The organism is Pauljensenia sp. OF14-1SRA (assembly GCF_027694595.1).
GTDB lineage: Bacteria > Actinomycetota > Actinomycetes > Actinomycetales > Actinomycetaceae > Pauljensenia > Pauljensenia turicensis_B.
The window spans coordinates 1-57,671 of sequence record NZ_JAQEVQ010000003.1 but is presented as its reverse complement, the minus strand read 5'-3'; the positions used below and the strand labels follow the sequence as shown (position 1 = coordinate 57,671).

Annotated in this window: 50 protein-coding genes and 1 tRNA gene (1 of these 51 running past the window's edge); 34 read left to right on the top strand and 17 right to left on the bottom strand. The window is 54.5% G+C overall.

Annotated elements, in window-relative coordinates; genetic code table 11:
* Together PG731_RS02775 and PG731_RS02770 are read right to left on the bottom strand one after the other, a co-directional pair.
* Positions 1-432, bottom strand: the start of a protein-coding gene (locus tag PG731_RS02775; protein ID WP_270772003.1) for a glycosyltransferase. The gene continues 723 nt to the left of window position 1, outside the view; the window shows 432 of its 1,155 coding nt (coding positions 1-432); the start codon lies at positions 430-432; its stop codon lies off the left edge, out of view.
* Entirely contained in the window at positions 429-1,784 is a 1,356-nt protein-coding gene (locus PG731_RS02770; protein WP_270772001.1) for a lipopolysaccharide biosynthesis protein, read from the bottom strand. The genes PG731_RS02775 and PG731_RS02770 overlap by 4 nt, the downstream gene beginning before the upstream one ends.
* A 65-nt stretch (positions 1,785-1,849) precedes the next feature.
* Here PG731_RS02770 and PG731_RS02765 point away from each other — a divergent pair, with 65 nt between their 5' ends.
* On the top strand, positions 1,850-3,073 hold the full coding sequence (locus tag PG731_RS02765) for a glycosyltransferase (protein WP_270772000.1): 1,224 nt from the start codon (positions 1,850-1,852) through the stop codon (positions 3,071-3,073).
* A gap of 3 nt (positions 3,074-3,076) precedes the next feature.
* Here the strand turns inward: PG731_RS02765 and PG731_RS02760 are convergent, their stop codons facing one another.
* On the bottom strand, positions 3,077-4,225 hold the full coding sequence (locus PG731_RS02760; protein WP_270771999.1) for a hypothetical protein: 1,149 nt from the start codon (positions 4,223-4,225) through the stop codon (positions 3,077-3,079).
* 122 nt (positions 4,226-4,347) lie between these two features.
* Between PG731_RS02760 and PG731_RS02755 the strand changes: the two genes are divergently transcribed.
* The 3 genes from PG731_RS02755 to PG731_RS02745 all read left to right on the top strand — a co-directional run bounded on the left by PG731_RS02755 (position 4,348) and on the right by PG731_RS02745 (position 8,543).
* Positions 4,348-5,640 (top strand): nucleotide sugar dehydrogenase, encoded by a 1,293-nt coding sequence (locus PG731_RS02755; protein ID WP_270771998.1) that lies wholly within the window; start codon positions 4,348-4,350, stop codon positions 5,638-5,640.
* Between the two features lie 168 nt (positions 5,641-5,808).
* Entirely contained in the window at positions 5,809-7,602 is a 1,794-nt protein-coding gene (locus tag PG731_RS02750; protein WP_270771997.1) for a phosphotransferase, read from the top strand.
* 14 nt (positions 7,603-7,616) lie between these two features.
* Complete coding sequence (locus tag PG731_RS02745; RefSeq protein ID WP_270771996.1) at positions 7,617-8,543, top strand: DMT family transporter; 927 nt, start codon at positions 7,617-7,619, stop codon at positions 8,541-8,543.
* A 65-nt stretch (positions 8,544-8,608) separates the two neighbouring features.
* On the opposite strand, the gene PG731_RS02740 is transcribed toward PG731_RS02745, so the two are convergent.
* Positions 8,609-9,445 (bottom strand): NAD-dependent epimerase/dehydratase family protein, encoded by an 837-nt coding sequence (locus tag PG731_RS02740; RefSeq protein WP_270771995.1) that lies wholly within the window; start codon positions 9,443-9,445, stop codon positions 8,609-8,611.
* A gap of 218 nt (positions 9,446-9,663) precedes the next feature.
* Here PG731_RS02740 and PG731_RS02735 point away from each other — a divergent pair, with 218 nt between their 5' ends.
* Positions 9,664-10,548, top strand: a complete 885-nt coding sequence (locus PG731_RS02735; protein WP_270771993.1) for a glycosyltransferase family 2 protein — start codon at positions 9,664-9,666, stop codon at positions 10,546-10,548.
* Positions 10,549-10,690: 142 nt separating this feature from the next.
* Here the strand turns inward: PG731_RS02735 and PG731_RS02730 are convergent, their stop codons facing one another.
* Positions 10,691-11,776 (bottom strand): acyltransferase family protein, encoded by a 1,086-nt coding sequence (locus tag PG731_RS02730; protein ID WP_270771992.1) that lies wholly within the window; start codon positions 11,774-11,776, stop codon positions 10,691-10,693.
* Positions 11,777-12,004: 228 nt separating this feature from the next.
* On the opposite strand from PG731_RS02730, the gene PG731_RS02725 reads away from it, so the two are divergent.
* Both PG731_RS02725 and PG731_RS02720 read left to right on the top strand, forming a co-directional pair.
* Positions 12,005-12,880: a LicD family protein gene (locus PG731_RS02725; RefSeq protein ID WP_195224760.1), complete on the top strand. Its 876-nt coding sequence runs from the start codon at positions 12,005-12,007 to the stop codon at positions 12,878-12,880.
* A gap of 15 nt (positions 12,881-12,895) precedes the next feature.
* Positions 12,896-14,140, top strand: a complete 1,245-nt coding sequence (locus tag PG731_RS02720; protein WP_270771991.1) for a lipopolysaccharide biosynthesis protein — start codon at positions 12,896-12,898, stop codon at positions 14,138-14,140.
* A gap of 55 nt (positions 14,141-14,195) precedes the next feature.
* Here PG731_RS02720 and PG731_RS02715 read toward each other — a convergent pair whose 3' ends face one another.
* The 7 genes from PG731_RS02715 to PG731_RS02685 form a co-directional block, all read right to left on the bottom strand.
* Positions 14,196-15,452 carry a glucosaminidase domain-containing protein gene (locus tag PG731_RS02715; protein WP_270771988.1) on the bottom strand — a complete coding sequence of 419 codons (1,257 nt, stop codon included), beginning with the start codon at positions 15,450-15,452 and terminating at the stop codon, positions 14,196-14,198.
* An 82-nt stretch (positions 15,453-15,534) separates the two neighbouring features.
* Positions 15,535-16,680 carry an acyltransferase family protein gene (locus PG731_RS02710; RefSeq protein ID WP_270771987.1) on the bottom strand — a complete coding sequence of 382 codons (1,146 nt, stop codon included), beginning with the start codon at positions 16,678-16,680 and terminating at the stop codon, positions 15,535-15,537.
* Between the two features lie 31 nt (positions 16,681-16,711).
* A complete protein-coding gene (locus PG731_RS02705) occupies positions 16,712-18,475 on the bottom strand; it encodes a hypothetical protein (RefSeq protein WP_270771985.1) in 1,764 nt (587 codons plus the stop codon).
* Positions 18,476-18,582: 107 nt separating this feature from the next.
* Positions 18,583-18,954: a DUF2304 domain-containing protein gene (locus PG731_RS02700; RefSeq protein ID WP_270771984.1), complete on the bottom strand. Its 372-nt coding sequence runs from the start codon at positions 18,952-18,954 to the stop codon at positions 18,583-18,585.
* A 26-nt stretch (positions 18,955-18,980) separates the two neighbouring features.
* Positions 18,981-19,703 (bottom strand): glycosyltransferase family 2 protein, encoded by a 723-nt coding sequence (locus PG731_RS02695; RefSeq protein WP_195224755.1) that lies wholly within the window; start codon positions 19,701-19,703, stop codon positions 18,981-18,983.
* Positions 19,704-19,754: 51 nt separating this feature from the next.
* Positions 19,755-21,095 carry a hypothetical protein gene (locus PG731_RS02690; protein WP_270771980.1) on the bottom strand — a complete coding sequence of 447 codons (1,341 nt, stop codon included), beginning with the start codon at positions 21,093-21,095 and terminating at the stop codon, positions 19,755-19,757.
* A 61-nt stretch (positions 21,096-21,156) separates the two neighbouring features.
* Positions 21,157-22,572, bottom strand: coding sequence for a bifunctional dTDP-4-dehydrorhamnose 3,5-epimerase family protein/NAD(P)-dependent oxidoreductase (locus tag PG731_RS02685; RefSeq protein ID WP_270771978.1), 1,416 nt, complete (start codon positions 22,570-22,572; stop codon positions 21,157-21,159).
* A 228-nt stretch (positions 22,573-22,800) separates the two neighbouring features.
* Here PG731_RS02685 and rfbA point away from each other — a divergent pair, with 228 nt between their 5' ends.
* The 9 genes from rfbA to PG731_RS02640 all read left to right on the top strand — a co-directional run bounded on the left by rfbA (position 22,801) and on the right by PG731_RS02640 (position 32,221).
* A complete protein-coding gene (rfbA, locus tag PG731_RS02680) occupies positions 22,801-23,661 on the top strand; it encodes a glucose-1-phosphate thymidylyltransferase RfbA (RefSeq protein WP_006681346.1) in 861 nt (286 codons plus the stop codon).
* Between the two features lie 101 nt (positions 23,662-23,762).
* Entirely contained in the window at positions 23,763-25,037 is a 1,275-nt protein-coding gene (locus PG731_RS02675) for a rhamnosyltransferase WsaF family glycosyltransferase (protein WP_270771976.1), read from the top strand.
* On the top strand, positions 25,030-25,953 hold the full coding sequence (locus PG731_RS02670; protein ID WP_101627518.1) for an NAD-dependent epimerase/dehydratase family protein: 924 nt from the start codon (positions 25,030-25,032) through the stop codon (positions 25,951-25,953). The genes PG731_RS02675 and PG731_RS02670 overlap by 8 nt, the downstream gene beginning before the upstream one ends.
* Positions 25,943-26,893: a glycosyltransferase family 2 protein gene (locus PG731_RS02665; protein ID WP_270771971.1), complete on the top strand. Its 951-nt coding sequence runs from the start codon at positions 25,943-25,945 to the stop codon at positions 26,891-26,893. The genes PG731_RS02670 and PG731_RS02665 overlap by 11 nt, the downstream gene beginning before the upstream one ends.
* Positions 26,894-26,906: 13 nt before the next feature.
* A complete protein-coding gene (locus PG731_RS02660) occupies positions 26,907-27,887 on the top strand; it encodes an ABC transporter permease (protein WP_270771970.1) in 981 nt (326 codons plus the stop codon).
* Between the two features lie 2 nt (positions 27,888-27,889).
* Entirely contained in the window at positions 27,890-29,080 is a 1,191-nt protein-coding gene (locus PG731_RS02655; RefSeq protein ID WP_101627516.1) for an ABC transporter ATP-binding protein, read from the top strand.
* Entirely contained in the window at positions 29,073-30,044 is a 972-nt protein-coding gene (locus PG731_RS02650) for a glycosyltransferase family 2 protein (protein ID WP_270771969.1), read from the top strand. The genes PG731_RS02655 and PG731_RS02650 overlap by 8 nt, the downstream gene beginning before the upstream one ends.
* Positions 30,045-30,262: 218 nt before the next feature.
* The gene (gene rfbB, locus PG731_RS02645; protein WP_270771967.1) at positions 30,263-31,270 is read left to right on the top strand and encodes a dTDP-glucose 4,6-dehydratase; all 1,008 of its coding nucleotides are present in this window, start codon (positions 30,263-30,265) and stop codon (positions 31,268-31,270) included.
* Between the two features lie 3 nt (positions 31,271-31,273).
* Entirely contained in the window at positions 31,274-32,221 is a 948-nt protein-coding gene (locus PG731_RS02640; RefSeq protein ID WP_270771965.1) for a glycosyltransferase, read from the top strand.
* A 21-nt stretch (positions 32,222-32,242) separates the two neighbouring features.
* Here the strand turns inward: PG731_RS02640 and PG731_RS02635 are convergent, their stop codons facing one another.
* Positions 32,243-33,007, bottom strand: coding sequence for a hypothetical protein (locus PG731_RS02635; RefSeq protein ID WP_270771963.1), 765 nt, complete (start codon positions 33,005-33,007; stop codon positions 32,243-32,245).
* A gap of 221 nt (positions 33,008-33,228) precedes the next feature.
* On the opposite strand from PG731_RS02635, the gene PG731_RS02630 reads away from it, so the two are divergent.
* Genes PG731_RS02630 through PG731_RS02620 form a run of 3 tightly spaced genes read left to right on the top strand, consistent with a single transcriptional unit; the run spans position 33,229 to position 38,191 of the window.
* Positions 33,229-33,525, top strand: a complete 297-nt coding sequence (locus tag PG731_RS02630) for a WhiB family transcriptional regulator (protein WP_006681336.1) — start codon at positions 33,229-33,231, stop codon at positions 33,523-33,525.
* A gap of 14 nt (positions 33,526-33,539) precedes the next feature.
* Positions 33,540-36,782: a glycosyltransferase gene (locus PG731_RS02625; protein ID WP_270771958.1), complete on the top strand. Its 3,243-nt coding sequence runs from the start codon at positions 33,540-33,542 to the stop codon at positions 36,780-36,782.
* Positions 36,779-38,191 (top strand): DUF5719 family protein, encoded by a 1,413-nt coding sequence (locus PG731_RS02620; RefSeq protein WP_270771957.1) that lies wholly within the window; start codon positions 36,779-36,781, stop codon positions 38,189-38,191. Before PG731_RS02625 ends, PG731_RS02620 begins: the two co-directional genes overlap by 4 nt.
* 132 nt (positions 38,192-38,323) lie before the next feature.
* Here the strand turns inward: PG731_RS02620 and PG731_RS02615 are convergent, their stop codons facing one another.
* Positions 38,324-38,743 carry a metallopeptidase family protein gene (locus tag PG731_RS02615; protein ID WP_270771956.1) on the bottom strand — a complete coding sequence of 140 codons (420 nt, stop codon included), beginning with the start codon at positions 38,741-38,743 and terminating at the stop codon, positions 38,324-38,326.
* 76 nt (positions 38,744-38,819) lie between these two features.
* Between PG731_RS02615 and PG731_RS02610 the strand changes: the two genes are divergently transcribed.
* Entirely contained in the window at positions 38,820-39,329 is a 510-nt protein-coding gene (locus PG731_RS02610) for a DUF3499 domain-containing protein (RefSeq protein ID WP_270771955.1), read from the top strand.
* 19 nt (positions 39,330-39,348) lie between these two features.
* On the opposite strand, the gene PG731_RS02605 is transcribed toward PG731_RS02610, so the two are convergent.
* A complete protein-coding gene (locus tag PG731_RS02605; RefSeq protein WP_270771954.1) occupies positions 39,349-40,527 on the bottom strand; it encodes a hypothetical protein in 1,179 nt (392 codons plus the stop codon).
* Positions 40,528-40,682: 155 nt separating this feature from the next.
* Between PG731_RS02605 and mtrA the strand changes: the two genes are divergently transcribed.
* From mtrA to hpf, 5 genes are all read left to right on the top strand, one after another.
* A complete protein-coding gene (mtrA, locus tag PG731_RS02600; RefSeq protein WP_195224742.1) occupies positions 40,683-41,363 on the top strand; it encodes an MtrAB system response regulator MtrA in 681 nt (226 codons plus the stop codon).
* Between the two features lie 7 nt (positions 41,364-41,370).
* On the top strand, positions 41,371-43,092 hold the full coding sequence (gene mtrB, locus PG731_RS02595) for an MtrAB system histidine kinase MtrB (RefSeq protein WP_270771952.1): 1,722 nt from the start codon (positions 41,371-41,373) through the stop codon (positions 43,090-43,092).
* Positions 43,089-44,795, top strand: a complete 1,707-nt coding sequence (locus PG731_RS02590; protein ID WP_270771951.1) for a GerMN domain-containing protein — start codon at positions 43,089-43,091, stop codon at positions 44,793-44,795. The genes mtrB and PG731_RS02590 overlap by 4 nt, the downstream gene beginning before the upstream one ends.
* A gap of 324 nt (positions 44,796-45,119) precedes the next feature.
* Positions 45,120-45,662: a ComF family protein gene (locus PG731_RS02585; RefSeq protein WP_270771950.1), complete on the top strand. Its 543-nt coding sequence runs from the start codon at positions 45,120-45,122 to the stop codon at positions 45,660-45,662.
* A 190-nt stretch (positions 45,663-45,852) separates the two neighbouring features.
* Positions 45,853-46,500 carry a ribosome hibernation-promoting factor, HPF/YfiA family gene (gene hpf / locus PG731_RS02580; RefSeq protein WP_270771948.1) on the top strand — a complete coding sequence of 216 codons (648 nt, stop codon included), beginning with the start codon at positions 45,853-45,855 and terminating at the stop codon, positions 46,498-46,500.
* An 86-nt stretch (positions 46,501-46,586) separates the two neighbouring features.
* Here the strand turns inward: hpf and PG731_RS02575 are convergent, their stop codons facing one another.
* Positions 46,587-47,321 (bottom strand): IclR family transcriptional regulator, encoded by a 735-nt coding sequence (locus PG731_RS02575; RefSeq protein WP_270771947.1) that lies wholly within the window; start codon positions 47,319-47,321, stop codon positions 46,587-46,589.
* A gap of 161 nt (positions 47,322-47,482) precedes the next feature.
* On the opposite strand from PG731_RS02575, the gene leuC reads away from it, so the two are divergent.
* From leuC to PG731_RS02550, 5 genes are all read left to right on the top strand, one after another.
* Entirely contained in the window at positions 47,483-48,883 is a 1,401-nt protein-coding gene (leuC, locus tag PG731_RS02570) for a 3-isopropylmalate dehydratase large subunit (RefSeq protein ID WP_270771946.1), read from the top strand.
* A gap of 24 nt (positions 48,884-48,907) precedes the next feature.
* On the top strand, positions 48,908-49,567 hold the full coding sequence (gene leuD, locus PG731_RS02565) for a 3-isopropylmalate dehydratase small subunit (RefSeq protein WP_270771945.1): 660 nt from the start codon (positions 48,908-48,910) through the stop codon (positions 49,565-49,567).
* Between the two features lie 160 nt (positions 49,568-49,727).
* The gene (murA, locus tag PG731_RS02560) at positions 49,728-51,050 is read left to right on the top strand and encodes a UDP-N-acetylglucosamine 1-carboxyvinyltransferase (protein ID WP_270771944.1); all 1,323 of its coding nucleotides are present in this window, start codon (positions 49,728-49,730) and stop codon (positions 51,048-51,050) included.
* Positions 51,051-51,058: 8 nt separating this feature from the next.
* Positions 51,059-52,000: a diacylglycerol/lipid kinase family protein gene (locus tag PG731_RS02555; RefSeq protein ID WP_270771942.1), complete on the top strand. Its 942-nt coding sequence runs from the start codon at positions 51,059-51,061 to the stop codon at positions 51,998-52,000.
* 128 nt (positions 52,001-52,128) lie between these two features.
* Positions 52,129-52,899 (top strand): lysophospholipid acyltransferase family protein, encoded by a 771-nt coding sequence (locus PG731_RS02550; RefSeq protein ID WP_270771940.1) that lies wholly within the window; start codon positions 52,129-52,131, stop codon positions 52,897-52,899.
* A gap of 65 nt (positions 52,900-52,964) precedes the next feature.
* Here the strand turns inward: PG731_RS02550 and PG731_RS02545 are convergent, their stop codons facing one another.
* Positions 52,965-53,609, bottom strand: a complete 645-nt coding sequence (locus tag PG731_RS02545; protein WP_270771938.1) for an AMIN-like domain-containing (lipo)protein — start codon at positions 53,607-53,609, stop codon at positions 52,965-52,967.
* Between the two features lie 50 nt (positions 53,610-53,659).
* Between PG731_RS02545 and PG731_RS02540 the strand changes: the two genes are divergently transcribed.
* From PG731_RS02540 to PG731_RS02525, 4 genes are all read left to right on the top strand, one after another.
* Positions 53,660-54,691 carry an NAD(P)H-dependent glycerol-3-phosphate dehydrogenase gene (locus tag PG731_RS02540; RefSeq protein WP_270771937.1) on the top strand — a complete coding sequence of 344 codons (1,032 nt, stop codon included), beginning with the start codon at positions 53,660-53,662 and terminating at the stop codon, positions 54,689-54,691.
* A gap of 139 nt (positions 54,692-54,830) precedes the next feature.
* A complete protein-coding gene (locus PG731_RS02535; RefSeq protein WP_270771935.1) occupies positions 54,831-55,967 on the top strand; it encodes a D-alanine--D-alanine ligase family protein in 1,137 nt (378 codons plus the stop codon).
* 213 nt (positions 55,968-56,180) lie between these two features.
* Positions 56,181-57,098: an ATP-grasp domain-containing protein gene (locus PG731_RS02530; protein WP_270772172.1), complete on the top strand. Its 918-nt coding sequence runs from the start codon at positions 56,181-56,183 to the stop codon at positions 57,096-57,098.
* Positions 57,099-57,425: 327 nt separating this feature from the next.
* A tRNA-His gene (locus PG731_RS02525) sits at positions 57,426-57,498 on the top strand.
* Positions 57,499-57,671 lie beyond the last annotated feature (173 nt).

The following is a 57,671-nucleotide window of genomic DNA, read 5'->3' as shown; positions in this document are numbered from 1 at the left end:
CGCAGCCTCAATATTGAGGTCATTCCAATATGCGCCAGCTTTTCTAGGTATAGAGGGAAGATGGATACCAAGGTTGGAATGATGATAGGCATCCCCGCCGTGCAAGGTTGTCACCAGTGGAACACCGAGCTCGCGTGATGCTCGAGCCGCTGGAAGAGACCACGTTGCCTGCTGTTGATGAATGATGTCGGGGTGGCTGGCAACAATCATGCGTGTCATGGCGTGCCCATACGCCCATTTCGCAACGTGTTGAACTGTAGGGGCAAGACGATCAGGAACCACCTGGAGAACAGGAATACTCATCGATGGATCATCGATGCGTGCCGTACGAGTCACGATGGTCCAGTCGATATCCGGCATTGCGAGCGCGTGGGCGGCGGCGAAATACGTGGGAGGAATCGACAGGGTACCTTTGGCAAGCGTGACTTTCATTCGGTATCTGCCTGTTCGCCGGTCATGGGCGCCACGCTACTCGTGCTTGGCGTAACGGGGAGAGACTCCGGATCGTCAGACTTATCCCAGACTCTAGCAACGCGAACTGTGAGCGCGGTGAGGCCGGCAAGTAACAATGCTTGGACGATGGAGACAACCCAGAGGGTGGTGACGATCGAAAAGCCTGCACCACCCATGATATGGATGATTCCAAGGGGAATCGCCGCATACACGCACGCGAAAGCGAGCATCAGACCTTGCCTGTCTGTGACAACGAAAACCGTTGAAATCGGCGATGTTACGACATTGAGCAGAAGCCAGGGGATGAGGGCTTGAGCAATCAACCCAGACTGTTCCCAACCGAACCCCAAATACCAGGGGAACAACGAAGGAGCGATCAAGGCAAGCAGAACGAAGGGACCGATGGAGGCAAAGAAGGATAAACGGATCGACCTGAGGACTGTGGCCAGCAGTGTTCCGCGGGGTGCAAGTGCGAGGGAACGATAGGTCACTTGAGAAACTGCGCTGGTAATCAGAGCTACGGGCGCCTGCATGAGGAGCCACGCTTTGGCAAACTGCCCCTGCGGATCAGCTGAATACCACACGCCAATCAGTAGGACGATTCCGTTGATTCGCATAGCATCAACCAACACATTGGGAGCGTTAAGTAATGGCATTCGCCGGTAGCGGCGCAGGAGTTGCTTCGTGGTGCGTCCGCCAGTCTCGGGGGTAACGAGGCTCGATCGGCCACGATACAGCAGAGCAGAAGTAGAGAGGATCTGCCCGAAGAACTGGCTGAAAATCTGACCCATTAGGGGAGATAAGCCAGCAAACGGGGCTCCGATGCGACTCAACTCAATACCGGCAGAATTGAGCACCCTATTTGATGAAATGGCTGAGAATCGTTCGAGCCGAGTAAGCCAGTAATTCATCACTGACGTGACGGAAAGACACATGACAACAAGGCCTGACCAGCCAAGAATCCCTGCCAATTCCTCGTGGTTTAAAGCGCGGGAAATGGGGCGGGCAAAGATCCAACAGAGTACGGACGTCAGCGCTGAAACGATGGATGTCAGCGTGAGCGAAACGCGGACAAGGCGTCGCGCCTCGTTGTCACGGGCGGGAAGCACGATTGCCATGTCGTATCTGCCAGCACTCACGCCCGCGACAATCTGAGGAACAGCAAGGAACGCAGCAAACGATCCAATATCTTCGGGAGTATAGAGACGCCCGATGATGGGGGTTGTCACAAGGACAATCAGCTGTGCAATGACGGTTCCCGTCAGAAGCGTCGAAATATGTGCCAGCTGAGGATGCTCAGCTCGCATTCGACGCAGGATAGACGAACCCATACGTGCAATTGTGCCATTACGGTGTCCGCTTGGAGTATCAGGGGAGAGTGCTGCACACTTAAAGGGTGAAACGACGACGCTCACCATCGCGATCACAGGCTTGTGTCGTTATTGCGACTCGTACTTTTACGCCTGATCCAGCTGCCGCGGCACTTCGCTTGAGTGCTCTCGCTCGTGCCCTGCATGCACGCGGGGCTAGGGTTCGTGTTTTCACCTCAAAGCCCGAAAAATCACTGCGGAGCCTCCCGCTCCCATCGTGGATGAACGATATCGACGTCAGGCGCTGGCCGGTTCTTCGTGACGCAACGGGAGCAGTACGCGGGTACGTTCCCTATATGTCTTTCGACCTTCCGCTCTTTTTCCGCCTGCTCACGGCGAAGCGCCCAGATGCAGTGGTCAATGAACCGCCACCAACCACCGGTCTTGTTACCGCTATGGCATGCGGTATACGGCGTATTCCTCACATTTACTTTGCAGCGGATATCGTGTCGGACGCAGCACGCGCCCAAGGAACCACTGGACGTGTCGTTGACGCGGTGACGTGGATGGAACGAACCGCTATGAAGCGAGCAACGGCAGTCATCGCCGTATCCCAAGGCGTCGCGGATCGAGTCCAGGCTATTTCAGGTCGGGAAGCGGTCGTCGTCCCCAATGGCATTGACACGACCCGCGATGAAACAAGCGACGGCGAATTGAGTGAGGATCGTGGCCTCGTCCCCGAAGGATTCCCCCAAACCTCAGGCCCCGTCTTCCTCTACGCGGGCACAGTCGCCCAGTGGCTCGCTCCGGAGATCTTTATCGACGCGTTCGAAAAGGTGAAGGAGAAGCTTCCGGAGGCGCGCCTTGTTTATTTGGGGCAGGGGAGTGCGTGGGCGAAGTTGCGTGATCGCGCTCGCGGGATTGCTGGAATTGAATTCCACCCAACTGTCAGTGCCGAGGAAGCCCAACGCTGGTACGCGCTCGCCACTGCGTCGCTTGCCTCGATGAAGCCCGGCGCCTACGACTACGCGTATCCGACGAAGATTTTGTCGTCCCTTTCAGCGGGAACTCCTGTTATTTTTGCTGGTCCCGGGCAGGCTGCGCTCGATGTGGCGGAAGCAAACCTGGGGTGCGCAGTTGATGTAGATGTTGATGCGGTGTGTGATGCGATGGTTGAGCTGGCAACCCTTGATGACAGTGATCCGCGCTGTGATCGTGCGCGTTTACATCGGTGGGTTGTGGACAATCGCTCTGTTGCGGTGTCGTCTGTGCGAGTCGCCGATACGGTGCTCGGCGTGGCGAACGCTTAGCCCCTACACAACGCCAAGCATGTCGCGCATGATTCCACGTGCGACTTCTGCTTCCTTCTCAAAGCAGAGCTCGGGTGCGGCGGTGTGCGAAGCCTGTTTGAATTGGTCAACCACTTCTGGTGTCAGCTGGCGCAGGGAATCAATGATTTGGGGAACTTCGTACCCGGTGGAGATGACGCCCAGCTCATGTTTTTCGAGTAAAGCGATCATTTCAATGCTCGGCCCAATTGCCAGGGCAAGACGCGCCTGCACAAAGTCGAAGAACTTATTGGGTAGCGTGAGGCGCGCGTTTGTTGTCACCGGTGGCATCCAGAATGCGCCAATGTCGTAGGCGTTCAGGGTAGCCGGCAGGTGCGCGGGAGCGACAGGATCGTGGAAACGAACGAGGTTTGAACCGAATGCTCGCGCCTTCAATTCTTTGAGATAAGCGCCCTTATCGCCACCGGGCACCAAGTACAGATCAAGGCTGAAATCGCCGTCCGTAGCAAGGGTTGCGTCGATCGTTGTTTCGAGGCTACGCCCGGGTACTGCCGCACCCGAATGGACGATGCGAAGTGGTCTACTCGTAGGAGTCACCGATGGTGTGAGGTCCGCGAAAGGCGTGGCATTACGCATGAGTTGCGGGCGAACACCATAACGGTGCTCGTAGAGCTTCACAATTTCGGTGCCAACCGTCGTCGCGTGCGCGACCCTGGGAAGATAACGCTCACAGACCGAATCGATCCACGGCGCAACAAGAATCCTCCACGCTGCAACGTGGGTGCGCTCTCCCGGCGCCCACTCGTGCAAGTCAGCCCAGATCGGTGCAGACTGGGCGGCCTCGTACGCAAGCGGAAGTGCGCGCGCATCGTTGGCGATCACTGCGTCAAAGTGACGTGCCCGTAAGTCGTCAATGACTGCGCGTGTGCCGGGGGCTGCCAAGTCCGATGCGCGGTGGCAGTGAAGTGCCAAGCGCACAACTCCCAGAGGAGTTTGGGGTAACGAGGCCGCGCCTGCTGGGATTTCAACATGATGCGTGGAATAGGGCGTCGCAGGACCGTATCCGCAGGTCGTGACGTCACCAAACTCAGCAACGACGCTGAGCTGACGCAGTACGCGGGCATCGCGCATAAGCGGAGAAAAAGAGAGGACCAGAAGCTGGGGACGCGACATGGCATTCATTCTATCTATCTGGCGTGTGCGCCCACGGATACCGGCGCTCCGCGCGTGAATCAGGATAGTCACCCCTTCTTCAGCGCATACTTGAGGGCGAACAGAGCCCTGAAGGAGTGCCCGTGCGTATCGCTGTTGTTGCCCTCGGAAAAATTGGACTGCCACTGGCCGTGCAGTATGCGATGAAAGGGCATGACGTCATCGGCGTCGACGTGAATGAAACGACCGTTGACCTAGTGAATAAGGGTGTCGAGCCTTTCCCAGGTGAAGCGCACCTTGATGAATACTTGCGTGATGTTGTTGCTTCAGGGGGTTTGCGTGCGACTTCGTCGTATGAAGAAGCGATTCCCGGCGCTGACGCTGTTGTCCTTGTTGTTCCGCTTTTCGTTAATGACGAGACGTGGGAGCCGGATTTTGGGTGGATGGATGATGCGACGCGCTCGCTGGCCACCCATCTCACTGAGAACACTCTTATCTCCTACGAGACCACGCTGCCCGTGGGTACAACCCGCAACCGGTGGAAGCCGATGATCGAGTCGATTTCGGGATTGAAGGAAGAGCAAGACTTCCATCTCGTCTTTTCACCCGAACGTGTGCTGACCGGCCGAGTCTTTGCTGACCTGCGTAAATACCCGAAGCTGGTTGGTGGGCTGAACGACGCGGGAACAGCAGCGGGCATTGCTTTCTATGAAGCGGTTCTCGATTTTGATGAGCGCGCTGATCTACCGTTCCCCAACGGGGTCTGGGATATGGGAAGCGCCGAAGCTTCAGAGATGGCGAAACTCGCTGAAACTACCTACCGCGATGTCAACATTGGCTTGGCTAACCAGTTTGCAGTCTATGCGGACAAGGTGGGGATTGATATTGAGCGACTGATCGACGCGTGCAATTCCCAGCCCTACTCGCATATCCACCGTCCGGGTATCGCAGTGGGAGGACACTGTATTCCCGTCTATCCGCGCCTCTACCTGTCGACCGACCCGGATGCGTCGATCGTGCGCACTGCGCGTTCCTACAACGCGACAATGCCGGAATACGTGGTGTCTCGCGCGGAGTCCGTGCTGGGTTCGCTAGCGGGGCTACGAGTTGCGGTTCTCGGCGCCTCGTACCGTGGGGGAGTGAAAGAGACGGCCTTCTCCGGCGTGTTCGCCACGGTCGATGCTCTGCGCACTCGCGGGGCAAATGTCGCCGTTCATGATCCGATGTACTCAGACGATGAGTTACGAGGCTTCGGCTGGGAGCCGTATCATCTGAGGATTGATGCGTGCGACTGTGCCATTGTTCAGGCCGATCATGCACTGTACCGCACGCTAATCCCAGCGGATTGCCCAGGAATTCGTCTGCTACTCGATGGGCGTCGTGTGACCTCACCCGAGTTGTGGGTGGGAGTGCCACGCGTTGTTATTGGTGAATAACGTGCCAGAAAGTCGATGGAGTGCACGTATCCGCTTCGTTGAAATCGAATGAAAAAATGTGAAACACACAAAAATGCGTGACATCACCACGTCACGTGTTCATAATTGTTTACATAAGGCTCATGTTTGAACATGAGTCTCGGAAAACAATTCTTGAACGGATGGCTGATGTCTGCACCACTGTCACACGCACAATTCGATGTTCTTTACGCAGTGAGCTGTAACGAAGGAACGCTCACTCAGCGTGAGATCCAAGCAATGACGGGTATGTCACTAGGACGTGTGAACTCGGCTGTTCGTGAACTTGAAGCGAGAGGATATCTTGCGGCCCGTCAGATCACTGACGCTGGCCTGGAAGCTCTCGCGCCATATGCTGTCGATAACGCAGTCATTATGGCAGCAGGTCTCTCATCACGTTTCGCCCCCATCTCCTACGAACGACCGAAGGGGACCCTGCGTGTTCGCGGAGAGGTTCTGATCGAACGCCAGATCGAGCAGCTCCACGAAGCCGGAATTACAGACATCACCGTCGTTGTCGGTTACAGGAAAGAATACTTCTTCTACCTCGTCGAAAAATACGGCGTAAAAATCGTTGTGAACTCCGAATACGCCACGCGAAACAACAATGGTTCGCTGTGGTTGGTACGCGACAAACTGGCCAATACCTACGTCTGCTCGTCCGACGATTACTTCACCGAGAATCCTTTCGAATCCCACGTTTACCACGCCTACTACTCCGCCCAGTATGTTGAAGGCGAGACCGATGAGTGGTGTCTGACGACCGGTGGCGGCGGTCGCATTACCGGCGTTGACATTGGCGGACATGACGCGTGGATCATGCTGGGCCACGTCTACTTCGACCGTGAATTCTCAGCCACGTTTGTGGAGATCCTTGAGCGCGTTTATCACCTTCCAGAAACCACCCCGAAGCTCTGGGAACAGATCTACGTCGACAACATCAAGCAGTTCTCGATGGTCATTCGCACATACCCTGCTGGCCTGATTAACGAATTTGATTCTCTTGATGAACTCCGCTCTTTTGACCCGTTCTTCATGGAGAATGTTGACTCCGAGATTTTTGACAACATCACGGCAACATTGAACTGCGACGTGAATGATATCCAAGATGTCTACCCCCTCAAGCAGGGAATTACTAATCTGTCATGCCATTTTGCTGTAGGAGACAAAGAGTATGTCTATCGCCATCCGGGTCTGGGAACTGACAAGATCGTGGACCGCCAAGCTGAAAGCGAAGCACTGAATCTGGCGAGTGAACTGGAACTAGACTCGACATTCCTTGCTTCCAACCCGATTCAAGGATGGAAGATCTCTCGCTTTATCCCCGATTGTCGCAACCTTGACGTGACGAATCCCGACGAGCTTCGTCGCGCGATGCAGATGTCCCGACGCCTACATGACAGTGGGAAGACTCTCACTCGCAACTTTGATTTCGTCACTGAAGGTCTGCGATACGAAGAGATTCTGAAACAGTTTGGTCCCATCGACGTTCCTGGATATGAGGAGCTTCGCACCAAGGTTCTTCGGCTGAAGACACACGCCGATGCGGACAACTTCCCGCTGGGGCCCAGCCACAACGATTTCTTCAACCTGAACTTCCTTGTTTCTAAAAACGGGCATCTTGACCTGATCGATTGGGAATATGCGGGGATGTCCGATATCGCTGCTGACTTCGGAACAATGGTCGTCTGTACGACCGATCTCACCGATGAGCTTGCTACCCAAGCCCTCGAATACTATTTCGGCCGAACCCCCACCCCAACTGAGCAGCGTCACTTCTGGTCATATGTTGTCTTTGCTGGGTGGTGTTGGTACATCTGGTCCCTCGTAAAGGAAGCAGAGGGCGACAACGTCGGTGAATGGCTGTACATCTACTACTCGCACGCAACCGGAAAGCTCAACGAATTACTTGCTGCGTACGAGTACGTCGAGCTGGATAACTGAAAAGGAAACGCGCAATGAAGTGGGGTATTTTTTCGGGTGCTCTCTGGGGCTTGGACACGTCGATCTTGGCTCTCGCACTAGTCTTTGTTCCGTTCCTCGATGCGTCAGAATCATCGCTTTCATCAGCGCTACTGCACGATGTGACAGCCGCCCTGGTCCTGCTTGTTTATATGGGCCTGAGAGGTCGTCTGCGTGACTCCTTAGCTGCGGTGAAGACTCAATCGGGTCGAGCCGTCATGCTCGGCGCATTGCTGGGTGGTCCGTTCGGTATGACCGGGTACCTGATTGCGATCAACCACATCGGGCCGGGCTTTACGGCCATCATTTCCACCTTCTACCCGGCCGTGGGTACCGTTTTGGCGTTCGTATTCCTGAAAGAACGTATGAGCCCCAAGCAGATTATTGCTTTGCTCAGTGCTCTTGGAGCCATCGTGATGATCGGCTATTCGTCCACGCAGACGGTTACCGAGGGCAACCCTGTCCTTGGCGTCATTGCCGCTCTTGCCTGTGTTTTTGGTTGGGGCTCCGAAGCTGTTATTCTCGCGTGGGGAATGCGTGACGATGTCGTCGACAATGAGACTGCCCTCCATATTCGTGAAACAACATCGGCGCTCGTGTATGTCATTGTTGTTGCCCCGATCGCTGGGATCGTCGGGTTTACCCTCCGTGCAATCCCGACGGCGGGAACTGGCGTGATCGCGATTGCTGCAATCGCCGGAACGGCTTCGTATCTCTTCTACTACAAGGCAATCGACACAGTCGGCGCCTCACGAGGGATGGCACTGAACATCTCTTACTCTGCGTGGGCGGTGATCTTCGCATTCCTTTTGCAAGGGACCGTTCCCAGCGTCCTACAGATCGTGTGCTGCGTGGTGATCTTGGTGGGCACGGTTCTGGCTGCTACGCCGAACTGGAAGGAACTGTGTTCGCAGTTCAAATAGAATCTTGGTCAAAATAGGTGTGGACTCCCTGTCTGTAGGGAGGCCACACCTATTTGAACGCGAAGTCAGTTCTTTGCCATGATCTGGTTGATGATCGTTGGATCGCCCCAAACGCCGGGGGAGTCATAGGGACGATCGGGGAAGGCGCCGTACTCGAGTGTCAAAGAAAGATTGTTTTCCTTGATGTATGCCTCAACGCGGTCAGCCAATGACATCGGTTGACCCGAGCACGCGTTAATGATGCCCGTGTACTCGGTCTGTGTCACGATCGCGGCAATCTGTTGCGCTAGACCATCAACGGAAATGAAATCGTACAGATTCTTTCCCATGGTGAAGGGGAAAGATGTCTTGCCTTCTTCATCAGCCTGAAGAAGCTTGCCGAAAATGGAATTACCGAATTTGTCATCGCCGACGATGTAGTAGCCGCGGATCCATTGCATCAACGAGCCAGTTTGAGAAGCGCGAATAGCGGTGAGATCACGCAGAGCATTCTTTGCTACTCCATAGAGGGATGCGGGGTGGCAGGGGGTGTCAGCATCAATAGCGCCTTCCCAATATCCGACCTCATGCATTGAGCCCATAACTGCAATTTGAGGCAACCCGCCTTCAAGAAGATGTGAGATGAAGTGGTAGTGGGAAGCCAAATCGTCCACATGCGCCTGAGAATTGTGCTTGAAACCGTCCCTCCAGGCCATGTGAAGCACAACATCGGGCTTGCCTAGCTGCTCGTAGATGTCAGCGTCGCCTGAAAAGATATTGACGTTCAGACGTTTGGCGCGTTCATCGATTCCGTCAAACTTCAAATCCACGACAGAAACATTGACGTCATGCTTCAGTAGAGCGTCGACGACATGGCGACCAATATAGCCACCGGCACCAGTAACGAGAACAGTCTTTCGCATAGTTGTGATGGTATCAGTTGGCTTTGTCATTACCTCGTATAAAACGACCTAAATCAGATACCGTAAGCTGAAAAACATAGGTGAGGGTTCGCGCACTATCTTGGCGTTCCCTGTAGGTTCTGCCGAGATAATAATCGAGCAACTAAGATGGAGTCATCTGAAAGGTAGAAGCCAGATCCGTTGGCTCCCTTCCTCCGAAGAATCTGAGAGATTGAGCTATGCATACCCTCGACATTATGTTGCCGTTTTGGGGCGAACCGTCGTACCTCTTTGAAACAGTAGAGGCCGTTCGTCACCAAAGCGTGGGTGGATGGAAGTTGACGGTTGTTGACGACTGCTACCCAGATCCGCAGGTGGGCGAGTACTTCTCGCGCCTTGATGACGAGCGCGTGACTTATATTCGCAACGAAAACAATCTGGGCATCACCCAGAACTATGAGCGCTGCGTTGAACTTGCTTCGGCGGAGCTCGTTATGTTGCTCGGATGCGATGACGTTCCAGAACGCGACTTCGTCGAACGAATCTTGAAGCTTCACTCTGAATTTCCCTCTGCATCCATTATCCAGCCGGGAGTTCGAATCATTGATGAGAACAGCTCTGCGGTCACTCCTGTTGTCGACCGGGTTAAGTCCCTGATGCGACCTGATGCGCAGCGTCCTCGTCTGTTGTCCGGTGAGGCTCTTGCCGTATCGCTGTTGCGAGCCGATTGGTTGTATTGGCCTTCTCTCGTCTTCAAGCGTGAGGTTTTTGAAACAACGCAGTTCCGTCCGGGTTTCCCGATTATTCAGGATCTTGCGCTTGTCATGGATGTCATCGTAGCTGGAGGCTCTCTGCTCTTCGATCCCTATGTGTGTTTTGCATACCGTCGTCACGCTGAATCTGCATCGTCGACTGCACTTTTTGACGGACGTCGTTTCCAAGGAGAACGCGATTACTTTGCGATTGCCGAGAAGCTCGTATTGAAGAATGGCTGGAGGCGCGCCGCGCGTGCTGCGCGTATTCATTCAACGTCGAGAGCACACGCTCTGACTTTGCTTCCCCAAGCCTTGAAGCGCAAGGATAACGCGGCGCTCTCGCAACTTCTGAAGCATGTGATTTCGTAGCGTGTCAGAGCAAACTGAAAAGGCTGGTGGGTGCTTCTGAGAAGCACCCACCAGCCTTTTTCAGTGAATGGCTATCACTTCGTTGGAAGGCAATGAGGGAAGTGAGTTCTTAGTAGCGAAAAGCCTTGTTTGCTGAGGCTTACTAACGAGCAGCTAAGGAGAGCTCTCCCCAGGGGGATTTTCCACGAACCCAACGCATCGTTGCGCGTTCGACACCCAACCAGCTCGCCGTCGCCAAGATGACAGTGATGAGCGTGGAAACCATTAAAAGGAACCAGAACCCCATCGTGTGAACGCCGAACAGGATGAGAAGCTGAAGGACGGGGAAGTGGAAAATATACACGCCGTACGAGATGTCATGAACCTGAATGAGTTTCGGAGAGGGGAGAACAGCTCCCAGCCAGAGGATCAAGTAAGCCATAAATGGTGATGCTGCCTGCTTACCGAAACCGTCCGAACCATAGATACACACAAGCGCAAGGATGAGGGAAACAAAAGCGTACTCCCATCTCATTGGCAACCTATCGCGTAGCTGGAAGATAATCGCGCCCCCAAGGAAGTAGGGGAGCATAAAGATGAGTAGCTGAAAATCACCACTATTGCCAACGTAGGGAAGAAACCAACCGATTTTCGCGTGAATTGCAACCGACACGAGGAATAGCAGGATCGTTGGCCACACGTGGTTCTTTGTGAACGTCCATGACAGGAAGACACCGATGATGATGTAACACCAGAACTCGTAGTACAAACTCCAAAGGGAACCATTCCAAGCCGACGGATAAGGCACTGATGCAAGAGTGCCCGAGACATCGTAGTGATTAATTAAAAGGAAGATATTCGAGTAAATGTAGTGGAGTGGCGTAGTCGGAGTTCCGAAGAACCCGTCGAACGAGTGCCTTTCAACGTAATAGGCAATTGGTGCGAAGATGAAAGCAACCGCGACTAGGGACAGCAAGAATCCGGGATAGATGCGAGTAATGCGATTCATCAAATACTGTGCGCCATTACTTCGGGTTCGTGCACCCGTGATAAGAAAGCCGGAAATACCGAAGAAACCAACGACTGCCCAACTACCCAGGTGCTGTCCCTGCCAGACAACACCATCTCCAACACCTGCCAGAATCTGGGCGTGAGAAAACACGACCAGAAACGCAAGGGCTAATCGCAAGAGGTTGAGGGCGTTATCACGAGAGCTAAGATCTCGAGTATATGGTTGGGGCAGATGCATGGTCACTCAGTGTAATGGACGCATATTTGGCTCCCCTTTGATCGGCTCTTGTTTCTCGTGTGCAACCTATGACAGTGGTGAGTAACGTGGATGTGCATGTGAATTCTTGTGGCGTAACGAGTCTGGGATCATTGTTGAAGCACGATGTGTTTCTCGGCTGAAATACTCTCCTGTGCGATAATCGGGTAACGATCAAATTGGAATGGTGCTCGAGTTTAAGGACAACGTATGGCAACGCCTGATGCATTTTCAGATCCGGAGCAGCTTGCGAAGATTCAGGCAGTTCTCCTGAAGATTTTGAAGGATTTTGATCACGCCTGCCGCGAGCTTGGAGTCGAGTACACGGTTTACGGTGGAACATCTATTGGGGCTGTGCGCCACCACGGGTTCATTCCGTGGGACGATGATGTTGACGTGCTTATGACTCGTGCCGATTACGAGCGTTTCCTTGCCGAGGCGCCCAAGATTATGTCGAAAGACTATCGTTTCGACAATACGCGTACGGTGCCAGAATATCCTTTCATGTTTACCAAACTTGGGCTGGATGGAACTGTTTTCATTCCTGAGTTTGGCAAGGACTCGAAGTACCGGATGCGCTTAGCAATCGATCTACTCCCTCTCGATAATGTTCCGGGCGATGATCCTGCAGCGGTTAAAGCAATGAGTCGCAGAACATGGGTGTGGGGACGTCTGCTCTACGTACAGGGAACCCCGACTCCCTACTTGATCGACACACACGGCTTCAAGCGTTTTGCGATCCACAGCGCAACCTCGCTCGCTCATTGGGCTATGCGTTTATTCCGTGTAACCCCACAAATGTTGCAGAACAAGTGGGATAAGGCTGCTCGTCGTTTCGAATCGGTTGATACAGGGATCTACGCTGACTTTTCGATGCGTGATCCGTGGAACTGGACAGTGACCCGCGAGGAGCTTTTCCCAGCTCGGGATGTTCCATTTGAAGACATTACGGTCAAACTCCAGCGCGAGTACGACGCGGTTCTGACACGTTCGTACGGCGACTACATGCAGATGCCACCGGAAGAGAAGCGCCGTAACCATAAGCCGGTAGAAATCGATTTCGGTCCCTACGAGAGCCTCGCCTGAGAGAAGGACTAGTCCATGTCGGACACCAGTGCCAGTAGTTCTCTCAAACGTGACTACTTTTGGAATACTGCATATTCTCTGATGCAGTCTGTGGCGACGGTAGTCATGTTGATCGTTGTCACTCGTGTTCTCGGTATTGAGATTGCCGGCTTATATTCGTTAGCAATTGCGGTCGGTCAACAATTCCAGACGCTGGGAATGTTTGAAGTACGCACGTACCATGTGACAGATGCGTCGGGGAAGTTCACTTTCGGCACCTATCATGCAGCGAGGATCTTGACCGTCGTTGCAATGATTATTGGCATTGCAGGATACGCGGTTGTGAGTGGCGATGGGCTTTGTGCTGTGATGCTCATGATCCTGGTTGCCTCGATCCGCGTCTTTGATGCGGTTGAAGATGTCTATTACTGCGAGCTTCAGCGTAGTGGCCATCTTGATATTGCTGGCAGAGCAGGGTTCTGGCGTACTTTTGTCACCACAGCTGTATTTAGCGCTGGGCTTGTCGTTACGCAGAACCTGTGGATAACAGTAATTGCAACTTTGGTTGCGTCGCTCGTAGCGATGATCGTTCTGTTTATTCCTCAGAGCGTGCGTCTTTTTGCTTTCAAACCGCTATGGACAAAACGCGAGATTCGCGCTCTTCTCATTGATTGTCTACCGCTTGCTCTTGCATCGTTTATTTCCATGTATCTTGCGAATGCTCCACGTTTCGGCATTGACCGTTACTTGGGCCTGACAGAACAGGGTATTTTCGCAATTCTTTACATGCCTGCGGTAGCGATCAATTTGCTGGCATTGGTTGTTTTTAGACCGCTCCTGACACAGATGGCTCATCATTGGGTTCGGCACAACTGGTCAGGATTTGTTGGGATCGTGCGTCGCGGGCTTACCGCTACAGCGGGCGCATTTGTCGCGGTTGCGATTGTGACCTACTTTATTGGTGTTCCGATTCTCAATCTTGTTTTCGGTAAAGATATTGCTCCATATCGAACGGAGCTGATCGTTCTTGTCTTTGGCGGAGCTATGAACTCTGCCAGTGTGATTCTGTATTACGCGATTACGACGATGCGCCAGCAGAAGCTGGTCTTTGTAGGGTACGCCGTGTCAGCGTTGACGATTGCAGCTCTTGTTCCCATTCTGATCCCGCGTTATCAGATTATGGGTGCTTCGATTGCCTATGGAATAGCGATGACCGTGCTATCCATGATCTTCGGATTCGTACTGGTGGCGAACAGGGATAAGAAAGCCGTCGAACAGTAGTCGTATGTGAGAGCCGAAAGACTTCAATTCCAACTGGGACACTTCTGTCCACTTTTTAGCTGAAAGACCGCTTCATCAGGGCAACGATGTGGAACCCGTAGTTTTTGCCGGTCGCCCACCCGCGGTGTTGGGGGTTTTCTTGAATGCCGAGGTATTCAACGATGGGCGCGCTTCCCTTTACAACGTAATCGAACCGTTGATCTACCAGGGGGTAGGTAAGACTCGATACAGTTGCATGTGGGTCAGCGTATACGCGTAGGTGCTGGACTTGTGCCCGCAGACCGGTGCGCACATCGGGGAAGCCGTTGCCTTGTGCTCCGTTACCTGTCGCGGCAAGTCCTGCGAAGTTGAACTGTTGGATCTTGACATCGCCACCAAATGAGAGCCATGCGGTTTCTAGCATGGACTGGGCAAAGACAACTTCCGGGTTGATGCCTTCGGCTATTGCCTCGTCATAGAGGATCGAGAAGAAGTCTAAAGCGGTGGGAGCGCCCCCAATGCTGAGTGCACCCGAGGGATAGGAGTGGCCCGATTGGGCGTATGCGTTCAACATTGCTTGGATCGTTGTGGCACGGTTTTTCTGAGGTGCTCCCATGATCGGCGTAGGCCTAAACCACGTTCCGTCGGAGGCAAAGTAGTAGGTGGCCGAATTAATGTCCTGCTGGCCTGTGACCATTGCTCCTGAAGGGGCGAGGTAGTACCAGGTGCCGTTGTTTTCCAGCCAACCGGTTTTCATGGCGCCTGATGTTTCAAAGTAATACCAGGTTCCGTTCACTGATCGCCAACCGGTGGCCATTGCTCCGGAAGAGTCGAGGTAGTACCACGTGCCGCCGTTATCGACCCAACCGGTTTTCATTTCGCCGCTCTGGGTGAGGTAGTACCAGGTGTTGTTGACGAGGTTCCAGCCGGTGGCCATTGCTCCGGAAGAGTTGAGGTAGTACCACGTGTTTCCATTGTGGAGCCACCCAGTTTGCATGGCGCCACTGGTGGTGAAGTAATACCATTTGCCGCCGATGGACTGCCAGCCAGTAACCATCGCGTTCGAGGAATTGAAGTAATACCACGAAGAATTGATGTGCTTCCATCCAAGGACAGCTCGACCTTCTGAGTCAGCCCAATACCAAGAAGTGCGATCTTGGAACCAGCCCTGCAGAATGTGTCCCGAACGGGTGAACACCCAGCTATTGTCCTGGAGCGACCATCCGTCTTGGGAGGCTGGAGTTGGCTCAGCGCTGGAAGAAATTGCCACTGAAGGTAGCAGTGTCAGCGCGAAGCACAGTGATGCAACAGAGCGAATGCGATGAGATCCCATAAGGCGAGTCTAATGATCTGAATACCTTTTTGGAATCCCAGCTGTGGTTTCGAGCTAGATTCCCGGTGAGGGAAAGCAGAGCTTAACGTACAACAGACCTGTCTTCGCTTGTGTGTTCACTCGCTGGTACCGGAGAAACAGAAGAAGTCTTCTTTAGGTCACCCCACGGTGATTTTCCACGTGCCCACCGCATCGCAGCACGTTCGACTCCAAACCAGCTGAGAGTCGCCAGTGCCATCGTGATAAGTGCAGCGACAATCAAGAATGGAACGAATCCGAGTTTGTCTAGGTGAAGAGTGATGAGGAACTGAATGATGGGGAAGTGGAATACGTAGATCCCGTACGAAATATCATGTGTTTTCACCCAACGCGGTGATGGCACGATCGTACCTAAGTAGAGAACGAAGTATGCCATGAGCGGAGAGGCGAGTTGCTTACCGAAGTCCGGCAGGGCGTAGATGATGCCAACTGAAGCGATAGCAGCGATCAGTGCATAGCGACCACGCATTGGAAGCGTGTCCTTCAGCTGGAAAATCAGCGCACCACCCAAGAAATAGGGAAGCATGAAAATGAGCAGTCCCAAATCGTAGTTGCTATCGATGTAGGGATTAAGGCGTTCAATACCAGCGTGGGCCAACACTGAAAATGCGAATAGAACGGCAGTTGGCCAGACATGCTTGCGCATAAATGCCCAGGACATGAATACGCCGATGATGATGTAGCACCAGAATTCATATGAGAGCGTCCACAGCGACCCATTCCAGGCAGTCAGTGGGTGGTCTGTCAGGGTTGTACCGATGTGGTAGTAGCTGACCTTCAGCAGGATATTGCTATAGACGTAGTCAAGTGGGGTAGGGGAAGTGCCAAAATATCCGTCAATAGTGCCCTTTTCAATCACGTGGGTAATAGGAGCGAGCACGAAAGCGACGAATGTGAGTGCTACGAGGAATGCAGGATAAATGCGGGCGACGCGGTTAATCAGATATTTTCCCGCATCGCTTCGGACTCGGGCTCCGGTAATGAGGTAACCCGAAATACCAAAGAATCCAACAACTGCCCAGCTTCCGAGGTGTTGTCCTAGAACAACGACACCATCACCTGTAGCGGTGAGAATCTGCGCGTGGGAGAAGACAACGAGTAGAGCGAAGAGCAGACGTAGAAAATTCAGCGAGTTATCTCGAGAACTGAGGTCTTTTTGGACGAAGGTCTTTCGTAGCTTATCAAGCATGGATTCCTCAAGAGCTAAAGACAAGACTGAATCAGTTGTCGAGGGTGATGAGCTTGACGCGATCCGATAGGCCACAGTAGTCAATCTGTTCGCGCGTAGTTTTGTAGCCCTCAGTGGACGTAATAACAGTCGCTTCTTTATCCCAAGCGCGTAGGAGCGGGCAGAGCATTCCGTAGTAGTCGCCGTGCCATTCGCGGTATGCGTGAATACGCACATCGTAACTTGTAGGCGCTGAGAATTGAATAAGGTACCGATTTCGATCACCATCGAATGCGAGGTTGGACGCGTGACGAATGAACACGACAGGAGCGCCCTGGTTTTCGTCAAAAACTTCAACCAATTGGTCGTACAGTTTCTTTTCCTCAGGGGTCGGCATTTTGTGGTCTTTATCGGTGGGCATTGTTGCGTAGCGAGGCAGCGTGGGGAAGAGAGTCCCACCCCGACCGAAATGTTCAAATGGGAGAAGAGAGCCTACGCCCATGATGACTACCGACAGGGCAAAGAAGGCGGCTTGAACACAACGCCCTCGCCACCATGCGTAGGAGCGTCGGTCAGATGCTGACCGAGGGGTAAACGCTTGGCGGAGCGCTTCAATCGTCATGATGGTTGCAAATGTGATCGTTGAGATCCACATCATCTTCAGGGGATAGTAGCCCCAGCGAGAATCGCCAGATTCTCGCAGTAAGAGGAGGAAGAAGATCGCGAGCCAACTGCCAACTGCAAAGGCGCCAAGTCCCATTGCCTCGGGCGAGCGATGCCGGGGAAGGGCAGCGGCGAAAACGAAGAGCAGGAGAAGCAGAAGAATGCTGGCAATTGTAAGGTGGTCGCTTATCTCACCAGCAAAATAGCCGGGACCAGCAGAGAGGTAATCACCGTCGACGCGGAGTGCTGGGAGTGACCAAGCGAAGAAGAATACTGCAACGCAGAGCCAAGTCAGTGCGATCCAAATCAACTCTCGTGACGTTGGGCGATGTGCGGGAAGATTATGCAGACAACGTACAAGTGCCATTAATAGCAACAGACCGGGCATCAGGGAAGCCGGAGACCACGTAGCAAGAGTGGCGACCAGTAGCACAGGAAGCCAGATGAGTGCTTGGGCAGGACGGAGGGTCCGATAGGTAATCCACGAAAGGATCAAGATCAAATAGATAACTGGGATGTTGAGGTAGCCATCAAATTCAACCGCGCCAAAAATATTACGAGTAAAGGGGACCCATCCGATAACAAACACGGCAGCTGTACGTAGAGGCCATGGAGCGTGTGACAACAACGCCCACGTCAACCAGCCGGTAAAGATGCTGGCGAGACAACATACAACGAGACCCGCAACGATGTTGCCATACAACATCGTCAGAAGCGGGCTGAAGGACGTTCCTGGCCCATAGAAAATTGAGGTGATAACCGCAGTAAGGAAGACAGGTTTGACCTCATCGCCGGAACCTAGTCCGCCGTTCTGGTGGATTGTCAGCGCTTCGATGGTATTCATCACCATATCGTTACGCGTGAACTGAACCGGAACGCCACCGTCATAGTACGAGAGCAAATAGACGACTGAAGCGATACCGACAAGAGAGGGAAGAAGAATTGCGAGTGCAGTGAAGAAAGACCGAGGTGTCAGTGTCTGGTAGTTCCGATAGATGACGACGCCAAAAAGGGCAAGCGCAACGATGACGGCTGTCCAGAATACCAAGGCGATGCCGGTCTTGACGACCATTCCGAACAGAGCAACTGCGATCAGAGAAAACAGAAAAAGTGCCGTGGCGCGCACGGAGTCTCTTAGGAACTGCAAATTCATATTGTGAGCGTACCTGACTGATCTATCAGTTCTTGATACCGAAAAGATTGGTGCTCGTCACGTTGCCAGCGAGGTCTTAGCTCTCCGAGATAACACGTTGAGTGGCTTTAGTGATCTGATTGCTTTCCAACTTGCTGGGATTTAATGATCTCGAGCTCGTAGTTGAGGATTGCGATTTCTTCAGTGAGCTTTCGTCGCTCTTCGCTGGCATGAGACAGATCAACGCTCATTCGAAGTGTAAGAAGCATGAAAACAACTGCTCCAGTCACTAGAGCAAGGTTGAGAGGAACCTGCACACCCAAGAGATGAGCAACAAAGCTCAGTGCCTTTGGGAACAAGGAAACGATCAATACCCCGATTGCAATGACGAACCACCACGTCGCGTAGCGTTCCTTCATTCCAGCATTGCGCATCTTGATGAAGATTGCGTAAAAGATAACGAGCGCGAAAAGGATAGCGAGACAGTACGTTGATGTCATTTCTGATCTCCAGTTTCTCTCACTCGTCAGCCAACAGAGGGGCGTGTCAACGCAACGGACAACGCAATGAATGCACGAATCAGGAATCGAGCAGCTTTAAGAGGATTATGTGAGGGTTCTCCTCCAGCGCGGGGACGCATTTCTACGGGAACCTGCCGAATCGTTAAACCGTGACGTTTTGCGATGACAAGTGCTTCGATTGTGTCACCCAGGTACTCAGCCGGATAGTTCCGTGCAAACAAAGCGATAGCTTTTCGGTTGCTTAGTTTGAAGCCCGACGTTGTGTCAGTCAATTTCGTTTCGCATACTCTCGAAAGGATTGTGGAGAGAACTTTCATTGCCCAATGACGGGGGCCTCGAACGGTGTAGTCGCCTTTTCCTGCGAAGCGCGCGCCGATCACAACATCGGCGGCCGTTTCTTTCGCGGATGCCAAGAGATTCGAGATCTCCTTGGGGTCGTGTTGACCGTCTGCATCAAGCTGAACAGCATAGTCGTAGTTGTTGCGGTGAGCATAGGAATAACCTGTCCTCATCGCTCCTCCGACACCGAGGTTGATAGGCAGATCAAGAACTATCGCTCCGTGTTCTTTGGCAATTGCTGCTGTGCGATCGCCGGAGCCGTCAGAGACAACAGCTATATCAGCCATCGAGCCGACTTCGCTACGAAGCTCTTCAAGCACAGGTCCGATGACTGCTTCTTCGTTCCAAGCTGGAACGATGACCAAGATTCGTGATTTTGCTTCAGCCATTATCTGTTACTTTCTGTTCATCGGTGTCGAGTGCATAGTGGATGTATCGACCTAGACAATACTGTTTGCAATCAGAGCAAACGCGAGTGCAAACACGGCGAATACTGCCACTAGAACCGAAGAAGTCTTGGACTTTACTGTCACGGGTAGACCTATCGCAAGAGCCGGTAGAAGAGCGGCACCATATCGCGGAGCAAGGTCAAACCCAACACCCATTGTGAGGTTCAGGTAGATGTAGAACGCGGGGGCTACGAAGATTGAGGCCAACAATAGGGCAAGCGCGAATGATTGGTGAAGTACTTCAGTGTTAACAGCGAAGAGAGCTGCTCCAACGAGACCTGAAACTAGAAGCAAGGAAGATAACGTTGTGAATGCATAAGGGAGCCCGACTGTGCCGAGTAAGCCTCCATTGAGTGATACGGGGCCCATATAAAGGTAGGTAAGGAAATTATCTAGTTGCTCGACAGCAAAAGTCGGTGAGAAGGGAACATGCGCATCGATTGAATAATCTTTGGCGATGTGGATTGCAGTGACGTTCCTGTAATACTGGTAGGCAAACTGAGCGACAAGGCCCAAAAGTAGCGCCAAGAATGCAAGAAGAATTGGTCGCTTGAGTGAAGAGCGTTCCTCTTTAATGCGTATGAAATAGATGAGGATAAACAGCAGTGCTGCCCCGGTTGCAAAGAGCATCTGGAACTTAATCAGACCAAAGAAAACCGAGGCAACGATGAGGGGAATCGAAGTCCATTCTTTGCGGACCATTTTGAGCGCAGACAAGAAGATGAATGAACCTGCGAGCAAGCTGAACGAGTCAGGGGTGATATAGAAGTTCGCCCACCTGATTGCGGGACTTGCAAGCATAAGGGCGGTCACTGATGCCGTGATAAGGCGTGAACCGCCGAGGTATCGCGCAAGGCGCCATGTCGCAGTTAATCCCAGCCCGAGCCATAGAGTACCGGTGAACTTGGCTAACAAATACATCTGCTTTCCAGGGGCGAGGAAGAGAAGGATCTTCGTCAAGAAAGCAGTGATAAAGAAATAGAGAGGTGAGTGAACTGAAGCGGTTGAATAGCCTTTAAAGGGATAATCTTCAGAGGGCGCACTGGTGTCACCACAGGCGGGGCCTTGCGGGCCGTAAATCTCGATGCCTACGCATGTAACGAGCGAACGCGCGTATTCGTCCGTTTCAGAGTATTGACGAGTAACTTCGCCGTGCATTGCTTTATCAACAGCGTCGATATATACGTACTCGTCTTGTGGGGAGATCGCACTATGCTCCGAAATATAGCGATAACCGACGAGCGCTGAGAGCGCCGTGAAGATAAGAGCCAAAAGAACAGTTCGTACCCAGAGCGGAGCCTCAGAAGCATTCCGATACAGTTTCGTGTTCATGATGGTGCGAGTGCCTTCACTTGGTTTGGTGTCCAGGGCGGTCATAACGCGTGAGTTGCTCTCAGCTGAGAGTCTGAGTAAGAACCTGCATCGAGTTTCGTGGTGTGAAGCCTGTCTGTTCAAGCTTCGTCAAATCAAGCGTCGAGTTGAGAGGACGGGGAGCAATCTGTTCTTTTCCTGCGTAATACTCAACGGTTGTTACGGGGATAACGTCGTTTGGCGAACGACCGACTAATTCGAAAACTCGTTTCGCGATGTCATACCACGAGACAACGGGGCCTTCACCAGAAAGGTTGTATGTTCCGTATTCGGCGTTAGTTGACAGAAGGTGAATGATGCCACCTGCTAGGTCGGTAGTAAAAGTGAGACGCCCTTTTTGGTCGTTGACAACGGTGGGATTAACACCTTCATCAGCAAGACCCTTCATCGTCTTAATGAAGTTCTTTCCATCGCCAACAACCCAGCTGGTCCGAACCAAGTAGTGCTGGTCAGTGGTGACAATTGCTGCATCGCCACCAGCTTTCGACTGACCATACACGCCGAGAGGGCTCGGATTCTCGGTCTCCGTGTGAAACTCCGCTGAACCATCGAAGATGTATTCGGAAGAAATATGCACCACCGTCAAGTGGTGTTTGCTTGCGATTCGAGAGAGATTCGCAGGCCCATGGGCATTGGCCCGCCAAGCAAGCGGGCGCCCTTCAGGTGTTTCTGCTCCGTCGACGTTTGTCCAAGCTGCTGCATTGATAATGATGTCGTATTGCGACCAGTCGACCGCGTCCATGGCGGCATCATCAGCAATATCAAATTCTGGAAGATCGACACCCGTCACGCTGTAGCCAGCTTCGGGGAGTTGCTTGAGGAGTTCGCGTCCAAGCTGACCATTTGCTCCGGTTACCAAAACACGTCGCGTATCCGGGGAAGGGAAAGGAATAACATCTGCGAGTTTGGGATGAGCTTTGTCCTTATCGGACAGAATCGCGTCCTCCAACGGAATTGGCCAATCAATTGCGACAGTTTCATCGTCGAGGTTCAAGAAGGTGTATTTTGCGTCGGCAGACCAGTGGTCATTCACCAGATAGGTGTATGCAGTATTTGGTTCTAAAGTCTGGTATGAATTGCCCACGCCACGAGGAACGAAGACTGCAACCGAGGGGTCAATTTCAGTCGTGTAAACCGTTCCGAACGAAGGACCTTCGCGCAGATCTACCCACGCGCCGAAGACTCGGCCGGTTGCGACCGAAACAAACTTGTCCCACGGCTCAGCGTGAATACCGCGTGTTACGCCAACTTCATCGTTGAAAGAAATGTTGTTCTGCACGGGGCCAAAGTCGGGTAACCCAAGAGCGAGCATCTTCTCTCGTTGCCAGTTTTCTTTAAACCAGCCACGGTTGTCTCCATGCACGGTGAGATCAATGCGCAGGAAGCCAGGAATAGGGGTTTCTTCAATGCCAAGAGCTTTTCGGGTCGCTGTCGTCATCGTGAATCGTGCTCCTACATCCATGGCTGGCGCTGAGTGGAAACTAGTACTGGAACGAGTTTAGGTGATAGGGGGCCGTTTATCGGTGAAGCAGACGGTGATATTCCTCAGTTGCACTCTGGTACATGTGTGAGTGTGATGCGCAACATTAGAAAAAGTCTTGGCATAATGTGCGTCAAGGTGCACAAGTAAGTCGATCAGTGCGCGCACTCAACCTGCGGAGGAACGATGAAGGGCATTATCCTTGCCGGCGGATCAGGAACCCGATTGAATCCAATTACATTGGGAACGTCAAAACAGCTTGTCCCGGTGTATGACAAACCGATGATCTACTATCCGTTGTCAACGCTGATGCTTGCAGGTATCCAAGACGTCCTCGTTATTACGACACCTCATGATGCCGAAGCTTTCCACCGCCTGCTGGGCGATGGCTCACAGCTTGGTGTCAATATCTCGTATGCTGTTCAAGAAGTGCCGAACGGACTTGCCCAGGCATTTGTCCTTGGTGCTGATCATGTTGGAACTGACCCCGCGGCTCTCGTTCTTGGTGACAACATCTTCTACGGTCCCGGTATGGGCACGAAGCTTCGCCGTCATGTGGATCCTGATGGTGGTGCAGTGTTCGCCTACCATGTGGCAGATCCAACCGCGTACGGTGTCGTTGAATTCGATGATAACTACACCGCAATTTCTATTGAAGAAAAGCCTGCTCATCCGAAGTCGAACTATGCGGTTCCCGGTCTGTACTTCTACGACAATAACGTCGTAGAGATCGCGAAGAATCTCAAGCCTTCCGCACGCGGTGAATACGAAATCACGGATGTGAACAAGGTTTACCTTGAAGCAGGAAAGCTTCAAGTTGAGGTTCTCCCTCGAGGTACTGCTTGGCTCGATACTGGAACATTTGATTCCCTTGCTGATGCAACGAACTTCGTTCGTACAGTGGAAGCACGCCAGGGGATGAAGGTTGGAGCTCCTGAAGAAGTGGCTTGGCGTATGGGCTTCATTGATGATGAAGGACTGCGTCAGCGCGCTGAACCGCTGGTGAAGTCCGGTTACGGGCAGTACCTGCTGGACCTGTTGAAGTGATCTGATCTGTCAGTTTCCCGTCAACGTCGTGTGATGGGGAACTGGCAGACCTGTGTATGTACTGCCCTGTATCAAGGCATCGGACATATACACTGACGCGTATGAATGGAATGAAGAAGCTCGCGAACTATTCAAAGCTGGGCGCCTCGTATTACAAACGTAACGGCGCACGACTGACAGTAGGGCGCCTCTTCCTCGGAGTGGGCACTCACTTATCCTCTCCCAAAAATGCGGGTGGGCTCAGAGGACGAAGAAATGCTTCGTTGGTGAAGTTCGAGGATGCAGCGGTTGCTGACTGGACAGTAGATCCGCAGTGGAAACAAGAGCCTCGATCGGTCGGAGACGGCCCATTTACGACTGCCTGGATTATGTCTCCCCCCGGAGAGCATTCAGGTGGACACCAGAATATATTCCGTTTCCTTTCTTTCTTGGAACAAGCCGGACATACGGTCAAGATCTTTCTCTATTCCTCTAACCCCCTGCCGATCAACATCAAAGGCATCCAAAAGATACTTCGTGACTCGGTTGCTTATCCTCAGTTGAATGCTTCAATCGAAGTGTATTCGCCATCGGCTGGAGTCGGCGAAGAAGTCGACGCGATCTTCTCCACCGGTTGGGAGACGGCATACCCCTCGTACCTCGACCGTTCAAATGCGCGCAGATACTACTTTGTGCAGGACTTCGAGCCATCGTTCTACTCTGTTGGCTCCGAATCCGTGCTTGCCGAAAATACGTACCGCTTCGGCTTTGAAGCTTTCACTGCTGGACGCTGGCTTGCAAAGAAGCTTTCCACTGACTACGGAATGAAAACACATCCCTTCGATTTTGCGGCAGATTTTTCGCTGTATAAGCGAACGAATGAACAGCGCCGATCAGATGTGTTCTTCTATGCGCGACCAGTGACAGCTCGTCGAGGGTTTGAGCTGGGGGTCATGACTCTTGCTGAAGTGAAACGGCTACGTCCTCAGACAACGATTCACATGGCAGGATGGCGTCTCGGTGGTTGGGATGTGCCATTCGACTTTATCGATCATGGTGCGATGAGTATCAGTGATTTGAGTCCTCTCTACAACAAATGTGCGGCCGCTCTGGTCATGTCACTGACGAACATGTCGTTGCTCCCACTTGAATTGCTTTCGTGTGGAACGATCCCGGTCGTCAATGACGCAGAGAATAACCGTCTGGTTTCAGATAATCCACATATCGCATACACGCCACTGTCGCCAAAGGCGTTGGCACATAGAATCGTTGAAATTCTCGATGATTCTCAGCAGATTGAAAAATCTTGCGAGGCAGCCTCGTCCGTTTCGGATTTCTCGTGGGACGATGCGGGGGCTCAATTTGTCGCCGCATTCGAGGAGGCAATGCGTGGCTGACATTCTCGTCATTGGCGGAAACGGTTTTCTTGGATCCCACCTCGTGGATGCTCTCGTAGTACGGGAGCATTGTGTCACCGTATTCGACATGTTTTCGGGGACTAGCCATTGGGCCTCGGAAGGCGTTGATATCGTTGACGGAAACTTTCTGAACATAGCTGATCTTCGTCGCGCCGTTCATGGCAAGCAGATTGTCGTTCACATGCTGTCGACGACGGATCCTGCAACAGCAGAAAATGACCCGATCGTGGATATTCGCACGAACATTCTTGGCTCGGTTGAGTTGTTCCAGATCTGTGCTGACGAGGGAGTCGAGCATGTCTACTTTGCTTCTTCAGGTGGCACGATCTACGGAGATCGCGATCAAGAAAAGTTCTCTGAAGACGACTTGACGCTACCAGTTTCTCCCTACGGCATTGGAAAACTTGCCATCGAGAACTATATGCGTTTCTTTGAACGGAAATACGGTTTGCGTTCAACGAGTTTCCGTATTTCGAACCCGTATGGGACTCGTCAAAACCCGCATAAGCGCCAGGGAATTATTCCGATTTTCTTGAGGAATATTCTGAACAATATGCCTCTGACAGTGATGGGAGACGGAACGATGTTCCGTGACTACATCTATGTCAAAGATTTCGCGAATATCGTCGCTACGATGATTTCGACGGGGCCAAGCCAGCCGGTATACAACGTTGGTTCGGGACGTGGTACTACGGTGAACGAACTTGTCGACGCGATGGTCAACGTGACGGGTAGGCATCCTGTTATCGAATACCGTGACGTTCCCAGCACCTATGTCCACGGTAGCGTTCTTGACACGACACGCATCCAAAACGAGTTCGGACCGTTCGAAATGACTGAACTTGAGGTCGGTATTCAACGTACGTGGCAGGAGATTTGTGAACATGGCTTCTGAAAAAGAATATGAATTCGACGCAACAGTCGTCATTCTGACCTATAACGGTGAGCAACACCTTGAGGAAATTCTTAATGCGGTTCATGCTCAGCGCTATGGTGGCACGTTTGAAACGCTCGTCATTGATTCGGGATCCACAGACTCGACGCTCGACATCATCGCGAAGAATCCGTGGGTCAGGCTTCATCAGATCCCGAATAGCGGGTTTGGTCATGGAAAAACACGCAACCTTGGTGCCCACTTGGCTAAGGGGCGCTATGTTGTCTACCTGACTCACGATGCGACTCCAGCATCTGATCGCTGGCTCCATGAGATTACCGCTCCCTTTGATATTAGCGAGCGCATTGTTGCAGTCATGGGTTCTCAAGCGCCTCGTGCAGATGCGTTCCCATTGCTGCGCTACGACGTGAAAAACACCTTTGCCAGTTTTGGGCCGATGCACGGTACAACCTTGTTCTACGACGATGATTTCATTCAGGACGAGGGCGTGCGTAATGCGGTGACCTTCTATTCCGACGTGAATTCGGCAGCTCGTCGTTCAGTGCTCACAGGCGAGATCCCTTACCGTGATGTTTCGTATGCCGAGGATCAGTTGCTTGGCCGAGATGTCATTGATGCTGGCTATATCAAGGCGTATGCTCCGCGAGCTGTCGTTTGGCACTCTAACGAGATGACGATCTTAGAATACGATGATCGCATGTTCGAAGAAACGCAGGGCCTTCGCGAAGTCGGGATTGATGTAGCCCTTCCGTCGATTCCTACAGTCATAAAGCTTGTTGTTGGTGGAGTTCTTCGGGATGCGGTTCGTTTAGTTCGTGATCGCGAGGTTACGACCAAACGAAAGCTTCACGGGTTGCTTGTGAACCCGGCCTATCATGTCCAGCGCTGGCGAGGCGTACGTCGAGGAGTGCGTTCAGCCTTGAAGCGCTATGGCGAATGAGGGGGAGACTGAAGTGACTACAAGAGCGAACTCAGAGTTTCATAGCCCCTCTGAATCAGGAGCCGAATTATCAGGGATGACACCAGAAACACTCGACAAGATCGTTGCTGATCGGGAAGCACGCCTGGTTCAAGAACCTCTTAAAGAGCTCGGGGACAAGACGGGAATTATCAAAGGTACGCGGACGGCTGTCCGAGATCTGTGGCGACGTCGAGAACTGTTCGGCTACCTTGTCAGACGAGAGCTTAAAGCAAAATACAAGGACTCATCTTTCGGTTTTGCCTGGTCGCTAGTGAAGCCACTGGCACAATTGCTGATCTACTTCATCGTTATTGGCCATTTTCTTGGAGCAGCGCGAGGTATCCCGCAGTTTGCTATCTTCGTCTTCTCCGGATTGACAGCATGGACGCTATTCGCTGACATTATTAATGGAGGAACCGGATCAATTGTCGCAAATTCCGGGCTTGTAAAGAAGGTTTACCTTCCACGTGAGGTATTCCCACTATCTGTTGCAGGAAATGCGCTTGTTAACTTCTTAACTCAGTTCATCATCCTCCTGATTGCTGTCGTATGTACTTTTCAATTCCCGCATCTGCATTTACTCGTATTCTTTCCGCTAGCCCTTCTTCTCCTTATCGTTTACGGCTTGGCTGGAGGCTTATTTCTCTCAGCAATAAATGTTTACTTGCGTGATGTTCAACATCTGATTGAAGTGATTACATTTCTAGGATTCTGGGCTTCCCCTATTGTCTATTCCTATTCTTTCGTAGCAAACACGGTTTCCGGATGGATTCTTGAACTGTACCTGGCTAATCCAATTACCCTAGCAATTCTTGGGTTCCAAAGGACAATGTGGGCGGCAGGAGTCGATGCTCCCTATCCCACTCATATGATTCTCCGCATGACAATTGCTTTGATTGTCGGAATTCTTCTTCTTTTCGGAGCGCACCGCGTGTTTGTGCGTCTCGAAGGTAACTTCGCACAGGAGCTGTGATAATGGCTAAGACTTATCCAGATGTTATCCGTGTAGATAATGTGTCAAAATCTTTTAAGATCCATCGAGATATGTCGATAAAGGATCGAGTCGTCCATTCTTCAAAAGCTCATATCGAAGAGTTTAATGCGTTGGAAGACGTTTCTTTGTCGATCCCAATGAATCAAACAGTCGGTCTGATGGGACACAACGGTTCTGGTAAATCTACACTGCTTAAAATCATGGGCTCGATCATTCGTCCGACGACAGGAACGGTGACTACACGTGGGCGCATGGCGGCTTTACTTGAGCTTGGAGCTGGCTTCCATCAGGATTTAACTGGTAGAGAGAACGTCTTTCTCAATGCATCAGTTCTTGGCATGACTCGCGTGGAGACTGAACGACAGTTCGATGAGATCGTTGCCTTTTCTGGAATCGAACGCTTCATCGACACTCAGGTGAAGTTCTATTCCTCCGGAATGTATGTGCGCCTAGCCTTTGCAGTTGCGGTTCACTCGGATCCGGACATTCTTCTTGTTGATGAAGTCCTTGCGGTTGGTGATGAGCCATTCCAACGAAAGTGCATGGATAAGATTTCCGAATTTCAACGTGAAGGACGAACGATTCTTCTTGTCTCGCACTCAGCAGATCAAGTGAATGCGGTCTGTGACCGCGGTGTTGTTCTCGATCATGGACACGTTGTTTTTGACGGCAATACGCAAGAAGCAGTTCATGCTCTTCGTGAAGCATTTGAGCTTGCCGATAGGGAACAGAAGGAAAGCGATCCTTCAGATTACTTGTTTGGCAAAGTCCGTCTCGATGATGTTTATATTGAGGACGCACACGGCAATCGTGTTCATCGCCTGAATACTGGCGATGATATGAAAGTCCAGATGGTTTTCACCACTGAAGAGAAAATGGATGACTGGCTGGTTGGTATTACATTCGAAACCAATCTTGGTCAGCACTTGTTTACATTTGATACCAATGCCTCAAAATCGGTGATGCCTTCAGTTACGGGTCAGAATCGAGTCACATTCTCGATTCCTAATCTTCCTCTTGGGGATGGAATGTATCGCCTTCATGCGGGGATTGCAGATGGACTTGGGAGGACCATCAATCATCGCCACAACGCGTGGGACTTGATCGTTGCTGGGCCTTATGCAGGTACGGGGCCGATTGCGATGATGCCAACAATTACTTTCAATGATTGATTCTCCGCGCATCAGTGTCGCCCTGTGTACGTATAACGGCGAACGATTTATTGCTCAGCAGATTGAGTCGATTCTGGCTCAATCCATGCCGGTGGATGAAATTGTTCTGGGCGATGACGCCTCTAGTGACACCACAGTTCAGAAAGTTGAAGAGCGTGTAGCTGGAACAAACATCGACCTCATGGTCCGGCGTCATAATCCCGGCCTTGGCGTCAGGAGTAACTTTGCTGATGCAATCAGCGCGACGACCGGTGACGTCATTATTTTGTGCGATCAGGATGATGTCTGGCATCAGGACAAAGTTGAGAAACTCGTTGAAGCTCTTGACGACAAAGAGCTCGTTCATTCCGATGCCCGCCTTGTCGACGCTGAGGGGAATCCAAAGGGATCGGCGCTTCTTGAAGAGCTCAACGTCAGCGCGTGGGAGAAACGGAACCTCGTCGATGGCGATGCGCTCGCGGTACTACTCAAGCGGAACCTTGTTACGGGCGCAACGGCTGCGGTGAAGGGGGAATTCGCGCGCAGTATTATGCCGGTTCCTGACGGCTGGATCCACGACGAGTGGCTTGCGTTCATTGCCGCTTTTGACCGTCAGCTGGTTCTTCTTCCAGAAGCCCTGACGGACTATCGCCAGCATGAGAACAACCAAATTGGCGCGAAAAAAGAACCGTTATCTGTTCAGATCAAACGCAAGATTTCAGCAGACTCTGATGATGATGTGCGACGCTTGACGCGAGCCCTCAGCGCATCCCACTTCGTCAATACAACACAGCGTGGCACAGCCGAACAACGACACCGCCTTGAAGAAGCTGTGAAGCATCAGCAGGCTCGTTCACTCATGCCCAAAGGGCATTTTTCTCGGATCCCAGCGCTTATGAGTGAGGCATTTAAAGGCAACTACTCGAAGTATTCGCGAGGTATCTGGGCGTTCGGTCGTGATCTTCTGCGAAGCTTTGATTCCTAAGACGTTCATCTAGCTGATGGGCACCAATCCAGCTGATGGGGACCAGGGGAGTGCCTGTTTCTCCCCTCGGGTGATCCGGGCTTCTTGTGCTCGCAGGCACGGCATCAAGAAATGTGTTTCCCTCGGCTTGTCTTTCTGGTTGATGGTGCGTCTGAGGCTCATTCATTGTCCTCGTACGGCATAATTGCCTATAACTGTTCATTCGTTAGGAGTTCATCGTGCGAATCGTCGTTACTGGTGGTGCTGGTTTCATCGGAGCCAACTTCGTCCATACTCTTCTTGAAGACCATCCGGATGTGGATGTTGTTGTTCTTGATGCGTTCACCTACGCAGGCAACCGTGGCTCGTTGACCGACGTGTCCGAGGACATGGCGAAGCGACTGAGTGTCATTGAAGGCGACATTGCGGATGCTGATCTTGTCGATTCAGTCGTTGCGAAGGCTGATGCTGTTGTGCACTTTGCTGCCGAGTCGCACAATGACAACTCTCTGAACGATCCGTCGCCGTTCGTTCAGACGAACCTGGTTGGTACGTTCACCCTGCTTGAAGCAGTCCGACGCCACAAGGTCCGTTTCCACCACATTTCAACCGACGAGGTCTACGGCGATCTGGAACTGGACGATCCCGCTAAGTTCACGCCGACCACCCCCTACAACCCCTCGTCGCCCTACTCGGCATCGAAGGCTGGCTCGGACCTTCTGGTTCGCGCGTGGGTGCGTTCGTTCGGTGTGGAAGCAACGATTTCGAACTGCTCGAACAACTACGGCCCCTACCAGCACATCGAGAAGTTCATTCCTCGCATGATCACGAACCGTCTGCGCGGTGTCCGTCCGCGCCTGTACGGCGATGGTCTGAACGTCCGCGACTGGATCCATGTTCGTGACCACAACACGGCGGTCTGGGACATTCTGATGAAGGGTCGTATCGGCGAAACATACCTGATTGGCGCTGACGGTGAAACGAACAACCACGATGTTGTCACGATCCTGAACGAATTGATGGGCTACCCGGCAGACGATTTCGATCATGTCGCCGATCGCCCTGGCCACGACCTGCGCTACGCGATCGATAATACGAAGCTGCGCGAAGAACTTGGGTGGGAGCCTCACTTCACGGACTTCCGCTCGGGTCTTGCCGACACGATCAAGTGGTACACCGATAACGAAGCATGGTGGGCGCCGCTGAAGGAAGCCGTCGAAGCGAAGTACGCGGCTGAAGGTCACTGATTCGTGGATAGCCAAGCACGTGGCGCGTTGGGTGAAAACCCGCGCGTCACGGTCTTAATGGCGACCTACAACGGTCGGACGTGGATTGACGAGCAAATCGATTCAATCCTTGAGCAGAGGGGCGTCGACGTAACGTTGCTCGTTTCTGATGACGGGTCAACAGACGGCACTGTTGAACACGTTGCAAAGCGCGCTGGTCAGGATCGACGTATTCAGTTTCTTCCGCCTCGCGACGGTACGCCGGGTGTGACGGGGAATTTTCTTCATCTGTTCATGACACATCGTCCGGATGGTTCGTATGTTGCGTTTACGGATCAAGATGATGTGTGGCATCTGGATAAGTTGTCCAGACAGATTGCGATTCTTGAAGCTGAACATGCGGATGTGACATCCTCGAATGTCACGAGCTTCGATCAGTCGGGGAAGAAGACTCTGATTGATAAAGCGGGTGCCATGCAACGATGGGACCACATTTTTGAGGCTGCCGGACCGGGGTCGACGTATGTTTTTACGCCGGAATTCCATGAAAAACTTCGTGATGCTCTGGAGCTTTTGGACTACTCTGCTATCGGTGTCCACGATTGGTACGTGTATGCGATTTCGCGTGCGATTGGTGCCAAGTGGATTGTGAGTGCGACGCCAACCCTGGATTATCGTCAGCATGAAGCGAATGTGCAGGGCGCGAATAGGGGATTGGGAGCGTATGCGGACCGTTTTGCGCGTCTGCGTAGCGGTTTCTATCGTGGTCAGTTCTTGGCGGTTGCGCGTGCCGTGCGTCAGGTGGCAACGTATGACGATCAGGTGATGGAGGATCTGAGTAGGCTGATCGGCGAGCTTGAGGACACGTCTGTTTCTGGTCGCCTGAAGTTCGCGCGCCGTTGGCGTCAGATTCGACGCAAGCCTCGTGAAGGTTTCCAGCTGGCGCTCGCACACGTTTTGGGCGTGTGGTAGTTGCCGGTTGTTCGGTCGCGTTCAGTGCGCGCCGTCGTGAAGGAGCGATGCGCCTTCTGATTCAGCGATTCGTTGTGCCTCTTGCTCGGAATACAGTTTCGGATCAATAAGTACGAGGCTGCGCCCACTTAACCAGTGCGTGACTGCGATGGGCGCGCAATGATCCAACTGATAAAGGGCAATGCGTTGCGATTCAGAAGACGCGGTGTCTGCTGGAAACAGATGGGTGATGCTGCACGCTTCTTCAACGGATGCGGGGGCCAGCTGTGGAATGGGTACTTCGAGTGCGTCGCTTTGAGCGCCGACCTCTGAGAGCGCATCGAGCATTCCATCAGGCAGGGGCTTTCCATTCCACGAGAATGCGAGGTAGTTGCTTGGTTGGGCTAACACCCACGCGCCGCGCTTCAGCGCGTCGCGTGAGGCCTCGTCAACCGAATCTGTCACGAGGATGTCGGAAACACCTAGCCTTGCTGGATCACTGCAGAGCTTCAATCCCATAGCAAGCGCGGGAACGCTCCACACGAGCTTCTGCCACGGGCCTACGGCGAGGCACAGTGCTTGGCGCGTCTCATCGTTGGAGTTAGAAGGGACGGCTGAAGGAGTTTCGAAGCCAAAGGGGTCGTCAAACAGGTTTGAAGCAAGGTTGCTTCCGAGAAGATTCGCGACCTTCGCGAACCAGCGGGCAATGACCGGTCCGTTGAACTCAACGCGTTCTTGCGAATAGATCGTCATCTGCGGGGATGAACGTGTCGCCAGAAGCGAAATGAGCTGCGGGAAAGTGGTCATAAGTGGAATCGTAGTGGACAGATGTTCTCCAAGCTCATCGAATAACAATGCCGGATTCCTGCCGAAAACCCGCGTGAGGCGCACAAATACTGGCTAACCACAAAAGTTCACTCCTCGCAACTGACAGGCAAGGATTTCTCAATTACTCCCTCGGGCTTGACTTATGAAGATGACACGCGTGTAATTCTTATATTGATGTAAAACTGCAAGGAGATATTCACGTGTGGAACATTCTCGGTGACGGACCGATTTCTTGGTCTGAAGCACTCGATGCTGACTTCTACGCGTCGATTGATGGCCCTCTTGCATGGCAGGAGCACGCACTCTGCGCGCAGACCGACCCGGAAGCCTTCTTCCCCGAAAAAGGCGGGTCAACACGCGAAGCAAAAGCTGTCTGCCAGTCCTGCGAAGTTCGTGAAGAATGCTTGCAGTACGCTCTCGAACACGACGAGCGATTCGGTATTTGGGGCGGGCTGTCAGAGCGCGAACGCCGTCGTATGCGTCGCCTCGCTATCTGAAAGATGACTCTCCAGTGAGCTCCTCTCTCGTAGCTCTCGTTGTTGCTCACGAGGCCACGGAAACCCTCAGCGACGTCCTCGCTGCCGTTCAAACCCAGACAATGAAGCCTGGTGCAACCTATGTCATCGACTGTTCTCCAGCGTCAGACACTGAAATTGCCGGGCTCATTGGTCGCATTGCTCCCAAGGCTCGCAGAATCAGCGCGCCCCGCGCCAAGAACATTTCGCAGGCCCTCAACCAGGCGTTCGCCGATAAAGACGCTGCTCTGAACACCTACGCGTGGGCGTGGGTTCTTCACTCCGATTCCATTCCTGAACCAGACTGCTTGAATGCCCTCTGGGCAAATGCAGACCGCTCACGCACCATCGGTGCCGTCGGTCCAAAACAAATGTGCTCCGATGGGTCCCACATCATTGAATGCGGTATTCAGGCAACGTCCACCGCGCGTCGAGCTGACGGAATTCTTAGTGGCGAAATTGACCAAGGACAATACGACTCAACCTCTGATGTCCTGGGCGTCGGCACCGCGGGAATGCTCGTCTCCACCGTTGCCTGGAACGCGGTGGGAGGATTTGACACTGCTCTTGGTCCGTTCGGAGAAGGCCTTGATTTCTCCCGCCGGTTGCACCTTGCCGGCTATCGCGTTGTTGTAGCGCCCAAAGCGAAGGTTCGCCACCTTCGCACCTCGTACATTCCTCCGGCACTGCTGGCGCTCAGCGAAAACACTGAAGAGTCGTTAGACGACCAGCCTGCAACGGCGAGTGACGACGCCAGCGTTCTCGATCTGTTCAACCAGCCTGCCTCCCTTCCCACCCGCGTCCCTCGTGATATGAGTTTTGGTCAGCGTCGCTTTGCTCAGCTCTATAACTGGGCAAAGGGCGTGCGAGCCTTCACTTTGCCGTTCTTGGCGCTCTGGCTTGCCTTCTGGTCGCCCGCACGTGCTTTTGGACGCTTAGTCACCGGTCGCAGTGAACTGTTCTGGCCTGAATTGCGGGCATGGTTGCATCTGATTGCGATAACCCCGCACCTGCTCTTAGCGCGTCACCGTGCAGCACGTAGCCGTATCGTTCCCGTCAAGGTGCTTCGCGAGCTGTACGCAAGCGGTCGACAGGTGCGTGACAGTGCGCGCAGACGACGCCAGGCAATCGGTCAAGACAAAGACGAAGACCAGCTGGTTACCACATCGCGCGCTCAGTATCGTTCGCGCTCACGCGCAGCTTTCGCCACCATCATGTTCGTCGCGATCACTCTCAGCGTGGCCTTCTGGTGGGGACGCACCTCGTCAGTGAGCGGTGGCGCGTGGCGTACTCTCCCTTCGTCGTGGAGCGATCTTTGGGACGCAGCATGGGCTTCGTGGATCCCCGGTGGCGATGGCATGGCCGGCCCTAACGATCCGCTGTTGATTCCCTTCGCACTTATTACGTGGCCTTTCTCTTTTGCCGGCATCGAACCGACTACCGTTATCGGCATCATTGCGATGCTCACCGGGCCACTTGCCTGCCTGAGCGCATGGCACCTGACCGGTCGTCTGACTCAGTCCATCGCAGTGCGTGCCCTGGGATCGCTCGCGTGGGCATTCCTTCCGTCCCTTAGCCTTGCCGCCTCGCAGGGGCGTATCGGACCGGCACTCTTCCACGTCCTGCTTCCCCTTGCCGTTGACCAATGGTTCCGCGTTGTCATTGCGCCAGAGCCTCTGCGAATTGCCGGAGCGCAAGGGGTTGTGGAACTGCCCAGGTCGGAACGAACCGGTGCGTTAGCGCGCTTTGCGTTGACTTCGGCCTTCCTTGTAGCAGCGCTTCCTTTCGTGCTTCTTGCAGTGCTCTTCGCGCTGATTGTGGCTACCGCAACCCGGCGCCTGCCATGGGTTCGCGCTCTGCTCGCTCTTCTTCCTTCGGTTGCCCTTGTCACTCCGCTCTACGCTTTCGCCCTGACCAGTCCCGGAGGCTGGCGAGCCCTGCTGGATGCCTCGGGCGGAACCTTTGCTTCCACGAGTGCGCCCTCGTGGTTCACGCTGCTCGGATTGGGAAGCGCGGCCTCGTCGATTCTTGAAATGAGCATCTGGGTCGCGCCTTCGGCATTCTTAATCATCGGGGGAGTGGCATGCTCCTTCGCAGTCATGACCACGTCGACGCTTGGCGCGCACCGTCGCAACCGCGTCGTCCCACTGATCGTGTTCACCAGTGCACTGATTCTTGCGTCGACACCCTTCGCCTCCAGACTCGATGCAGGTCTGAGCGGAGCAACCACGACAACTATCTGGACCGGCACCTACTTCTCGCTTGGCGCGGTCGGTATGCTTGTTGCCATTGCACTTTCGTCCTCTCACGCCAAGACGTGGGACGCCAAAGCATCGTTCTGGCTGAAACTCGTCGCTTTCATCGGCACAATCGGAATCGTCGCCGGTGGGGCGCTTCCTGCTTTCACTCACATTCGTGCGCTTGGCGCTGACGGCGACTTGACGCAAACTCAACGCTTGACTTCAGACCACGTCGTCGCCAACCCGAATGCGATCGCGGCAGTGTCCAAGCAGGCGCAAATGTCCGAAACTGCAGGACGCGTCCTTGTCCTGGACGCAGACGCAACATTCTTCGTCATTGACGCCAACGTATGGCGCGCAAACGGGCCGTCATTCACCGACTCAACAGCGCTTACCCGCGCGATCGCCTACCACGAGGCCACCGCGGGTGTGCCATCTGACGCGGCAACAGCAGACCTTCAAACGCTGGTGCTCACGCTCGTTTCCTACCCTGACGCTTCTACAGTCCAGGCAATCGGTGAACACGGAATCGACTCGATTCTGGTGCGCTCTGACTGCGTACAAGTCCAGCAGTTCGTGCAAGCACTGGCATCTGCCCCCGACATTGAACGCGTTGGCGAAACCGATGCGGGATACCTGTGGCGTATCCGCCCGCAGGGCCGTACCCCTGCTCGGGTGACACTGAATGCGAACGGCACTGTCGCCAGCCTCGACTCCGGCTTGCTTGATGCGCGTGGAACGGTTGAAAACACCGGAACGAATGTGACAGTGCAACTGGCAGAACGCGCGCATTCGGGCTGGAAAGCAACAGTGAACGGAACCGAGCTCACCCCGCAGCTGGCCTCCAATGGCTGGGCGCAAGCATTTAGTGGGGTTACCGACGGAGAGCTTCACGTGTGGCATCAAAGCTGGTGGCAACTCCCGTGGATGATCGCATCACTGGTGGCTCTAGGATTCGCGTTCTTGGCTGGTATACCGTGGAGGAAGCGCCGCTCATGACTGAACGCATGAACAAACCGGTCGCACTGCTCGCTTCCCTTGGTGCGCTTGCACTCTTGGGGGGTGCTGGTAGCGCTACAACGTTCCTGTCCGGTGAAGAACCCACGACGATCGAAACACCCGTCATCACGGCTGCCCCGTCCTCGGTGACTCTTGCATGTCCACCGGGAATCATTGACCCATTCGCATCGACTCCTGCCACCACGACTACAGGACACATCTGGTCGACTCTTGCCCCTACAAACGGTGATGAACTGGCCCGATCGATCACTACCTCAGGGGCGCCAAATGAAGAACTCAGCGTTCCTACAGGTGTTGTCATCACTGGCCAAGGTGGCGGAGAGCTACTGGGATTGTCAGCCACGGGCTGCTCACTTCCCAGCGGCGATCAATGGATTCTTGTGGGCTCGACGTATGCGGGTAATGACGTTGTTCTTGCTCTGGCCAACCCCAGTGCAACCCCAGCAACCGTTTCCGTGACCGGCTACGGGCCGATCGGATTGCTGGACGATGCTCCGCACACGCTCACCGTGCCCGCTGGGAAAACGATCACCGTCGTGCCCTCGGGCTGGTACCCCGACGAAGAGAGAATCGCCCTGCATATTGAGTCCGATTCGGCGGGCGTCTCCGCGTGGGCTCAAACTTCCCGATTGGATGGCGAAATCCCCGCTGGCGCCACATGGAGTGCGTCCACGAAACCTGCGACACAAGCAGTGTTCGCGGGTCTTGGTGGTGAAACAGCATCGACTCTCCGCATCGGTGTCCCGGGGGAAGACCCGGCGTCGATTCAGGTCACCTTGATCGGCGAGGACGGGTCAAAGGTTGTCGAAGGAACAGAACTGGAAATTGATGCCCAAACCGTTTTGGATATTCCACTGACGGGTATCGCATCAACCGCCAGTGGCATTATGGTCACTTCCAATGCGCCGGTCGTGAGTGCCCTTGAACAATCGTGGGATGGCGGAAAGTGGGCGCAGACGGATCAGACGTGGACGATCCTGTCGAATATCGCCACTGCGAACGCTATCTCGAAGGCAGATGTTCCAGGGTTAGCAACCCTGAGTGATCTGGTGACAAAGGAACTGAGTGCCACGCCTCTGCGGGCAACGTCTCTGGAAAGTAACTCCGGTGTGAGCGACGTGATTGCGCAGATGGTATTGGTGAATCCTCTCACGGATGCATCCTCAGACGCTACGGTCAGCGTTGCTGGTCAAGAAGTCCAAGTTCCTGCGGGCACAACCACCGTCGTTGATCTTCCTAGAGATAACGGCAAGGTTACGTCTGATCAGCCGATTTACGCCTCCATCGTTGTCAGCGCAACAACTCCGAATGGTGTTGTGCACGCAACGTGGAATGTCGGCACCGGAGGGTTGGCAACGCAACAAGCTAGGGTCCACGTCGGCCCCTGACGACGTCCCGGTAATACATTCCTGCCTAGCCCTGACGACGTCCCGGCTGGCAGTGTGTTTTCAACTAGGTAAGGCACGCATATTAGCCGACGCGCTGACAACGTGTTCGGCTGGCAGTGTGTCTTCAACTGGTCAATGTAGGTATTCGTCTAATTCATCCGGCGGAATCGCCAAGATGTGCGAGATCCTGTCGACCAGAATCTGACGCGTAATCTTCACGACGTCCTGATCGCCAGCGCGAAGAACGATCGGAAGCCGATAGATGACAATTCTGTCTCGAAGACCTCGCCTGCGATCAGCGTGGAAAATGCGCGCAAGTACTTCCGCGTGAGATTCCCATGGAGCTGGATTTGACGGAGGAACATCCTCGGTAGCGAATTCGATTGTTGCCACTTCGGGCCAGCGTCGAGTGAGCTCTACGATGTGCGCGCCGATCATTTCATCGAAGGCTTCGCGCCTGGTTCGCCATGCGGGTGTTCCCGGGAAAAAGACGGGACCTCTGCCACCACGACCATGAGGATCGCGACGAGGATGACGAATTCGACTACGCACCCCACAACATTAACGTGCTTCGCCTTAGTCAGAGTGCCAACGCCCCGAATGGGTAATCCTGGCGTAGTCTATGGGGGTGATTTCGGCTCGTCTTTGTTCTAAGCCAGGATGCTCGCGTCCGGCAGTTGCCACGTTGACCTATGACTATGCGGACGCTACGGCTGTCCTCGGCCCACTGTCAACGTATGCGCAACCCAATGCGTATGACATGTGCGAAGACCACGCGAACCGCTTTAATCCGCCTCAGGACTGGCAGCTCATCCGACTTGTCACCCACTTTGATCCGGTTCCGCCTTCGGGCGACGATCTGCTTGCCCTTGTGGACGCGGTTCGCCAGGCTGCCAAGACGCCTGCCCCGTCATCCGAAGCATCGCAAGCTGGAGTTCCTCCGCGTTCGTCCGCCTCTCAGGCAACGGATTCGCCATCGCGTAGTTCCAGACCGCGAACGTACGAGGCCCGCGAACGAGGTCCGTTTACGTCCCAAGATCCTGATACTTCAAGCCCTCTTGACCCGCAGTCTCCATATGCGAAACGCAGGGCTCAGTTCACGGTTATTTCTGATTCTGACGCTCCGCACTCACACTAAACGGACGCGCTCAGCAGGCTCAGTGACGAATCTGCTCCATCAACGTGTAGGCGAAGTTTTCTTTTCGGATACGTTCGTCGACGTACATCAACGCGATGTATACCTGCGAAAGAGGCATGACAAGCATCTGCACGATTGTGGATGCTACTGCCGCTAACGGAATTGCGGTCAGATACATCTGTGGATCGGCACTGATGGTGAACGAATTGAATTCGGTACTGATGGTGAACGCAGTGAATGTGGAGAGAACTCCGGAGAAAACACCTCCGACCGCGCCCATCACCATTGCAATCAGGATGGTGCGTCCAAGAGTCTTGAACGCTACGCCTTGTGTGAGCGTCCACGAGCGCTTCAACGCTTTAAACGGGGAGAGGTTTTCTACCGCGCACACCGTTTGAGCAAAAGCGAACCGAACTTGGAAGAACACGCACACAAGGAATGTCGTGATCGCTCCGACTGAGCCGAAGAGCAAGAAAACCAGCATCGTCTGAGTTTGGCTACGGTAGGTGACATAGTCTGCCACGCCTAGGCCGACCAGCGAGAATATGCCGAACGTAACGCTGGCGATCAGGGCGAATAGGAATGCCCAGACAATGCTTAAACCGATCATGGCAAGCAGTCTGGACTTAAAGCGGTTGAAGGCGTCTTTCGCGGATAGCTTCTTACCGATGATCGCGTCAGCCGTACCGTTTGGAACCACGATTGCTGGGAACAAACCAGCTAGACCCAGCAGAATCAGAACGAAGGGAATAGTGCGGAGCGCCATCGTCATCCCGATTGTCGACAGGTCATCGGTCGATATGGGAGCGTCTAAATCAACAAGCGACGTGAAATCCGGTAACGCGAAATAGATCGTGACGAGCGTAATGATCCCAGCAACAATCGTGACGATTCCAGGAAGAATGAACAAGACGAACGGGTTTTTTGAAAGAGCTTCGAACGTTCCAGAAAACAGATCACCCACGCCCAGTGGACGCAGGGGGACAATTCCGGGCTGAACTGGGGAGGGAGAAGCGGGCGACACTGGCGTGGAGTTCATTGCCTGAATGGGAGGCTGATTGAAGCCTTGAGTGGACGAAGGATCCTGAGAGGCAAAGGCAGTGGCATTGTCCTGTGACTGGGACTGTGGAGCGCTCGGAGAATCCGGTTCTCCCCATGAACCCACTTGGGGGTGGCGGAAGTCGTTTGAATCAGTCATGGCAGCTCCTTGGAGGTCACTTCAATCAATGAAGATGAAAAAAGTATGTCATGAGACGATAAAAAGATAAGGAAAAGGGTAGTGAAAAGGGATAACGTTGAACCATTTGGCGAGTCGAGTCACAAAAACCGATTTGATCGTGACACGATCATGATATGACTTCGCGAATCCTAGTAGTTGACGATGACGTCGCCCTTGCAGAGATGATTGGCATCGTATTAGAAGCCGAAGGATTTGCTATTGCCACCTGCCCAGATGGAAGCGGAGCGCTCGCGGCTTTCCACGCGTCGAATCCTGATTTGATCCTCTTGGATCTCATGTTGCCCGGTATCGACGGAATTGAAGTCTGCCGACAGATTCGTCTGGAGTCGGATGTTCCGATTGTCATGCTGACCGCTCGCACGGATACGTCAGATGTTGTGGCCGGCCTTGAGGCAGGTGCGGACGACTATGTGGCAAAGCCGTTTAAGCCGAAGGAGCTTGTTGCTCGAATTCGTGCACGTTTGCGTGGGCATGACGACTCAGGCGACGAAAAGCTGTCGATTAATGATGTTGACATTGATGTTCCTGGGCACGAAGTCACGCGTGGGGGCGAAGTAGTTTCGCTGACCCCGCTTGAATTTGATCTTCTTGTCGCGCTGGCGCGAGCTCCGTGGAAGGTGTTTAGTCGAGAAGAACTTCTTGAGCAGGTGTGGGGTTACCGCCATGCAGCGGACACGCGTCTTGTGAATGTTCATATCCAGCGTCTGCGTTCGAAGATCGAACGCGATCCGGAAAAGCCTGAAGTTGTTATCACGGTGAGGGGAGTCGGATACCGTGCCGGCGCAGGCGCCTGACCGTGGCGTGGCAAGCGACACTGACTCGGAGCTCGTTCAAGACGACGCGGTGGCTTCAACTAGCGATGTCGCCAGCTCGCCTGACACGCCTGGCCAAAAGTATTTTCGACTGAAGAAGTGGGTTCAGAGCCTTCGCTCACGTGTGCGTAAGTGGACGAACTCGCGCGTCTACACAGCCGTCTATCGCTCTGGGCCTGCTCGCGCGGTCCGCGCCTCGCTATCACTTCGTTCGGCTTTAGCGATCACGGTTGCAGCCCTCGGAGTGATTACTGTTTTCGGACTGCTCGTGTCTGCTGAGCTGAAAGATACCGCATTTGAGTCGCGTCGAACTCAGATTCTCGAAGACGCAGCCCTGCGTTTTACCAGTGCCCAGGTTGTTTTCGACCAGTCGACGGCTTCAACTCCCGATCAGGTTCAGGAAGCTGCCCGTCAGGTTGTTCAGAGCATTCGGGCATCTGCCGGTGGTGCAGGTGCTGTTTCTGTTGTTCTCTTGCGTTCTCAGACCTCGACATCGACGTTCCGTATCAACCAGATCGTCGACGCGGATGTTGATGCGTTGATCGACATCGAAATGCGCGATGCCGTGCGAAACGAGGGACAGGCTCAGTGGAAGTCTGTTGCCATCCCAGCCGACGGCGATGACGTGGATCCGGGAATTCTTGTCGGAACGACGGTGCGTCTTCCTCGAGCAGGAACGCATGAACTGTACATCGTCTATTCCCTTGCCTCCGATCAGCGCCAAGTGAATATGGTGATGCGTGTCCTTTTGATCGCCGCCATTCCCTTGATGATTGCTCTGCCAGTTGGCGCGTTTTGGATGTTATTCCAGTTGCTCCGTCCCGTTCGTAAAACGGCAGATGCGGCGAAGAAACTTGCTGCCGGTGATCTGGACGTTCGTCTTGACGTGAAGGGCAGTGACGAAATGGCTCAGCTGTCGGGGGCCTTCAACCTGATGGCTGAATCCTTGCAATTAAAGATTGAAGAATACGACGAGCTCTCACAGCTTCAGCAACGCTTCGTTTCTGATGTATCCCATGAACTTCGAACGCCTTTGACGACAATCAAGATGGCGGATTCAGTCATCTGGGATAACCGGGATGCCCTGCCCTCTCTGGCAAAACGATCAGCTGAACTTCTCCACGATCAGACAGATCGAATGGATTCACTATTCACCGATCTGCTTGAGATCTCACGCTACGATGCTCGCTCAGCCGATCTTGAAGCTGAAATGACGGACTTGAAGACGGTTGTCGCCAGGGTTATTGAAGCTAATACTGAGCTGGCATATCGGCTGGGTGTGCCCGTCGCACTTCACGCGGGCGAAGAACGGTGTGCGGCTCCGATTGATGTGCGTCGTATCGAGCGCGTGCTACGCAATCTTCTCGTGAACGCTCTTGAATTCGCTGAAGGAACTCCGGTTGATATTACGGTCGCTCAGAGTCAAACAGACGTTGCTGTCAGAGTGCGCGACCATGGCGCCGGTATGAGTGAGGAAACAGCCTCCCACGTTTTTGACCGCTTCTTCCGCGCGGATTCTTCGCGTAAACGCACAACGGGTGGTACCGGGTTGGGTCTGTCCATTTCTGCTGAGGACGTGGCACTTCACGGTGGCACTTTGGTTGCGACAGGAAAGATTGGCGAAGGAGCCTCGTTCGTGATGACCCTGCCGAAGGCGGCGGGGGGGACCGTAGTGTCGACTCCTCTTGAATTGTGGGAGGAAGCCACATGATGAGGTTTGCCTTCAAGCGACGATGTGTGTCCGGATTATTGTCCGGAATCCTGATGGTTGGCCTTGCCGGCTGTATTGCTTTGCCTCTGGCATCGGATCCAGCGCCCTTTGAGGTGTCTGTTCCTGACGTTGATCCCGTTGAATTTGCTGCTGATGGGCCTTTGAAAAATTCTGATCCGCAGACGTTGATTTCTGACTTTCTTCTTGCAAGCGCTGCGGGAACGAATGATGATTTTGCGACTGCACGCCTGTTTTTAACGACTGCTTCCCAGCAGACGTGGGCGCCAGATGATGAGGCTCTGGTCTATGACACTGCTTCGTCGCCGTCGATTTCAATTAAAGGTGATGAGGGATCGGGGACGTTAACAGCAACAGTGACTGTTCCTGCTGTCGCGTCAGTGAACAGTGAAGGCGTGATGACGCGGAGCGAAGACTCCATGATCTCATCGACGTTCAACCTGGTCCAAGAGGGCGGACAGTGGCGCATCGATTCCCCCGAAGATGCGTTCATCGTTTCTCAAACGGCGTTCAGTGCTGCCTATGAACAAGCGAACCTCTATTTCCCAGCGACGACCGGAGACGCCTTGGTTGCTGATCCTCGTTGGTATCCTTCGCGTCGCCTTGCTTCGCATCTGCTCTCAGGTCTGATCGCCGGGCCGAGCCAAACGATCGAAGCAGCGGTCACGAATGCGATTCCCGGTGGAACGACGTTCCCGGCTCAGGGTGTTGAAATCAGTGATCAGATCGCGAAAGTGGATTTGAGCGCCCCCACGGTTGGCGAGGGAACCCCGCGTCAGCTTCTTGCGTGGGAAGTGACGGAAACCCTCCTTCAGGATTCGCAGATTTCCGCAGTGGATCTGAGTCTTTCCGGGGTTTCTCTTGAAGGGGTCGAGACTCCATCGTTGCCTACCTATTCGTTGGATACGCGAATTGCTTTGCAGGCAGGTCGCATTGGATCGCTGGCGGGCTCCACTCTGACACCGTTCGACTTGCCGATTTCTCCCGCGTCTTCCGCGTCGTATCCGGCGGTGTCGCCGATTAACCGCGATGTTGTGGCATGGCGCGAAGGGAATTCACTGGTCGTGTCCGCCTCGGGTGCTCAAGGCGCGCATTCGTCGGTGGACGTGGGGTCGGGGAACGAGACTGGGGCTCCCTCGATTGACCGCTTCGGCTGGGTCTGGTCGCCCGCTTCAACAAGCGGACCGATCATTGCAACGACTCCCGACGGCCAGGTTGGAAGTGTTCCCATGAATGAAACAGGTGTTGTGAGCGTGTTCCGCGTTGCCATTTCCCCCGATGGCGCGCGAGCTCTTGTTTTGTCTGGAACTCCGTCGAACGCGACCGCTTGGATGTTCGCGGTTGCGCGAGATAGTAGCGGTGTGCCGCTAGGCCTTGAAGACGGTCAGGCGATTCTCGGTATTCACGGGCAGATTGCTGATCTTTCGTGGGCTGGTTCGTCGTCCTATGTGGTTGTTCGTTCGGCTGAATCATCGGCTGATAGTGGCGACATGGAACTCGATGAAGTTGCGATTGGTGGCTTTGTTTCCCAGTCCGAGGTTCCAGATCAGCCCTTAGCGGTCAGTGCTGGTCAGACGACGACGAATGTGTGTGTGAAGGCCCGTTCGGGTAGCGTCACGTGTCGAACGGGTGCTTTATGGCAGGCTATGCCCGCAGCTTTCGCCGATGTGCGATTCCCCGGCTAGAGTGCACATCTGATTCATTTTCAGTTTCGTTTCCACGTCAAAGTGAAGAATTGTTAAAAACCGTAGCAAATTGAGGCGGGTTATCCACAGAATGCAGATTCCCCGTTCGCCCTCCTTGAACCAGAGGCACACGATGGAGAAATGGAGTTACTTCAGCGTTTACGCATCGCGATTGTGTCCCTGCTGTCAATACTGATGCCTACTCAATGTGCGGGTTGTATGATCTGGGATCACGTCGTGTGTTCGCGTTGTCGTAGTATCGCGCTTCGATCCGCTCGATTAGAGCGGATCGGCCTCGTGACTTTAGGGGAGAGCGAAACGGGAATGCCGCGCGCACCCTGTGACAATGACGGAAGTGGTGCCACCGTGCCGATGGCGTTTATCGGAAGGTATGACGGCGAGTTGAGGAACATCATCATCGCCTCTAAACATTCGCCGACCTTTCGTGGCGACGACTTCTTATATGACGCGGGCGCAAGTGTGGGGCGTCGTCTTGCCACTGCGCTTCCAGGCGAAGACCCTTGGTGGGTGATTCCTGCGCCGTCGAGCTGGAAACGAGTGCTTCACGGTAAGAATGTGACCGGCGCTTTTGCCCGGGGTGTTGCGTTGGGGCTTGCGCAGGTCAGTGGACGACCAGCGCGGGTGGTTGGTGCTGTTCGTTTGCGGTTTGGCGTGCGCTCTCAATCGGGTCGTGGGAGACGAGGCCGCCGTCTCGATCGAGCTGGATCCATGCGCCGGCGGCTTCATATTCCCGCCAATGTGGCGGTAGTGATTGTTGATGATGTGTTGACAACAGGAGCAACATGTCGTGAGGTGGCACGCGCTGTTGGACGGGTTGATGCGGTCGGCGTGTGTGCCCGAGTTTAACCTTTCTATGACGCAGGTCACGTAAAAGAGGTATGATGGGCACATAACCGATAGAGCAAAGATGACCCGAAGAATGGCGTCTTTGCCCAGCGACTGGGGGTGATAGCTACGACCACCGTCCGATGCGATGAGGCAATCGGACATTCAACCCCGCGAGCAACGAAGCTCGCCAACTTCCCATGGAGGAAAAATGGACATCACTGTCGTCGCACGCAATGCGGAAATCCACCCGAACTTCCGTGAGTACGTCGAAGAGAAAGTCTCGAAGATTACCCTGTTCTACCCGCGCGCTCAGCGCGTCGACGTGGAACTGACACACGAACGTAATCCTCGCCAAGCAGATACCGCCGAGCGAATTGAGCTCACGGTCTACGGCAAGGGCCCAATCATTCGAGCAGAAGCAGAATCCGGCGACCGCTACGCAGCTGTAGATATTGCGGCCGGTAAACTCTTCGAACGTCTCCGTCGCTTGCGTGACCGCGCCAAGGATCATCGTCGTCGCTACTCTCACGAGATGGACGAGGTCGAGTTCCTCGAAGAACCCGCACCGGTTGAAGAAACCATCGAAGAGGCCGCTCCGCTCAAGCTTCGCTCTGCGGAAGACCTCAAGGTTGGTGAAGCGCGCGAAGAGCAGCTTGGCGATACTCCGATCCTGGTTCGTCAAAAGGTTCACGAAGCCGAACCGATGACGGTTGATGAAGCACTCAACCAGATGGAAATGGTTGGCCACCCGTTCTTCCTGTTCATTGACAAGGAAACGAAGCAACCGTGCGTCGTCTACCACCGACACGGTTGGACCTACGGTGTCCTGCGTCTGAACACGACAATGGACTGCTGACGACTCGATAGTCAAAAGTGTGAGCCCCAAGAGTTTTCTTGGGGCTCACACTTTTATGCGTTGGAGGTTAAAGACGGAAGAGGAGCTCAGAGGTCGCCGTCTTCGACACTACGCAGGAAGTCAGACAGGCGGTTTGCCGCTGCGACGACGGAGGGGCCGTGCTGACGACCGGGCTGGCGACCCATGCGTTCAATCGGACCGGAAATCGACAGGGCAGCGAGGACTCGACCCGAGGGGCCTCGTACCGGAGCGGAAACTGACGCGACTCCCGGCTCGCGTTCGCCGACAGACTGTGCCCACCCGCGACGACGAACCTGAGAGAGCATCGTCGCGTTGAAGGAGGCTCCGTAAAGACCACGGTGCAGGCGGTCGGGTTCTTCCCATGCAAGCAGAACCTGTGCTGCGCTACCGGCGGACATCGACAGAGTTGCGCCAACCGGGATGGAGTCGCGCAGACCCATCTCACGTTCGGATGCGGCAACGCAGACACGGTAGTCGCCTTGGCGACGGAAGATCTGTGAGGATTCCTTCGTGTGATCACGAAGAGCCTTCAGGACGGGCATAGACGCCGCAAGTAGACGGTCTTCGCCTGCAGACGAAGCGAGTTCTTGGAGGCGGGGACCGAGAACAAAACGTCCCTGCATGTCGCGAGCAACCATGCGGTGGTACTCAAGGGCAACCGCCAGACGGTGCGCGGTGGGTCGGGCCAAACCTGTCGCGGAGACGAGTTGAGCCAAGGTAGCAGGTCCGGCTTCAAGTGCGCCGAGAACGAGTGCTGCCTTGTCAAGAACTCCGACTCCACTAGTCGTTGAATCCTCCATATTTAAAAGTTTGCCATCTCAACCAATGAGACTGCAACTCTTCGCATAGTGAAACGGCAGACGATGAACAAGGAAACAGCAAGCGAATAAGCCACTCGGTGACCGTTTGCCTGTAAGTAAGCGCTGTTCAGGACTATTTTGAACGCACGCAAGGAGGAAACATGACCGGCACGATGGCCGAAAAGGTCTGGCAAGACCATATTGTGAAAAAGGGCGAAGGTGGCGCCCCTGACCTTCTTTACATTGACCTCCACCTTGTTCACGAAGTGACCAGTCCCCAGGCTTTCGAAGGGCTGCGCTTGGCAGGGCGAAAGGTTCGTCGTCCCGATCAGACGATCGCCACCGAGGATCACAACACCCCGACCCTCGATATCGACCTGCCGATCGCTGACGAGACCAGCCGTACCCAGATTCACACTCTGCGTTCGAACGCTGAAGAGTTCGGTATTCGTCTGCACTCACTGGGTGATGCCGACCAGGGCATCGTTCACGTTGTCGGCCCGCAGCTGGGCATCACTCAGCCAGGTATGACGATTGTCTGCGGTGACTCGCACACCTCGACGCACGGCGCGTTCGGTGCACTCGCATTCGGTATCGGTACCAGCCAGGTCGAACACGTTCTGGCAACCCAGACCCTGCCACTGGCTCCGTTCAAGACCATGGCAATCACCGTCAACGGTTCCCTGCCTGCAGGGTCGACCGCGAAAGACATCATCCTCGCTGTCATCGCAAAGATCGGCACCGGCGGTGGCCAGGGCTACGTTCTGGAATATCGAGGCCAAGCAATCCGCGAGCTGTCGATGGAAGGCCGCATGACGATCTGCAACATGTCGATTGAAGCGGGCGCCCGCGCCGGCATGGTTGCTCCCGACGAAACCACCTTCGAATACATCAAGGGACGTCCGCACGCTCCCGAAGGGCAAGAGTGGGAACGCGCAGTCGAATACTGGAAGACTCTGCGTTCCGACGATGATGCCGTTTTCGATAACGAGGTCATCCTCGAAGCAGCCGACATTGAACCATTCGTCACCTGGGGCACAAATCCCGGTCAGGGCGTCCCGCTCTCAGCCACCGTCCCGAATCCGGATGACTTCACCGATGAGACCGGTAAGATGGCAGCCCAGCGTGCGCTTGAATACATGGGACTCGAGGCGGGCACTCCGATGCGTGAAATCCCGATCGATACCGTCTTCCTCGGCTCGTGCACGAACGGTCGTATCGAGGACCTGCGTGCAGCGGCAGCCATCATCAAGGGCCGTAAGAAGGCAGACAGCCTGCGCATGCTGGTCGTGCCCGGCTCTGCTCGCGTTCGCCTGCAGGCTGAAGCTGAAGGACTGGACAAGATCTTCACCGACTTCGGCGCCGAATGGCGTAATGCCGGTTGCTCGATGTGCCTGGCAATGAACCCTGACAAGCTGAAAGAAGGGGAGCGTTCAGCATCCACCTCGAACCGTAACTTCGAAGGTCGCCAGGGTAAAGGTGGTCGCACCCACCTGGTTTCCCCGCTGGTTGCCGCTGCAACTGCGGTTCGAGGCACCCTGTCCAGCCCTGCTGATCTGTAAGAAACGAAGAAGGAGATAACACTCATGGAGAAGTTCACGACCCATACCGGTGTTGGTGTTCCGCTTCGTCGCTCGAACGTCGATACCGACCAGATCATTCCCGCCGTCTACTTGAAGCGCATTACTCGCACCGGCTTCGAAGACGCTCTCTTCGCTGCTTGGCGTAACGATCCCGAGTTTATTTTGAACCAGGATGCGTACCGCTCTGGCTCCATCCTGATTGCCGGCCCCGACTTCGGTACTGGTTCGTCGCGTGAACACGCGGTGTGGGCGCTGAAGGACTACGGTTTTCGTGTCATCCTGTCCACCAAATTTGCCGATATTTTCCGAGGCAACGCGGGCAAGCAGGGTCTTGTGGCTGGCGTGATCTCTCAAGAAGACTGCGAGTCCCTGTGGAAGGTCCTCGAAAATGAGCCGGGCATCGAAGTCACTGTCTCGCTTGAAAATAAGACTGTGACCGCCGGTCCGGTCACCGCGTCCTTCCAGATTGATGACTACGTGCGCTGGTGCCTGATGGAGGGTCTCGACGATATTGCTTTGACTCTCCGCGACGAAGACGCAATCGACGCCTACGAAGCCAACCGTCCTTCTTTCAAGCCGAAGACGCTTCCCGCGAAGTATCTTCCGAAGGAAGAGGTCAAACCTGCTCGTCCTGTTGGGCTGGGAATGCCGTCCGTTCGCTGAACTAGTTCGGATCACTAAATAATTCGAAACTAGGTTTCATCTGCTGTTTGTCGTGCCGTGAGTGAATCTGTGGGAGATGTGACTCTCCTTTGCAGACCCTCACGGCACGTCGTGCTTTAAAGTTGAGACAGACTATTCATCTTTTTGAGGAGCCTGATTCATGCCCTCCGTGCTTCGCGTTGAAGGCGGTCACCCGCTAACCGGTGAAATCACTGTTCGTGGTGCCAAGAACTTCGTTCCCAAAGCGATGGTTGCGTCGCTTCTTGGGGATTCTTCATCACAGCTGTCGAACGTGCCGTTGATTCGCGACGTTGATGTTGTGTCTGACCTGTTGCGCCTTCACGGCGTGACCGTTGATTTCGACCAAACAACCGGTGTGATGACGCTGGACCCGACGAACGTTCAGGTTGCGTCGCGCTCTGACATCGATTCCCTCGGCGGGGCTTCGCGCATCCCGATTCTGTTCTGCGGTCCGTTGTTGCACCAGCTTGGTGAAGCCTTCATCCCGGAACTGGGTGGGTGCAACATCGGTGGTCGCCCCATTGACTTCCACCTTGAAGGCTTGCGCAAGTTTGGCGCGAACGTCGATAAGCGTGTTGATGGCGTCCACATCACAAAGCCAGCAGAGGGCTTGCACGGTGCGGTTATTGAGCTTCCATTCCCTTCAGTCGGTGCCACCGAGCAGACCCTTTTGACCGCTGTTCGTGCTGAAGGTATTACCACCTTGAAGGGGGCGGCGATCGAGCCTGAGATCATGGATCTCATTAACGTCCTGCAGAAGATGGGTGCCATCATCTCGGTCGATACGGACCGCACGATCCGCATCGAAGGCGTGCCCACGCTGAAGGGCTACCGCCATACCGCGCTTCCTGACCGTATTGAGGCTGCATCATGGGGCGCTGCTGCGCTGGCAACCCGCGGTGATATTTATGTCCGTGGCGCACACCAGCCCGACATGACGACCTTCCTTAACACCTTCCGCAAGGTTGGTGGAGCGTTCAATATCGACTCTGACGGCATCCGCTTCTATCATCCCGGTGGTGAACTGAAGTCGATTGCCCTTGAAACGGCCGTACACCCGGGCTTTATGACCGACTGGCAACAGCCTCTTGTCGTTGCTTTGACTCAGGCTGAAGGCCTGTCCATCGTTCACGAAACCGTCTATGAGAACCGATTTGGGTTCACGAAGGCCCTGCGCAAGATGGGCGCAAATATTCAGGTCTACCGCGAGTGCTTAGGCGGAACACCGTGCCGTTTCGGCCAGCGTAACTTCTTCCACTCCGCTGTTATTTCCGGCCCCACTCCGCTGCATAGTGCGGACATCGAGGTTCCTGATCTGCGCGGTGGCTTCTCGCATCTGATTGCTGCGCTTGCCGCTCAGGGAACGTCTACGGTTGCTGGCATTGACGTGATTGCTCGAGGCTATGAGCACTTTACGAAGAAGCTGCACCAGCTGGATGCTCGCGTCGACTACGTGAAGTAAGCGAATCAATGACTGCGCACACTACGGCGAAGAGGCGAACAATCCATCTGCTGATTTCTTCTATGTCAGCCGGTGGTCGTTCAGTGAACGTCGGCCCCGAAGTTGTCCGCATTTTACGTGGCGGTGGTTGGGCGGTCCGAGTCAGCGTCACCAGAGCGTCGGATGACCCTTGTCAGATTGCGTCTGCAACAACCGAGGATGTGATCGGTGCCCTGGGTGGTGACGGTTTCATTTCGGCGATCGCACGAGGCGCCCACGAAGCTGGCACGTTGTTCGCGCCGATTCCTGGCGGACGCGGCAATGATCTTTGTCGAGCTCTTGGGATCAGCCCCGATGCGTCAGCTCGCGCGAAACAGTTGGCAGAACTGGGTTTTGTAAATGAAGAAAGCGACGAGCAATTTGCTTCGCGAATCCGCCCGATGGACGGAATGTGGGTGACCACCCCAGACGGAACCGTTCATTCCCTGGTTTTAGGCCTGGTCTCTTTGGGCTTGGATGCGACTGCGAATCTTTTGGCGAACGAGTCAATGTTTACGTCCGGTCCTATCGCATACGGCTATGGAGCGTTCGCTGCTCTCGCAACCCATCGTCCTTCCACCATTACGCTGAAGATTGATGGGCAAGAACGCGAGCTTACTGGGTGGATCACGTCCGTTTCTAACTCTGGACGATTCGGTGGTGGCATTCGCCTCGTGCCTCAGTCCGATATGACGGACGGGATCATGGAACTGTGCCACGTTGAAGATATCCCGTTGTTGAAGGCTCTTCCGATTGTGGCGAAGGTTGTGGGCGGCCGCTCGCAGGGGCATGAGGTCATTCATGTGGAGCCGGCCTCGTCGATTGAAATTACCCAGCCCGTTGGCATGGTTGCCATGGCGGACGGCGATAAGGTGGCCGAGATTCCCTTCACCGTGACTTCGGCGCCGCACATCGTTGACGTTCTGGTCTGAGGAACGTAGTCGGTGTAAGGCGTGGCGGATCTCCTGGCCGCATTCGCCGACCTGAGACGCAAAGGTGCAGATGGACAACACCCTGACATTCCGCGGTGAGTGCCTGTTCTAACGTTAGACTTCAATCCATGAGCACGAAGATCACTGGCTTCTATCGCTTCGCCCAGAACGTCCTGCGTCCGATCATGACACCGTGGGTGAAGATTGATGCGCAGGGGACCGAAAACATCCCGGAAAACGGCCCGTATTTGCTGGTTGTGAACCATTTGTCAGCCGTTGATCCGCTGAGCCTCTGCTGGTTCTACATGAAGCGCAAGACGAAGATCCGTTTTCTGGCGAAGAAGTCGATGTTCTCTGTGCCGGTGATGGGAAAGATTTTTGCGGGCATGGGGCTGATCCCCGTTGACCGCGAAGTGAATCCCGCTCAGTCTTTGGAAGCTGCCACAAAGGCTCTGAAAGACGGCGATATTGTCGCTATCTGGCCGGAAGGCACATTCACTCAAGACCCCGATCAATGGCCGATGTCGTTCAAGACGGGTGCTGCGCGCCTGGCGTTGGACACCGGTGTGCCGGTGATTCCGATTGCCCAGTGGGGGGCTCAATTCGTCAAGGGCCCGTACTCGTCGAAGATTGATTTTCGCCCTGGGCGCAAGATTCGCTACCAGATCATGCCTCCCGTTGACCTGTCGGATCTGATGAGCGAACAGGGATCAGATAATCACGAGGCAGTCAAAGAAGCGACTTCGCGCATGCACACTGCACTGACCAAGGGAGTGGCACAACTGCGCGGTCTTGAACCTCCGACTCGTATGTGGCAGGCGAAGACAAAGGCCGGCCCGTGGTGGGAAAAAGAAGGTAAGAAGCTCGAAGAGAAGAAGGCGAAGAAGGCAGGCAAATAGGCTGGGGGAGACAGGCTCTCCCGAGGCTCTCGCTCTGCTTGCTTTTACTGGATTAGCTCTGCTTGCTATTTCTGGATGTCGATTACTGCTCGAAGCGGATTTGTCAGGAAGCCGAGCTGGAAATCCCTAGCGTGATCCATACCGATCACGATGTGGGTCGAATCTTCAAAGGTTCCGTCTTCGCGTACGTCCAGGGGACCAACTTGCAGGTTTCGTGGCCCCTGATAATACTGCTCGAGTTGCCCGTCCATGATCGGCATTGATGTTCCGGTCAGGACGAAATCAAGATAGGCGACGCCTTCCACGTCCAATTCCTGTCCGCGTCCCTGTTCGATCGGCTTGTCGGCCCACGATTGGTAATAGCCCAGGGTGGCCTCGCCGGTAAATTCAACGACAACGCGATAGAAAGTGTCGTGTTCGCCAACACGCATATCGTGGAAGATTGCGGGGGTTTTTCCGGGTTTAGATGGGGCGTGTTCCAACTCGTTGACCCAAGCGTCGCCGTTAATTGGCTGCGGGCCCTGTTCTTGTTCGTCGGGGCCAGATTCTGGGGTGGCATCACCCGACTGGCCTGACTGGCCAGATTGTGAGGGTATCGGTTGTGGTGTCGATCCATCACTCATAGTGTCGTCGGCTTGAGGTGCGCATGCGCCCAAGATCACACCGCAGGATGCCAGCGTGGCAACGCCAATCACACGCTTACGAGACATCATTGAATCTTCACCGCCATAATTGTTGAGGTGCTAGTAGGGTCTCACATATGAGTAAGGAACGTGTGTTTACGCGCGCAGCGGTTTTAGGTACCGGCGCTTGGGGTACTACTTTTGCTCAGATTCTTGCGGATGCTGGGCTCAAAGTGACAATGTGGGGTCGTAAAGCTGCCACGGTTGACTTCATCAATTCGGGTGAGAACGCGACCTATCTTCCCGGTATTGAACTGTCGGATCAGATCCGTGCGTCGACGTCTATCGAAGAGGTTGTGACCGGCGCTCAACTGATCGTTATCGCTGTGCCGGTTGCCGGTGTGCGTTCGACTCTGGAGGCTGCGCGCCCATGCTTGAGTGATGATGTTGCGATCGTGTCTCTTGCGAAGGGCTTGGAGCTTGTCAGTCATCTGCGCGTCGACCAGATCATCGAACAAGCCTCAGGACTAGGCCAAGATCGTATTGCTGTCATTTCCGGGCCGAACCTGTCGCGCGAAATTGCCGAGCATCAGCCGACGGCCACAGTCGTTGCCTCAACGAACCGGCACTTGGCTATCGATATTGCGAAGGCGTGTCACACCTCGTACTTTAGGCCGTATGTCTCGACGGACGTTATTGGCTGTGAAATCGCGGGCGCGACGAAGAACGTCATTGCCGTGGCTATCGGCGCTGCAGAGGGGATGGGGCTTGGGCTCAATACCCGCGCGACTCTCATGACACGAGGTCTTGCTGAGATGACTCGCCTGGGTCAAGCCCTTGGAGGAGACCCCGCGACCTTTGCTGGACTCACCGGTATTGGTGATCTGATGGCAACCTGTTCGTCGCGCCTGTCACGAAACTTCTCGTTGGGCCATCGCATGGGTACGGGCTTGAGCTTGGACGAGGCCCTCGCGTTGTCACCTGGCGTTGTTGAAGGCGTGCGTTCTGCTGAGCCGATCCTTGCCATCGCTGATTCGCTGGGCATCGATATGCCGATCAGCGCGGCCGTTCTGGCCGTTGTCAGCGGTGACGCCACGATCGAACAGATGGGGCAGATGCTCCTCTCGCGCCCGCAGAAGATGGACGGCTGGGAGATCTCGCTACTCTGAGGTTCCTATGCGCGCCCTTGTTCGGGTGGCGTTCACGCGCAGCGTGAAAATATGTCGAGCGCGGCCTCGGCAATGCGAGGAAACGGGCACACCGCCACCGCGTAGTCGAACGGGCGCGCGGTGGCGATACTCTTAACGCATGACTGAAACTGGAAAGCGTCGCGTTCTCATCGTTTTTGGTGGACGCTCAGGTGAGCACGAGGTTTCGTGCGCAACAGCGGCCGGAATTCTACGTGCGATTGATCGCGAGAAGTGGGATGTGCTGCCCGTCGGTATTACTCACGATGGGGAATGGGTGCGCGTAGCCGATAACCCTTCGGCCTTGGAATTCAAAGACGGACACGGCCAGAGCGTGACGGCCGGTGCCTCACGCGTTGTTCTTGCTCCCGGTTCTGGGTCGCTACTTGACGTTACCTACGAAGGCGATCCCTCGGCTTTAGACTCCCACGTTACCGGCGTTGATGACCTCGGACACGTTGACGTTGTCCTGCCTCTGTTGCACGGACCCTACGGCGAAGACGGCACTATCCAGGGCCTCTTCGAGATGGCGAACGTCCGCTACGTCGGATGTGGCGTCACCTCCAGCGCAATCTCTATGGACAAGCACCTGACGAAGACCGTGCTTGCCGCAGCCGGAATCGATGTGGGGCAGTGGGAACTCATCACCGCTCTTCAATGGGCAGAAGACCCCAAGGCATGCGCCGACCGCGTGAGCGCACTCGGATACCCCGTGTTCGTAAAGCCCTGTCGCGCAGGCTCCTCCATCGGTATCACCAAAGTCGATTCCGCGGGCGAGCTTGCAGTCGCCATCAAGGAAGCGCAAAACGCTGACCCGCGCGTCATCGTCGAAGCCGGAATCGTCGGACGTGAAATCGAATGCGGTGTCCTCGGATCCGCCACGGGACACCCGCGCACCGCACCCCTCGGCGAAATCGAGGTCCCCGAAGGCGAGTTTTACGACTACGAACTCAAATACGTCGACACCGAAGCCATCGGCCTAGTGTGCCCGGCAAACGTGGCGCCCGAATTTGAAAAGAAGATCCGCGACACGGCTGCCCGCGCGTTCGACGCTTTGGAATGCGAAGGTCTGGCACGCGTCGACTTCTTCCACAATGAAGAAACCGGGTCCGTCATCATCAACGAAGTGAATACCATGCCCGGATTCACGCCGATCTCCATGTTCCCGCAAATGTGGGCAAAGGGAGGACTCGACTACACCAGCTTGATCGACACGCTTCTTGAAGAAGCGCTCGATCGGGAACTCGGATTGCGATAAGTGCCGAGCCGATAATGACAACGGGAAGGGGCGTACCCAAATTTGAGTACGCCCCTGCCTGATCTTAGGCGGTGTGCCCCGCCCCTGTAGTAGCCAAACGGTTTCCACGTGGAGGCGGCCTCGTCGATGAGCGAACAAACAACCACTGTGGCGTGCGCCGGCTCTCAGGACTTAACTCCCACAAGCGCGCGCCGATTCGGTATCTTTGAAACTATGACGACGAAGCCCAAAGTCACACTGGTGACATCATCAGCAATGCCGAACCTCTACCACGGTGAGGAAGGGCTGGAGGATGCGCTCGCGGAACGCGGATGCGATCCCCAAATTAAAGTCTGGAACGACCCGGATGTGGACTGGAACGAAGCCGGAATGGTCATCGTTCGCTCGGTTAGCGACTACCCGCTGCAACGCGACACCTTCCTCGAATGGACCAAGAAGGTTCCGCGAATCCTGAACCATCCCGACATTCTCGAATGGAACACGCACAAGACCTACCTGCGTTCGCTGGCGAAGCGCGGTCTGCCCACCATTCCCACCACTTGGCTGGAACCTGAGCAGAACCTGTCGAAGCACCAGATCCACACACGATTCCCGGCCTCTGGTGAGTTCATTGTCAAGCCCGCCGTTTCGTCCGGCGTGCGTGATATTGGCCGATACACCACTCTTTCTACCCCGCAGCGTCAAGCCGCCATCGCGCAGGTCCAGCAGTTGCTGGGCGAGGGACGTGCGGTCATGGTTCAGCGCTACCTCGAAGAAATCGACACCAACGGTGAGATCTCGCTGGTGTTCTTCAACGGCCTGGTCTCGCACGCTGTTGTGAAGCGCGCGCAGCTGCACCCCGCATCTGTCACCGACCCGAGCATGCACGAAGCAGTCGTCACCGCTCAAGCAGCCGACTCTGTCGCATGGCAGTGGGGCCAAGAAATCCGTCGTAACCTGCACGCATACGTGAAGGAACGCATCGGACGCGACGAACAGTTCCTGTTCAACCGCGTGGACCTGGTGCCGGACGGTAAGGGCTCGTTCCTAGTCATGGAAGTGTCCTTGGTCGACGCTGACCTGTACCTGGGCGCAACGCCGGAAGCACTCGGAAACTTTGCTGACGCAATCTCGGTGCGTGCGCACTGGTGAGCATCTCGCTTGAGTGAGGACGCCCCGAAGGCTTGGACGGTCTTCGAGGCGTTTTCTTTGGGTGCGCAGGGTGGGGGCAGGCATCGAAGAGGAGGAGAGAGGCACGTGGCGTTAGCGTCTGGAGCTACGTGGCACACATTGTGAGGCGACGTGGCGCCATGCTTGGTGTGGCTTTGCGCTTGTGGGGGCGAGGTGGCGCCATGTCTAGTGTGACTTTGCGGTTGATTGGGGTGACGTGGCGAATGACACGCGCCAGTGCCCAGTACGATTTTCATTTAAGGTGACTTATTTGCTAGAGTTTTCTCCGTTGCGCTAAGCGCTTCAATGGTGGCTGTAGTTCAGTTGGTAGAGCACCTGGTTGTGGTCCAGGACGTCGCGGGTTCGAGTCCCGTCAGCCACCCGGATGAATCCTGGAACCTTGCGGTTCCGGGATTTTGTTTTTCGTGAGGAGTTTCTGCGCTGACGTGGGCTTAGTGGTTGCTCTGCGAATGCCTTAGAACTACATTAGAAACCTTTCCTACGAGGAGGGTTAAACGACAAAATGTGTGTTTTTGTTGGCGTGTCGGGATTAGA

Bases quoted from the DNA above. Each gene is read 5' to 3' on its own strand.
- PG731_RS02770 (WP_270772001.1), bottom strand. From the start codon at position 1,784: ATGGGTTCGTCTATCCTGCGTCGAATGCGAGCTGAGCATCCTCAGCTG.
- PG731_RS02760 (WP_270771999.1), bottom strand. From the start codon at position 4,225: ATGTCGCGTCCCCAGCTTCTGGTCCTCTCTTTTTCTCCGCTTATGCGC.
- PG731_RS02750 (WP_270771997.1), top strand. From the start codon at position 5,809: ATGTCTGCACCACTGTCACACGCACAATTCGATGTTCTTTACGCAGTG.
- PG731_RS02745 (WP_270771996.1), top strand. From the start codon at position 7,617: ATGAAGTGGGGTATTTTTTCGGGTGCTCTCTGGGGCTTGGACACGTCG.
- PG731_RS02740 (WP_270771995.1), bottom strand. From the start codon at position 9,445: ATGCGAAAGACTGTTCTCGTTACTGGTGCCGGTGGCTATATTGGTCGC.
- PG731_RS02735 (WP_270771993.1), top strand. From the start codon at position 9,664: ATGCATACCCTCGACATTATGTTGCCGTTTTGGGGCGAACCGTCGTAC.
- PG731_RS02730 (WP_270771992.1), bottom strand. From the start codon at position 11,776: ATGCATCTGCCCCAACCATATACTCGAGATCTTAGCTCTCGTGATAAC.
- PG731_RS02725 (WP_195224760.1), top strand. From the start codon at position 12,005: ATGGCAACGCCTGATGCATTTTCAGATCCGGAGCAGCTTGCGAAGATT.
- PG731_RS02720 (WP_270771991.1), top strand. From the start codon at position 12,896: ATGTCGGACACCAGTGCCAGTAGTTCTCTCAAACGTGACTACTTTTGG.
- PG731_RS02715 (WP_270771988.1), bottom strand. From the start codon at position 15,452: ATGGGATCTCATCGCATTCGCTCTGTTGCATCACTGTGCTTCGCGCTG.
- PG731_RS02710 (WP_270771987.1), bottom strand. From the start codon at position 16,680: ATGCTTGATAAGCTACGAAAGACCTTCGTCCAAAAAGACCTCAGTTCT.
- PG731_RS02705 (WP_270771985.1), bottom strand. From the start codon at position 18,475: ATGAATTTGCAGTTCCTAAGAGACTCCGTGCGCGCCACGGCACTTTTT.
- PG731_RS02700 (WP_270771984.1), bottom strand. From the start codon at position 18,954: ATGACATCAACGTACTGTCTCGCTATCCTTTTCGCGCTCGTTATCTTT.
- PG731_RS02695 (WP_195224755.1), bottom strand. From the start codon at position 19,703: ATGGCTGAAGCAAAATCACGAATCTTGGTCATCGTTCCAGCTTGGAAC.
- PG731_RS02690 (WP_270771980.1), bottom strand. From the start codon at position 21,095: ATGAACACGAAACTGTATCGGAATGCTTCTGAGGCTCCGCTCTGGGTA.
- PG731_RS02685 (WP_270771978.1), bottom strand. From the start codon at position 22,572: ATGACGACAGCGACCCGAAAAGCTCTTGGCATTGAAGAAACCCCTATT.
- rfbA (WP_006681346.1), top strand. From the start codon at position 22,801: ATGAAGGGCATTATCCTTGCCGGCGGATCAGGAACCCGATTGAATCCA.
- PG731_RS02675 (WP_270771976.1), top strand. From the start codon at position 23,763: ATGAATGGAATGAAGAAGCTCGCGAACTATTCAAAGCTGGGCGCCTCG.
- PG731_RS02665 (WP_270771971.1), top strand. From the start codon at position 25,943: ATGGCTTCTGAAAAAGAATATGAATTCGACGCAACAGTCGTCATTCTG.
- PG731_RS02655 (WP_101627516.1), top strand. From the start codon at position 27,890: ATGGCTAAGACTTATCCAGATGTTATCCGTGTAGATAATGTGTCAAAA.
- PG731_RS02650 (WP_270771969.1), top strand. From the start codon at position 29,073: ATGATTGATTCTCCGCGCATCAGTGTCGCCCTGTGTACGTATAACGGC.
- PG731_RS02635 (WP_270771963.1), bottom strand. From the start codon at position 33,007: ATGACCACTTTCCCGCAGCTCATTTCGCTTCTGGCGACACGTTCATCC.
- PG731_RS02620 (WP_270771957.1), top strand. From the start codon at position 36,779: ATGACTGAACGCATGAACAAACCGGTCGCACTGCTCGCTTCCCTTGGT.
- PG731_RS02605 (WP_270771954.1), bottom strand. From the start codon at position 40,527: ATGACTGATTCAAACGACTTCCGCCACCCCCAAGTGGGTTCATGGGGA.
- mtrA (WP_195224742.1), top strand. From the start codon at position 40,683: ATGACTTCGCGAATCCTAGTAGTTGACGATGACGTCGCCCTTGCAGAG.
- PG731_RS02590 (WP_270771951.1), top strand. From the start codon at position 43,089: ATGATGAGGTTTGCCTTCAAGCGACGATGTGTGTCCGGATTATTGTCC.
- PG731_RS02585 (WP_270771950.1), top strand. From the start codon at position 45,120: ATGCCGCGCGCACCCTGTGACAATGACGGAAGTGGTGCCACCGTGCCG.
- hpf (WP_270771948.1), top strand. From the start codon at position 45,853: ATGGACATCACTGTCGTCGCACGCAATGCGGAAATCCACCCGAACTTC.
- PG731_RS02575 (WP_270771947.1), bottom strand. From the start codon at position 47,321: ATGGAGGATTCAACGACTAGTGGAGTCGGAGTTCTTGACAAGGCAGCA.
- leuC (WP_270771946.1), top strand. From the start codon at position 47,483: ATGACCGGCACGATGGCCGAAAAGGTCTGGCAAGACCATATTGTGAAA.
- leuD (WP_270771945.1), top strand. From the start codon at position 48,908: ATGGAGAAGTTCACGACCCATACCGGTGTTGGTGTTCCGCTTCGTCGC.
- murA (WP_270771944.1), top strand. From the start codon at position 49,728: ATGCCCTCCGTGCTTCGCGTTGAAGGCGGTCACCCGCTAACCGGTGAA.
- PG731_RS02555 (WP_270771942.1), top strand. From the start codon at position 51,059: ATGACTGCGCACACTACGGCGAAGAGGCGAACAATCCATCTGCTGATT.
- PG731_RS02550 (WP_270771940.1), top strand. From the start codon at position 52,129: ATGAGCACGAAGATCACTGGCTTCTATCGCTTCGCCCAGAACGTCCTG.
- PG731_RS02545 (WP_270771938.1), bottom strand. From the start codon at position 53,609: ATGTCTCGTAAGCGTGTGATTGGCGTTGCCACGCTGGCATCCTGCGGT.
- PG731_RS02540 (WP_270771937.1), top strand. From the start codon at position 53,660: ATGAGTAAGGAACGTGTGTTTACGCGCGCAGCGGTTTTAGGTACCGGC.
- PG731_RS02535 (WP_270771935.1), top strand. From the start codon at position 54,831: ATGACTGAAACTGGAAAGCGTCGCGTTCTCATCGTTTTTGGTGGACGC.
- PG731_RS02530 (WP_270772172.1), top strand. From the start codon at position 56,181: ATGACGACGAAGCCCAAAGTCACACTGGTGACATCATCAGCAATGCCG.